This window comes from Kitasatospora griseola (genome assembly GCF_014648555.1).
Taxonomy (GTDB): domain Bacteria; phylum Actinomycetota; class Actinomycetes; order Streptomycetales; family Streptomycetaceae; genus Kitasatospora; species Kitasatospora griseola.
Window position 1 is genome coordinate 1 of the sequence record NZ_BMRI01000043.1, and the last position, 44,582, is coordinate 44,582.

The 44,582-nt window shown below is 70.0% G+C and carries 37 protein-coding genes and 3 pseudogenes; 11 read left to right on the plus strand and 29 right to left on the minus strand.

Translation table 11 applies throughout. The features are described 5' to 3' along the window. The 3 genes from IEZ12_RS32980 to IEZ12_RS32990 all read right to left on the minus strand — a co-directional run. On the minus strand, positions 1-1,533 hold a 1,533-nt coding region (locus IEZ12_RS32980), incomplete at its 3' end, for a hypothetical protein (RefSeq protein WP_189277429.1). 485 nt (positions 1,534-2,018) lie between these two features. Continuing rightward, complete coding sequence (locus tag IEZ12_RS32985; RefSeq protein WP_189277431.1) at positions 2,019-2,489, minus strand: hypothetical protein; 471 nt, start codon at positions 2,487-2,489, stop codon at positions 2,019-2,021. After that, entirely contained in the window at positions 2,489-3,745 is a 1,257-nt protein-coding gene (locus tag IEZ12_RS32990) for a cupin domain-containing protein (RefSeq protein WP_189277433.1), read from the minus strand. The genes IEZ12_RS32985 and IEZ12_RS32990 overlap by 1 nt, the downstream gene beginning before the upstream one ends. A 16-nt stretch (positions 3,746-3,761) precedes the next feature. Here IEZ12_RS32990 and IEZ12_RS32995 point away from each other — a divergent pair. Beyond that, positions 3,762-3,890, plus strand: a pseudogene (locus tag IEZ12_RS32995) (DUF1330 domain-containing protein); the annotation flags it as partial. Here the strand turns inward: IEZ12_RS32995 and IEZ12_RS40735 are convergent. The 3 genes from IEZ12_RS40735 to IEZ12_RS33010 all read right to left on the minus strand — a co-directional run bounded on the left by IEZ12_RS40735 (position 3,871) and on the right by IEZ12_RS33010 (position 5,260). Beyond that, positions 3,871-4,194: a hypothetical protein gene (locus IEZ12_RS40735; RefSeq protein ID WP_373295555.1), complete on the minus strand. Its 324-nt coding sequence runs from the start codon at positions 4,192-4,194 to the stop codon at positions 3,871-3,873. The pseudogene IEZ12_RS32995 and the gene IEZ12_RS40735 sit on opposite strands and share 20 nt — an antisense overlap. Positions 4,195-4,423: 229 nt before the next feature. Next, complete coding sequence (locus IEZ12_RS33005) at positions 4,424-4,933, minus strand: hypothetical protein (protein ID WP_189277435.1); 510 nt, start codon at positions 4,931-4,933, stop codon at positions 4,424-4,426. A gap of 147 nt (positions 4,934-5,080) precedes the next feature. Next, a complete protein-coding gene (locus tag IEZ12_RS33010) occupies positions 5,081-5,260 on the minus strand; it encodes an ATP-binding protein (protein ID WP_373295556.1) in 180 nt (59 codons plus the stop codon). 130 nt (positions 5,261-5,390) lie between these two features. Between IEZ12_RS33010 and IEZ12_RS33015 the strand changes: the two genes are divergently transcribed. The 4 genes from IEZ12_RS33015 (at position 5,391) to IEZ12_RS33030 (ending at position 8,807) form a co-directional block, all read left to right on the plus strand. After that, positions 5,391-6,455, plus strand: coding sequence for a tyrosine-type recombinase/integrase (locus IEZ12_RS33015; protein ID WP_189277437.1), 1,065 nt, complete (start codon positions 5,391-5,393; stop codon positions 6,453-6,455). Next, entirely contained in the window at positions 6,452-6,769 is a 318-nt protein-coding gene (locus IEZ12_RS33020; protein ID WP_189277439.1) for a helix-turn-helix domain-containing protein, read from the plus strand. Before IEZ12_RS33015 ends, IEZ12_RS33020 begins: the two co-directional genes overlap by 4 nt. Before the next feature lie 501 nt (positions 6,770-7,270). Next, positions 7,271-8,425, plus strand: a complete 1,155-nt coding sequence (locus tag IEZ12_RS33025; protein ID WP_229848472.1) for a tyrosine-type recombinase/integrase — start codon at positions 7,271-7,273, stop codon at positions 8,423-8,425. Between the two features lies 1 nt (position 8,426). Next, positions 8,427-8,807, plus strand: a complete 381-nt coding sequence (locus tag IEZ12_RS33030; protein WP_189277443.1) for a hypothetical protein — start codon at positions 8,427-8,429, stop codon at positions 8,805-8,807. Here IEZ12_RS33030 and IEZ12_RS33035 read toward each other — a convergent pair. Both IEZ12_RS33035 and IEZ12_RS33040 read right to left on the minus strand, forming a co-directional pair. Next, a complete protein-coding gene (locus IEZ12_RS33035; protein WP_229848474.1) occupies positions 8,743-9,498 on the minus strand; it encodes an ATP-binding protein in 756 nt (251 codons plus the stop codon). The genes IEZ12_RS33030 and IEZ12_RS33035 overlap by 65 nt on opposite strands. After that, the gene (locus IEZ12_RS33040; protein WP_229848476.1) at positions 9,495-10,841 is read right to left on the minus strand and encodes a Mu transposase domain-containing protein; all 1,347 of its coding nucleotides are present in this window, start codon (positions 10,839-10,841) and stop codon (positions 9,495-9,497) included. Before IEZ12_RS33040 ends, IEZ12_RS33035 begins: the two co-directional genes overlap by 4 nt. Positions 10,842-11,117: 276 nt before the next feature. Here IEZ12_RS33040 and IEZ12_RS33045 point away from each other — a divergent pair, with 276 nt between their 5' ends. Continuing rightward, a complete protein-coding gene (locus IEZ12_RS33045; RefSeq protein WP_189277447.1) occupies positions 11,118-11,642 on the plus strand; it encodes a hypothetical protein in 525 nt (174 codons plus the stop codon). Between the two features lie 184 nt (positions 11,643-11,826). On the opposite strand, the gene IEZ12_RS33050 is transcribed toward IEZ12_RS33045, so the two are convergent. The 3 genes from IEZ12_RS33050 to IEZ12_RS33060 all read right to left on the minus strand — a co-directional run bounded on the left by IEZ12_RS33050 (position 11,827) and on the right by IEZ12_RS33060 (position 14,470). Further along, the gene (locus IEZ12_RS33050; protein WP_308431105.1) at positions 11,827-13,425 is read right to left on the minus strand and encodes an ISL3 family transposase; all 1,599 of its coding nucleotides are present in this window, start codon (positions 13,423-13,425) and stop codon (positions 11,827-11,829) included. 116 nt (positions 13,426-13,541) lie between these two features. Further along, entirely contained in the window at positions 13,542-14,072 is a 531-nt protein-coding gene (locus IEZ12_RS33055) for a hypothetical protein (RefSeq protein ID WP_308431106.1), read from the minus strand. Between the two features lie 200 nt (positions 14,073-14,272). Then, positions 14,273-14,470, minus strand: a complete 198-nt coding sequence (locus IEZ12_RS33060) for a hypothetical protein (protein ID WP_189277453.1) — start codon at positions 14,468-14,470, stop codon at positions 14,273-14,275. A gap of 132 nt (positions 14,471-14,602) precedes the next feature. On the opposite strand from IEZ12_RS33060, the pseudogene IEZ12_RS39550 reads away from it, so the two are divergent. Next, a pseudogene (locus IEZ12_RS39550) lies at positions 14,603-14,890 on the plus strand (GmrSD restriction endonuclease domain-containing protein); the annotation flags it as partial. Positions 14,891-15,173: 283 nt separating this feature from the next. On the opposite strand, the gene IEZ12_RS33065 reads toward IEZ12_RS39550, so the two are convergent. Continuing rightward, on the minus strand, positions 15,174-16,361 hold the full coding sequence (locus tag IEZ12_RS33065; RefSeq protein ID WP_189277455.1) for a hypothetical protein: 1,188 nt from the start codon (positions 16,359-16,361) through the stop codon (positions 15,174-15,176). A gap of 167 nt (positions 16,362-16,528) precedes the next feature. Between IEZ12_RS33065 and IEZ12_RS33070 the strand changes: the two genes are divergently transcribed. Together IEZ12_RS33070 and IEZ12_RS33075 are read left to right on the plus strand one after the other, a co-directional pair. Further along, positions 16,529-16,792 (plus strand): hypothetical protein, encoded by a 264-nt coding sequence (locus tag IEZ12_RS33070; RefSeq protein ID WP_189277509.1) that lies wholly within the window; start codon positions 16,529-16,531, stop codon positions 16,790-16,792. Positions 16,793-17,299: 507 nt separating this feature from the next. After that, entirely contained in the window at positions 17,300-17,656 is a 357-nt protein-coding gene (locus tag IEZ12_RS33075) for a hypothetical protein (protein ID WP_189277457.1), read from the plus strand. A gap of 263 nt (positions 17,657-17,919) precedes the next feature. Here the strand turns inward: IEZ12_RS33075 and IEZ12_RS33080 are convergent, their stop codons facing one another. The 3 genes from IEZ12_RS33080 to IEZ12_RS40255 form a co-directional block, all read right to left on the minus strand. After that, the gene (locus IEZ12_RS33080; RefSeq protein ID WP_189277459.1) at positions 17,920-18,354 is read right to left on the minus strand and encodes a GvpU-like protein; all 435 of its coding nucleotides are present in this window, start codon (positions 18,352-18,354) and stop codon (positions 17,920-17,922) included. Between the two features lie 86 nt (positions 18,355-18,440). Next, positions 18,441-19,526 (minus strand): hypothetical protein, encoded by a 1,086-nt coding sequence (locus IEZ12_RS33085; protein WP_189277461.1) that lies wholly within the window; start codon positions 19,524-19,526, stop codon positions 18,441-18,443. Positions 19,527-19,867: 341 nt separating this feature from the next. Further along, on the minus strand, positions 19,868-24,052 hold the full coding sequence (locus IEZ12_RS40255; protein WP_189277463.1) for a polymorphic toxin-type HINT domain-containing protein: 4,185 nt from the start codon (positions 24,050-24,052) through the stop codon (positions 19,868-19,870). Positions 24,053-24,393: 341 nt separating this feature from the next. On the opposite strand from IEZ12_RS40255, the gene IEZ12_RS33095 reads away from it, so the two are divergent. Beyond that, positions 24,394-26,388: a ricin-type beta-trefoil lectin domain protein gene (locus IEZ12_RS33095; RefSeq protein WP_189277465.1), complete on the plus strand. Its 1,995-nt coding sequence runs from the start codon at positions 24,394-24,396 to the stop codon at positions 26,386-26,388. Positions 26,389-26,793: 405 nt separating this feature from the next. Here the strand turns inward: IEZ12_RS33095 and IEZ12_RS33100 are convergent, their stop codons facing one another. From IEZ12_RS33100 to IEZ12_RS33135, 8 genes are all read right to left on the minus strand, one after another. Beyond that, positions 26,794-27,384: a hypothetical protein gene (locus IEZ12_RS33100; RefSeq protein WP_189277467.1), complete on the minus strand. Its 591-nt coding sequence runs from the start codon at positions 27,382-27,384 to the stop codon at positions 26,794-26,796. 205 nt (positions 27,385-27,589) lie between these two features. Beyond that, positions 27,590-28,597, minus strand: coding sequence for a DUF4238 domain-containing protein (locus IEZ12_RS33105; protein WP_189277469.1), 1,008 nt, complete (start codon positions 28,595-28,597; stop codon positions 27,590-27,592). Between the two features lie 246 nt (positions 28,598-28,843). Continuing rightward, positions 28,844-29,527 carry a hypothetical protein gene (locus IEZ12_RS33110; protein WP_189277472.1) on the minus strand — a complete coding sequence of 228 codons (684 nt, stop codon included), beginning with the start codon at positions 29,525-29,527 and terminating at the stop codon, positions 28,844-28,846. Positions 29,528-30,311: 784 nt separating this feature from the next. Beyond that, entirely contained in the window at positions 30,312-30,710 is a 399-nt protein-coding gene (locus tag IEZ12_RS33115) for a bleomycin resistance protein (RefSeq protein WP_189277474.1), read from the minus strand. A 235-nt stretch (positions 30,711-30,945) separates the two neighbouring features. Continuing rightward, positions 30,946-31,122 carry a hypothetical protein gene (locus IEZ12_RS33120; RefSeq protein ID WP_189277476.1) on the minus strand — a complete coding sequence of 59 codons (177 nt, stop codon included), beginning with the start codon at positions 31,120-31,122 and terminating at the stop codon, positions 30,946-30,948. A 260-nt stretch (positions 31,123-31,382) separates the two neighbouring features. Continuing rightward, on the minus strand, positions 31,383-32,120 hold the full coding sequence (locus IEZ12_RS33125) for a hypothetical protein (RefSeq protein WP_189277478.1): 738 nt from the start codon (positions 32,118-32,120) through the stop codon (positions 31,383-31,385). A 50-nt stretch (positions 32,121-32,170) separates the two neighbouring features. Continuing rightward, positions 32,171-36,055 (minus strand): DUF6531 domain-containing protein, encoded by a 3,885-nt coding sequence (locus IEZ12_RS40260; RefSeq protein WP_189277480.1) that lies wholly within the window; start codon positions 36,053-36,055, stop codon positions 32,171-32,173. Then, positions 36,052-36,780 carry a WXG100-like domain-containing protein gene (locus tag IEZ12_RS33135; RefSeq protein WP_189277488.1) on the minus strand — a complete coding sequence of 243 codons (729 nt, stop codon included), beginning with the start codon at positions 36,778-36,780 and terminating at the stop codon, positions 36,052-36,054. Before IEZ12_RS33135 ends, IEZ12_RS40260 begins: the two co-directional genes overlap by 4 nt. A 236-nt stretch (positions 36,781-37,016) precedes the next feature. Here IEZ12_RS33135 and IEZ12_RS33140 point away from each other — a divergent pair, with 236 nt between their 5' ends. Further along, on the plus strand, positions 37,017-37,352 hold the full coding sequence (locus IEZ12_RS33140; protein WP_189277490.1) for a hypothetical protein: 336 nt from the start codon (positions 37,017-37,019) through the stop codon (positions 37,350-37,352). A gap of 109 nt (positions 37,353-37,461) precedes the next feature. On the opposite strand, the gene IEZ12_RS33145 is transcribed toward IEZ12_RS33140, so the two are convergent. From IEZ12_RS33145 to IEZ12_RS33170, 6 genes and pseudogenes are all read right to left on the minus strand, one after another. After that, the gene (locus tag IEZ12_RS33145) at positions 37,462-38,001 is read right to left on the minus strand and encodes a hypothetical protein (protein ID WP_189277492.1); all 540 of its coding nucleotides are present in this window, start codon (positions 37,999-38,001) and stop codon (positions 37,462-37,464) included. A 114-nt stretch (positions 38,002-38,115) separates the two neighbouring features. Next, positions 38,116-39,963, minus strand: a complete 1,848-nt coding sequence (locus IEZ12_RS40265) for a serine/threonine-protein kinase (RefSeq protein WP_189277494.1) — start codon at positions 39,961-39,963, stop codon at positions 38,116-38,118. 679 nt (positions 39,964-40,642) lie between these two features. After that, the gene (locus IEZ12_RS33155; protein WP_229848479.1) at positions 40,643-41,776 is read right to left on the minus strand and encodes a methyltransferase domain-containing protein; all 1,134 of its coding nucleotides are present in this window, start codon (positions 41,774-41,776) and stop codon (positions 40,643-40,645) included. 741 nt (positions 41,777-42,517) lie between these two features. Continuing rightward, positions 42,518-42,814 (minus strand): annotated as a pseudogene (locus IEZ12_RS33160) (Scr1 family TA system antitoxin-like transcriptional regulator); the annotation flags it as partial. 462 nt (positions 42,815-43,276) lie between these two features. Then, on the minus strand, positions 43,277-43,738 hold the full coding sequence (locus IEZ12_RS33165) for a hypothetical protein (protein ID WP_229848497.1): 462 nt from the start codon (positions 43,736-43,738) through the stop codon (positions 43,277-43,279). After that, positions 43,647-44,513: a S1 RNA-binding domain-containing protein gene (locus IEZ12_RS33170; protein ID WP_229848495.1), complete on the minus strand. Its 867-nt coding sequence runs from the start codon at positions 44,511-44,513 to the stop codon at positions 43,647-43,649. The genes IEZ12_RS33165 and IEZ12_RS33170 overlap by 92 nt, the downstream gene beginning before the upstream one ends. Between the last annotated feature and the right edge of the window lie 69 nt (positions 44,514-44,582).

Consider the following 44,582-nt stretch of genomic DNA (forward strand, 5'->3'; position numbering starts at 1 on the left):
GGGGCGCGGAAGCCGCATCCGTAGGGCCGGGTACCGAACAACGGCCCAGGCCAGCAACCGGGCAACGAAGCCGGGCCCGACCATCTGAGCAAGGCGTTCCGCCCAGTAGTGCTCCACGGTCCGGCGGGCGTGGTCCCCGGCGTCCTGGTGCTCGGCGGGCAGCCGGTCGGGCAGGTAGCAGCCGTAGACGGGCGCCACCTTCACACCCGCGGCGCGCAGCGCGCACAGCCGGTGCTGTCCGTCGGCGACGGCCTGGTCGCCGTCGTCCCAGTTGATGCCGGATCCGGCGGTGAAGGAGCGGGCCCACCTGCGGTCGCGCGGGGTGAGGTGCGCCATCTCGTAGGCCTGGTTGGTGCGGTCGTCGTCGCCGTCCTGATCGGCGAGGGCGAATTCGAGGGCGGCCTCGGCGATGGCCGGCCAGTCGTCGGCCTCGTGGCGGGGGCAGGCGGCGAACTCGGCGGGGGTGAGGCGGGAGAAGAGTTCGGCGCGGGCGACCTGGTCCTCTCGCCGGCCGCCGGGGTAGGTGAGGGCGAGGGCCTTGCCCTGCGGGGTGTAGGCGCATTTGTGCTGGCTGTGCGGCCACGGCAGGGCGGCCAGCGGCACCGGGCGCACCCCCGTGACGCCGTTCATGTGCAGGGCCAACTGGTCGGGGTCGGTGAACCGGCTCGGGTACAGCTCCGCCTCCCCCGCAGGTGCCTGGGGGCGCAGTGCCCGGTCGGTGTGCTGCTGGCGGGCGGGGTCGGGGACGGTGGCGCCGGTGAAGTCGTGGAAGGGGGCGCCGCTCCAGGGGCCCGTCTCGTCGGAGCGCCGGCGTTCGGGGTTCGGCGCGGTCAGGACGGTGACGTCGGCGCCGGGCAGGAGCAGGGTGCCGGGGACGCCGTGGACGGTGGCCAGGACCAGGTCGCCGCCGGCCCAGGCGGGATCGGCAAGGAGCGGGCGCAGGAGGGCGGCGGGCAGGTGGCGGACGGCTTCGACGCGGTGGAATCCCTCATCGACTCCCATGTCCGCCTCCGGAAAGCGCGTCTGGTGGATCTGCAGGTAGTCGCCCTCCATCAGGGCATGCACAGGTTTGGCGAACGACGCCGCGCGGCGCGGGGCGCGGACCCGACTGGTGTCGTCCTCGGCGTCCTCTGCGATGGGCGCGACGATGTGGTTGCGGGACCAGTGCGCGCCGGCCGGCTCGACGGCGTCGCGGAACAGCAGCGGCGGCCCTGCGGCCCAGGTGAGGTTCGCCTCGTCCCACGCCAGGCGCCGCCCGTCGACCCGGTCCGCGGTCCTGTAGTCCCCGGGGCGCAGCAGGAGCGGGCCGGGCATGCCCTGGCAGAAGACGAAGACCATCGTCTCCTCGCGGGCCATCGCCATGAACAGCCCTTCGGAGTCCGGGTCGAGGAACGCCTCCGCGGACGGGACGTGCTCCACGCGGTCGATCCGTGCGAAGCCCTCGCCCTTGGGCCAGCCGTCCACGGACCACCGGTAGGAAGCGACTTCCAAGTAGTCCCCGGCCCGGAGTGCCTCATCCAGATGCGCGGCCATGACGCTCCCCTCTCCCCGGCCCGATCGCCGCTCCGCCGCGGCGGACAGTGCGGAAATCCCGCCGCGGCGAAGCCTAGTGGTGACGGACAGTCAGTTGCATCCCGCCCGGACCAGTGTCCTGACACCCCGCCCGGGGGCGGGCGGCCGGGCGCTGCTCCCCCGGCCGCCCGGCCCCGCCGGCAGTGTGGGAGTCCGGCGGGGCGGGTTCGTGGGGTCGGTCAGTTCCAGCCGGAGTCGGCGGCGGGGAGGAGGCCGCCCCCGGTGGTGCCCCAGTAGACGTCCCCCGCTCCGGCCCGCGCCGTCCGGCTCGCGCGTCGGCGCCTACACGGTGTCGTCGGGGTGGAAGTGCCGGCCGTCGCGCAGTTCCTCGCCCTCCTGGCGGTGCCGATGCAGGCCACGAACAGCCGCCAGCCGTCCACCGCGTCGATCGTCACGCCGTAGCCGACGGCAGGGTTCCCCGAGCGCACCACCCACACCCTGCAACTTCAGGAGAAACCATCAACGAAATCAGGATTCGGGAGAATCCATGGCGGGTCAACGGTACCAGGGTCGCTGATATTCCAATCATCTCTAAACCAGTTTAGAGTCGTGTCGTCTGATGTGCGCGATCTCAGAAAATCGCGGATTGGACCTGGGCGGCTCTCTACCTCCCCCGCTACCGGCGGTAGGATTACATGCAATGTCCTGGGAGTGTTACTAAAGAACCTAACTTTGTTCTCCTCCGGCGATCCAGGCTCATCCCCATGAACGCCCGCTTCGGTGTTTCTCAGAAGAGAACTTCGATACTCCTCATCGACCATGGACCGCGCAGCTGCTTTCAGCAGCCGCTTGTCCTGGTAACGCGGGTCGAGGATGACCAGACTCTCGCGCCATGTACGCAGTACATTCTGGTCGACCACGCTCATGTCGGAACCAATCAAGTCTTCCTTATTGCGCTCCGAACTCGCCTCGCTCATTACAACAACACCTCCAGAAGGCCTTCGCTTACCAACCGCTTCACTAAATCAATTCGATCCTCCGTAGATAGGTTGCCCGGCAGTTCGCCGACGGCAAACCTATGACGTTGCGCAATGAACTCCAGTGCTTTCCCTAGAACGGGTGGTCCAGTCACAAAGTTGCCTACGAATTCGATCGTGGCCCGATCTGGCGCGATTCGAACCAGGCAGAGGTGCTCTGGTGAGCGAGAAACGATCGACTCATCGCTCAGATCTGCGAGCGCGTCGAGCGACCGGAATTGGCTCAGACCTGTCGACTCGTCGGCTGCGATAAGCTTGGAAGCGATGCGTTCCTTCGCTTTCTCCATGAAGCTTTCGTCGGTCAGCGCTGCGGTCATCCGGCGCACCATCTCAGTGACGTGTGCCATGTCGAGCGGCTCATCTACATACTGTGGCGGCAGGGCGCTGCGAAAAATCGCATCCTCATCTGCTAGTTGTTCGAGCGCATCTTTGAACAAGTCGTGCCATCGAAACGCATGGATCCCCACTGTTAGATGCAACGACGACGAATCTCCTGTGACGGCCTTATGTCGGAAGCCACGCGGCAGGTAGAGCATGTCCCCCGGCATGAGCGTGAAGATTTGCGCATCCGGCAGCGTCTGCTTGTGGTTCCTGTTATGGGCGAGCGGCAACTCAACCGGTGGACTCGATACGTGCCATTCCTTCGTCCCGTGAAGCTGGAGTATGAAGACATCGTGCGTGTCGACGTGCGGCAAGAAGCCCTGGGCACCGGCCGGAGTGAGATATATGTTGGCGCCGATTGGGTGGTGCAGCGCCGCCTGCAAACCGCGGCACAGGCGGCCTACGGCCGCTGAGCGACGGTGGGTCTGATTGATAACGACCGTGAACCCGTCGTGGTACGCACGATAGGCCGCCTGGACGTCTAACCCGGCGTTTCCAGTCGTGCGAATTTGCTGATCCGACATGGTGCCGTCTGGTTCGGACCGGGTGAGTCGTTCACCCTGAGTCGGCTGTCGGCGATTCGAAACGGTTGCCGTGAGCAGCTCGTCAACCGCCTCTAGGCGCGGCAGCTTCGCGTAGTATTCTAGCTCACCACGACTAACCAGCAGCGGCTTTGATTCGTAGTATTGTTCGTAGAAGTCTATAGGTTTGACCGGATCGAGTAGCCATTCGAGAGTGAAGGCCGATGGGACTGGAGACATGCCATCCATGTTTCCACTGGTGAGCTTCTCCCGCAGCATGAGGGTGCCCAGCACCCCTTCCCTCTGCATCGTTCTGATCGAGTTCGACAGCTTTGAACAGGCCGTCGCGGCATACGAGAGCGAGGCATATCAGAAGGCGCTGGTGGCCCTCCCCGACGGCGTCGAGCGCGACTTCCGCATCATCGAAGGCATCGACTGACCGGCGGGCCCAGCCATCGCTGAGCATCCGTCACCTGATACGCACACGGTGCTGAACGACGACTCATGAGACGAGTTCGAAGCCATGCCTCGCGTCCCAGTTCGTCGTCGACGTCCTCGACGGCCTGGGACAGGCTCGCCAGGGCCTCGATGTAGGCCTCGATGTCGCCGGGGCGCGGCTCGTAGTGGGCGCGGCCTCCGGCGCCGTAGTGGCCCAGCGGTGCGATCAGGGCGGCCCCGCACTCCAGCTCGTCCGGAGCCCAGCCGGTGACGTCGACCAGCTGGCCGTCCAGGGGGCCGCCCACCAGCTCCCGGTACTCGCGTCCCGGCTCGGGGCCGGCGTACTCGCCGGGCTCGGCGCCGTAGACCCGGCGCTTGATGAGGATCCGCGAATTCCTCAGTCTCGATCAGGCTCCCCACTTGCTTGACCAGGTCAAATGAGTGGGGAGGGTGGGGATCGGGGAGCGCGTGCGTGGGCCCCGCCGACCGAAGGTCGGCGGGGCCCGAGGGTGGACGGCGGGTCAGGTGCCTGTGTCAGGGAACCCGTCGCAGCGGGGGCGCGTCGCGTGCCGGGTGGATGACGGGCCGGGCGGCCTCGGGGGTCGCCAGCAGGGCGACGATCGTGATCGGCTGGTCGCAGTGCGGGCAGTTGCGGGTCGCCGCGGGCTCCAGGACGTCGCGGACGGGGGTGCGGGCCGGGGCCCGGACCACCGGCGGGGGCGGCAGCTCCGCCCTGGCCGGGGCGGGGGTCGGGGCCGGGATCGGTCCGCGGCGGGCGGGCTCGCCCAGGCGAAGGGCGCGTTCCTGGTCGCGCTGGCGGTCGCGAGCGCGGCCGGCGCCCTTGCGGCAGCGGTCGCTGCAGTAGTTTCGCCGGACGGTCTTGAGCGCGGTGAACTCGGTCTTGCAGAACACGCAGGCGCGGGTCTCGCGCATCTCCTCGCGGTCGCGGGCGCCGATGCGGCACTCGTGCGAGCAGAAGTAGCGTCGGCGGCGGGCGGGCGCCTGGAACTCGTTCTGGCAGGCCATGCAGTTGCGGGTGTCCATGGTCTTCTCCGCGATGCCGCGGTTGCGGCAGACCGGCGAGCAGTAGACCCGCCTGCTGAACGTCGATTCGAGGGCGAAGGCGGTGTGGCAGATCGGGCACTGCCGGGTGAGCTCGGGCCCGTCCTGGCCTCGGTGGTGTCAACTCGCTCAGGAAGCACGGGAGTTCACCCCCGCACGGATGGTGTCGGCCTTGGTCTGGTGGTTGCGCAGGCGGTAGGACGGGCCGTCGATCCCGGCGACCGCGGCGCGGTGCAGGAGCCGGTCGAGCATCGCGGCGGCGACGGTGGCGTCGCCAAAGCCGCCGGCCCAGTCATCTGGGGCTGGCACTTGTTCCCTCACACGAGTTGCCGCTGCCACCTGGCCGTTTCCTGCTCCTGCGGTCCTCGTTGGTTCTCGCGGTAGCGCCCAGGTTCTCAAGGTGCTGCCTTGACCGTTCAGGTGCGAGGAAGGTGTGCCGATGGCCGAGGCGAGGCTGCAGGTCATCGCGGGCGGTGGCGTCCCACAAGGGCCACTGGTGACGGACCCATGGCAGTTCCAGGCCGCCTGCGTGGAGGCATTCGTCGCCTCGTGGCGGGCCCGCGGGTTCAGCCCGGTGACGATCGACAACGACATCGGCCTGCTGGAGCGGACGCTCGTCGCGCTGGGTCGGCCGGCGTGGGAGGTGACGCCGGAAGACATCGACCGCGTCGTCGGTGACCTCGCGGTCAAGGGCCGAGCGACGTCGACGCGCCGCGAGTACGTGCAGATCTTCAAGGGCTTCCACCGGTTCCTCCAGGCCCGCAAGGCCGCAGAGATCGAGGCCGCGTTCGGGGTCCGACTGGTCTGCCCCGTCGACGAGTTCAACGCTTCCCGGCATGTCGGTGACGATTCTCCGGCCCTGCTGCCGCCGCCGACCCCGGAGCGGGTGACCGAGTTCTTCGACTTCATGAAGCAGCGGATCGCGACCGCGAGGAAGTACGGGCCCGCCGCCCGCGACTACGCGCTGTTCCGGACGCTGTATCACGCCGGGCTTCGCTCCGAGGAGGCGTCGCTGCTGGAGAGGCCGGACCTGCACTTCACCCGCGGCCCGTTCGGCAAGCTCCACGTCCGCTTCGGCAAGGGCGCCCACACCTCCGGCCCGCGTCCGCGCTGGGTGCCGATGCTCGACGGCCTGGACCTGGTGCTGCGGTGGTTCCTGGAAGATGTGCGGGGCAAGTTCCCCGACTCTCCCGTGCTGTTCGCGGACGAGTCCGGTGGGCCCCTGCATCGCGGGACGATCCGCAACCGGCTCCGCTATCTCATGGAACTCGAAGGGCGCCCGCCGGCGGAGCGGTTCAGCCCGCATGCCCTGCGACGGGCCTGCGCGACCCACAACTACGAGCGAGGCGTCGACCTGGTCGCGATCCAACAGATGCTCGGTCACTGGACGGTCAGCTCAACCATGCGTTATGTCCGGCCCTCCGCGACGTTCATCGAGGACGCCTATCAGCGGGCGGTCGCCGCCACCCTGGCCGAGCTGACCGGGAAGGACACCACGGCATGAAGATCCGATGGCGGCTGCGGATGGCCGCCGCCCAACGCGAGGTCTGGACCGGAACCGATCTGCGGCGACTGCTGGCTGAGAAGGCGGGCCTGGAGCTGTCGTCGGCGTCGGTGTCCGCGCTGTTCACCAAGGAGCCCTCGCAGGTCAAGATGACCACGCTGGCCGCGTTGTGCACCGCGCTGGAGTGCACCCCGAACGACCTCATCGAAGTCGACACCACCCCGGTCGAGCGGTCAGCGGCCCCGCCTCGACTGGCGGCAGCCCAGCCCAAGGTCGCGGCGGCCGCCCGGGGCCGGTCGATGCCGCCCCTGTGACCTGCGGACTTCGTGATGGGGAAGAAGCAACGGGATTGCGTCGCCTGCGGTGCCCCGGTCGGCTATCTCGACCGCGAGCACTGCTGTCGGTGCTGGCGGTCGTTGAAGGAACAGGCTGCGAAGGAGAGTTGTCCGTCCTGCGGCAAGGACCGAGTGCTTCGAGCGGACACCGGTCGGTGTGTCGATTGCTCGCGCGTCTGCGAGGAGTGCGGCCATCCGGTCCGCGTCGCTGGCAACCGTCTGTGCCGTGACTGCCGCCGCCGGGCGGAGCGCGAGGCCGCGAAGACACTGTGCCCGCGCTGCGGCCGGCCCGGTGTCGTGCGCGAGGAGACAGGCTGGTGCGGCTCGTGCTCCCGGCCCCGGCAGCAGAAACAGCCGCCACGGGTCTGCGTCGAGTGCGGCCAACTGCGTCGCCATGCCGGCCTGGGACTGTGCTCTCCCTGCTGGCAACGACACCCTGGGCGGCCCTTCATCCGGGGCGAGCACCTGCGCGACCGGCTCGTGGACCCGCCCGGCTGGCTCGACGACTTCGTCGCCCACGTGGCCGCCCGGCACTGCGTCGCCCGGGCCTGCAGCTTCATTACCGAGATGGGCCGGCTCCTGCAGGACGAACTCTCCAACTCGCCCCAGGCCCTGCTGGAAAGGTCCCGCCGCCCGGGCCGGTCCATGGGCACCTTCGCCCGCACGTTGGAGGACTTCTTCACCCTGCAAGGCCTGGCGCTGCCCACCGACCAGGCCGAGCGACTCGCGGCGGGACGCCGCAAGCGCCGCGTCGACGCCGCCCCCGAATCCCTCCGACCGGCGGTCGCAGCCTTCGACGCCTCGCGCATGCGAGCCCAGGACCGGGCCCGCCGGGCCGGCACCCGCCCACGCAGCAATCTCACCCTGGAGGCCGCCCTCGCCACCATGCGCGATCTGGCGGTGTTCCTCACGGATCAGCGCGGCAAGGGCGACTGGGCTCTGGTCGACGTCCACGACATCGAAGCCTTCCTGGCCACGCTGCCCAAGGCCCGCAAGCGCCGTCTCACCGTGTTGCGGCAGTTCTTCGGCTTCGCCCGCTCGCAGCGCGTGATCCTCGTTGATCCGACCCGCGGACTGACCGCGAAGGAAGGAAGCGGATACCGAGGCCGGACCCTCACGCTCGACCAGCAGCGTCACCTATTCCGCCGGTGGACCTGCAAAAATGACGGGGCCCACCCTCACGAAGCCCTGCTCGGCATGCTCGCCCTGCTGCACGGCGCCTCCAGTTCCGAGGTCCGTATGCTGCAGGTCACCGACATCAACCCAGCCGCGCGAACCGTCCGGCTCGGCAAACGACCGCACCCGGTCCCGCTCGACCCCGCTTCCTGGGCCGTGCTGCAACGATGCCTCGCCCACCGGGCGGCTTGGTCGACGCAGAACCCGCACGTCATGGTCACCAAGGGAACGAAGGGCGGCCGAAGTCCGGCATCAACGGCATACCTGTCCCACGTCCTTGACGACTGCGGCTACCCACCACGCATGGTCCGCGGCACCCGCCTGGTCGACCTCGTCAACACCATGGACCCCAAGCTGGTCGCCGCCGCCTTCGGCATGGACCCGCAGGCCACCCTCATCTACCTTGCTGATCACATCGATCCAACTCGTCTGCCCGCCCAGCACCAGAAGAGGAACTGACATGCGACACCTTGCCCCCGCCTTGGCCCTCGGCGCCCTCCGACGCGGGAAGCAGATCGAGCAGTTCCTGGGCGCCATCGAAAGCGACTTCGGTCCCGGGCTTCGCTGGATCGCGCTCAGCCCCGGCTCAACGGGCGTCACCGTCTACCTGAGCGATGTCGAGGACATCGGCACCGACACCTTTCTCGACATCACCGAGTTCCCACCCCTGGATCCCGAGGACGAGACGTGGGGCCGGGAGATCGCCGTCCTGCCCACCCCTGAGGACGCACTCCAGCTGGCAGAGCGCGATCTCGCCGCTGACCCCGAGCACTGGGTCAACCAGGGCATCGTCTGCGACGAGTACCAAGACTTCCGGACCGTACGCAGGTCGAACCCGTGAGGTTTCGGCGCTGCCTCGCACAGGTTCGCCGGAACATGTGCGCTTTGGCGATGCCGACGTTCGTGGTCAAGATGGTGCTCGACTTCAGATACCGCTGGTTGATCACCTGGAACAGCGCGGACGCGCCGTCCTCGGGCAGCGGGAGGTAGCCGAGCTCGTCCACGATCAGCAGCTTCGGGCCGGCGAAGAAGTTCATGCAGGTCTTCCACCGGCCTTCCAGCGCGGCCTTGTGGCAGCGGGCGGCGAGGTCGGCGGCGGTGGTGAAGTAGACTCGGTGGCCGGCCTCGACGGCGGCCCGGCCGAGCGCGACCGACAGCATCGTCTTGCCGACGCAGGGCGGGCCGACGAACAGCACGTTGCTCGCGTCGTCCAGGAACCGCAGGGTCGCAAGGTCCCGGATCAGCTTCTCGTCGACGCCGGGCTGTGCGGCGAAGTCGAAGTCCGCGAGCGACCAGGGCTCGGGCAGACAGGCGAACCGCTCCCGGGCGGCCAGGCGTCGGGCCTCGGTCGCCTCGACCTCGATCTCCAGCAGCCGCTCCAGCGCGGCGGTCATCGACATCCGCTCGGTGCGGGCCTGGTCCAGCACCCGGTTGAGCGCCTCGGCGGCGTCGTTCAGCTTCAGGTAGGACAGGTGTCCCTTCAACTGCTGGAAGCGCCTGGCCTCGCTCATCTGCATCGGTGACGTGCTCACTCCCCGTGGTCCTCCTCGGGTGTCGGGGCGGTCCGCAGCCGGTCGGCCACTGCGGCGTAGTGGGAAAGATCGATGACGACCCGCTCCGCGGTCGCGGAGCCGCTCGTGCCGGTCCCGCGCAGGCGGTCGGCCTCGGCGAGCGCGGCCTGCGACGGCGGCCGGCGGACCTTGCTCTTGCAGGGCGCCCGGTCGGAGAACGACGCCAGCACCGCGCGCTCCAGCGCGATCACGTGCCCGGCGTCGCGGACGACCTGCCCGGACCCGCCCGGCGCCCGGCGGTGCTTGGCGACCACCGCCCGACCGGCCGTCAGGAAGTGCAGGTAGTCCTCGCCCAGGCGGTGCAGGACCACGACCTGGACGCCCGGCAGGCCCGGCGGGACGGAGTACTGGTTGCCGTCGAAGGACACCAGCCCCTGCGGGCTCACGGTGCGCTCGACCTCCAGCTCGGCCGGGAACGGCCGGGTCGGGACCTCCAGCAGCGGCTCCGCCCCGGCGAGTTCGGCGACCGTCGCCGACGCGCCGTCGATCCGGCGCCGCCGCTCGTCCATCCGGGCCGCGAGCTTGTCGACGCCGGACTGGGCCTGCTCGACGCTCAGCGCGTCCGGGACCGTGCGCCACCAGCGTTGCGCCACCGAGTGGTTGGCCTTCTCCATCACGCCCTTGCGGTTGCCGCGCCGCGGCGGGCAGATGCCGACGCCGACGCCGACGCCGTAGTACTTCGCGACCGCGGCGAACGCCGGCAGCACCCGGCCGCTTGGCGGGTGGCAGACGGTGGCCATCCGGTCGAATCGCCAGCGCCGGGCCGTGCCGCCGAGTTTGCGCACCACCTTGTCCAGGGCCTGCACCAGGTGCGGGAAGTCCTCGGCCTCCGCGAGCACCGCCCGCCAGCGGCCCGAGTGCGCGAGCGCCCCGACCAGCAGGTGGGCGTGCGAGCCGACGCCCCAGGCCGCGGGCGGGTCGGGCAGCTCCAGCCAGTCGAACTGGATCTCCTCGCCCGGCGGGTGCGCGATCACCGCGACGTCCCGGCCGGTCGCGGCCTTGCAGGGCTCGCAGTGCGGGCGGACTTGGTGGCGGCGAAGGGCCCGGGTGAACGTCGAGTAGGCGCCCCGGTAGCCGAGTTCGCAGACCTCGTCGAACAGCGCCGACGCCCACAAATGCGGGTCGTCCGCCAGGCGTTGGCGACAGTAGTCCATGAACGGCACGAAGGCGTCCGGGAGTTGGGCCCGGTGCTCGGGCACGCGCTCCCCGTTCAGGTAGGCCCTGATCGTCTTGCGGTCGCGGCCCGGGTGCCGGGCGATAGCCGAGATGGACCAGCCCTGCCGACGCAGCGCATGAGCGTCCACGTCTTCCTCCCGCGTCAGCACCAGGGCCCCCGAACAGGCCGAACTCGTTGCGAACGCAGACTTTCCAACCGGACACGAACCAACCGGACACGCCGGACAACACCACCCGAAGGGTGGGGAGGTCCACTGAGCAGGTTTGACCGTCCGGCCGAGCATGGAGCGCGCAGGGCGCAGCTCCGGCTGCCCTCCTTGCGCAACCTTCCGATATGTTCTCCCGGACTTGCAGTCGGAGGACGGTGCGCTCGGCACCCAGATTCCTAATTAGGGAGACAAGCAGTGACCTCGGCCCTGGTAAGGGAGATAGCCGACCTGGTCGGATGGGATCGCGCTAGAACGGCAGACATCGACTGGGCGCCAGCCGAGCAGACCCTGGGGCTGAGAATTCCCGGATCATTCAAAGAAATTGCGGAAGTGTTCGGTCCCGGCGAGTTCAGTCAGTACCTGTTCGTCTCCAGCCCGGGAGACGAACACGCCAGCGAGTCCCTGGTGCGCGAGGTGACCCTCTGGTCAGAGCCCACCATCAGCGCAGACCTCATGCACCCATACCTGCCGCGTCCCGCAGCCGGAGGACTGGTGGCATGGGGGCGCACCTGCCAAGCCGACACATTTTTCTGGCTCCCCGACTCTGACGACCCGGACTCCTGGCCGATCCTCGCACTGGAGGAAGACTTCGCCGGTTGGCACAGATTCGATATGACCGTTCCAGAATTCATCCTCAAAGTTATCGGCCCAAGCGGAGGAGTTCACCCGTTTTCGGTCGGGGACATCGTCCCTCCGTCCTTTCAGCCATTGGATCGTTGACAGGGGCTTTGCAGTCGATCAACTTGGCCAGTCTTACGAACATGATTGCGAGCCTGCCACCCTTCCGGGCCTGCGGCGAACCCGCGCCGCTCCACCGAAGGTGGGGAACCAAGGTGAGCAGGTCCGGCCACCCCCAGAGCACAGGGTGGGGAAATTCAAGGCTGTGGCACACATTTCGTGACAATCACGGAGGTGTGGCCAGCACGAGCGTCCGTAGTAGCGGGAAGGAAGCCCGACCGTATGACCGGCGCTTGATGAGCTTGATCCGCGTAACCTGGCCCTCGACAGCACCTGAATTCCACTTGAGGGTAAGGCCGTTGATGACGGCGTCCCAGTCGTTCTGCAGGAAGGCAGCGAAGGACTGGATCGGTTGCGGGCCGTTGGTCAGGGCCCGGTCCATCCAGGTCGGCAGCTCAGTGCCGCGTCGTTCACGGGTGATGGCGGCGAAGTCGCGTGCCAGCTCGGCGGCCACGGCAAGGTCTGGGCAGGCGTCCAGGACCTGGTCGAGTTGCGTGCGCTCGCCTGCGGTCAGGGAGTCGGGGCGACGCATGATCCAGGCCGCGATCCGGCGTGGTCGCGGGATCGGACGAGGTTCTTCGACGGCGGTTCCGGCCCGCAGGGTCGCGACGTATCTGCGCACCACGACCTTGCTGCCGCGGTAGCCGCGCTCGTGGATCTCCCGATAGAGCTGGGCGGCGTTGGTGCCGCCGGTGCGGTATCGCTGCTGAATGTAGGACTTGAACCGGGCGAGGAGTTCGGGCCTCCGATCCCGCGCGGAGGCCACGAGGTCGTCGAGGTCGCTGGTCGCGTAGCGTCGTACGGTCTTGCGGTCGAGCTGGAGCTCCCGGCTGATGGCACTGAGGCTGTCGCCGCGGTTGAGCCTGTCGTGGACGTCTTTGTGTCGTTGCCGGACCCGGGCGATGATCTGGCTGTCCGGCGGGTCGTCTGCGGGTGGGACCGGTTCGATCAGGGCCAGGATCATGTCGGGGGCTGTTCGGTCAGCGTCCTTGAGCAGGCAGGCGCGGTGGGCGTGGGCGGTGCGTTCGACTGCGCGCGTCAGGCTGTGGAGCAGGTGCCAGCGGTCCGCGACCTGGATCGCCTCGGGAGCCGCCCGCCGTGTGGCCTCGCTGAAGGCGCTGGAGCGGTCCCGGCAGACGATCTCGACGCCTGGATGTTCGGCCAGCCAGGCCGCCAGGGTGTCTGCGGCGCGGTCGGGCAGCAGGTCGATGGGCCGGTGGGTCTCGACGTCGATGAGCACCGTGCCGTAGGTGTGGCCCTTGCGGAACGCGAACTCGTCGACACCGAGCACCCTCACGGCGGAGGCAGGTGGGTCGGGCAACCGTCGGACCTGGCGCAGGATCGTCCCCCGGCTGGCCCGGAGACCAAGGTAGGGCGCGAGGCGGCTGCCGGCCCGCCCGCCGACGGCGAGTCCCACTGCCTTCAGCATCCGGACAGCCGCCTCAGTGGCCCGGCCGTGGCGCTCCGTCAGGCGCTGGACCTGCTCGGCGAACGTCCGTCGGCTACACCCACCGTGATCGCAGAAGAACCGACGGACCCGCAGGGTCAGGACGACGAGTCGGCCGCCGAGCGGTCGATCAGCCAGGCGTCGCCGGTACGTACTGTGCACCCTCCCGCCCATCGCCCCGCAGCTCGGGCACTCCGCTGCCGGGCGCCGGCTGTGAGCATCGACTCGGACCACGTTCTCATCTGTCCGGATCTGCTCCACCACCAGGTCTTCGACCTCGGGCCAGACCAAACTCCGGATCTCGCATGCATCCCCCACTCAGCCAACGCTTGCAGTTCTGCGGAGACCCCCTGAAGTAATGATCGAAAGTGACTGCCCCTCATCATCCGGTCACAGAATGCGGCAACAGTCCCAGATGGCGCGATCGCAACGGCTCACCCGTGCAGGCCCCACTTATCGAGGCCGGAGTAGATGACGGCAGTCCGGTATCCAGGCTTGGCGAAGCACTCGGCCTCGCCCGTGTAGACCGCAATCAGTGAGTCTGTGCCTCGCCACCACCCGTCGGCCAGTGCTTTCACCTCCGGAACCGGTTCGTAGAGCCCGAGTTGAAGAGCGTCGACGTCCTCCCCGGTGACCTTGGTGATCTGCTTCGCCCACACCGCCGCGTGATGAGCGAGTGCGACTGACTCGACCCATCCTTCGACGCTCGCGTGCAGCGGCACCCATCGCTCGGCGTGGATTCCGAACTCGCCTCGGGGACCGATCATGAAGGAGAAGGGCACCGCGGTCCGCTGGTCTCCGGCCTCGAACCACCACCCACCCGTCGGCGTCCCCTCCGGCGTGTCCGGGCGGAAGATCCTCGGCCCGCCGTCATACATCGGCGCCGGCGGAAGCACCAAACCGCCCCAACGCTCATCGAAGGCCACGACCCGGTCGACTTCTGCTGCCGGGATCCCGTGCTCCACCCAGCGGCTCCGATACTCCTCGACCCCCAGACGTTCGACCCGGAGGCCGTGTACAGCAACGAAGGATCGAGCCCGTCGGGAGAGCCCGTCAGGCGCATCAGCAAGATGACGATTCACCCGATGGACGGTACACAGGTACCCAGCGCGGAGGACTGAGCAGCCCGGGGGCTCCGAACCGACGGCCCGGACGACCCTTTGATTCACTTCTGCTGCCCCACCTCCGTGACTGTCACGAAATATGTGCCACAGCCGGCGTAGGTCTTGATCGTGTTGGGTGAGCAGTCGGCCGCGCGCAGGTACTCCAGGTACTGCTCGACCGGCCCTGCAACGCTGAAGTCGTCCGCGAGGACAGTCCACGTCGACCCTTCGCCGAGCCTCACCCGCTGACTGGTCGCCAAGGCCTCTCCTCTGTCCCGTCGCTGTCAGCGGCACACGCCGCTGTACCGGATAACGCGGCGCTGACAGGAGGGACACGGGCCGGGACACGCCTGTTGCTGATGTCGATGACGCTCAGAAACAGGTACGGATAACACGTCGTCCCCCTCGCCAACGCCTGGCGGTCCGGAGCAGACCTGTGGGACACCAAGACCCGCAAGGCCTTCGCCAACGACCTCTCCGAGCCCCAGCTGGTCGCCGTCTCCGCGGTCAGCAACCGGTCCAAGGCCGACAAGGGCCCCGACGCCTGGAAGCCCCCGCTGCACTCGTACTGGTGCACCTACTCCCGGGCATGGATCGAAGTGAAGAGCCACTACCGGCTCAACGTCACCGCCACCGAGAAGCAGGCCCTCACCGAAATGCTCAACACCTGCGACCAGTAACAGCCGACCGAGCAGCAGACGCTGACCTCACGAGAGCCGCCGTCCCGCTCCAAGGCGGCACCGGCAGTGCCGCCGGCGCCCGGCACAACGCTGGACTCGGGCCCTGGGGCACCCGGCAGGAACGATGGACGACGGCAAGGAGGACCTGACCGGGCGGCCGTACGAGCGGCGCCGGGCAGCACTCGACCTCAACCCCCCACGACCGCCCACCACCTCAACAGTGGGCGGCCCGCGGAACAGCGCGGCGGAGGTTTGCGCCGCGGCCGAGCCGTCCCCGCAGCTTCTACGCTGGTTCAGGATCGGCTTTCACGCCGCCCAGGACGAGACCGATCATGAGGGCTCCCTCGACGGCTGCCAGGATGCGCAGCAGCTGCTCGCGCTCCTCCTGTGTGCCGGCGTCGGCGTGTTTCATCTTCTGCAGGTGGTTCCGGGCGGTGACGATGACGCGCGCGATCATCTCGTGGACCACGCTGCCGGCCTGCTCGACGCCGTTGACCGCGATCGGCTCCGGGCGCGGACCGCCTCCGTAGACGAAGCAGAGCGCTTCGGCAAGCTTGGTCGGCTTCTCAACGCCTTTTTCAATGTGAGTAAGGCCGTCGAAGTCGTCGAAGTTCGCGTGCACCCACGCAAGGGAGGTCTCCTGTGGGAACGCCTCCCGCAGGATCCGGTCGATCAGCTCGATGAGCGAGTTCGCCGCCTGGGAAATACCGTCTTCGGAGTACTGGAGGGCGTGCCGTGCTCCCCTGATCTTCTTGACCAGCCCAGAGTTGGCGCGCTCAACCCGCTTGACGGTCGCGTCCGAGATCAAGGCGCGGAACGTCTGCGTGAACTGCGGCGCCGCCCGGGGGTCCCAGATCTCCAAGTCGTCCGTCGTCGCGGACGTCTCCTGCATCGGCAGTCCGGTCAGAACCTTCTCGCCAAAGAACGCGTCGACGTCGACCACGAGTTGCACGGCGTTGAGCAATATCCTGGTGTCGAGCTGGGTAGCGGCCTTCACCTGGGCCTTGGACATCAGCCCCACAGCGTCACCCCACGCCACCGCGAACGGCATGACCGACCGGATGAGTCGCCGGAGTACGAGGCTCACGACCGCGCCGTCCTGCTTCGCCGCGGTCAGCATCGCGCGGTACCGGGCCGCCCCCAGCAGCCGCAAGACGAACATGCTGTACATGCCGCTCGTAGCCCTGCGGTGAATCTCCGCGAGAAGTTCTTCGAGGTTCCCCTCGACGACGTATCGCGCGAGGGTTTCGAGTTTCTCCTCAGGTATCTGCGAGAAGAAGCTCTCGAGCCGCTCGGACCAGTGCCGGGAATCCCCGATTTCGGTCATCGTGCTGCAGCCCGACACAATCAGGTCAATGGCGATGATCTCTGCTTCGCCGATCTGCAGGGCCGACAGCACCGCCGGGTCCAGCGACCGCAGGAAGGCAGCGATCTTCGACTGGTGGACATCAACAGATGCGATCTCGTTCAACCGCGGCCCTACCTCACGTCGTTGTGAGCTGATAGCACCGCCACGCTACCCGGAGCCTCGGACAGCATCATCAGCTTTTCGCGGCATGCGACCGACAGGAAGCACCGCAGTTGACCGGACGGAGCTCCCGGTGGCCGCCCGCGGCCGGCGGGGCGACGCTCGACACCATGGCGATCATCGTGCTGTTCGAAGTCCGGGCCGCCCAGCAGGCCGGACCGGGCGGCGACGAGCCGGTCGTGGTCGCCGTACACGCCGCTGGATCCGACCCGGACGTCCCCGAGGACCCACTGCCCATCACACTGTGCGGGCAGGACACCGCGCCGATGGAGCACGCCCACTACGAGCGCACCGCCCCCGGACAGCCCTGGCACCCGCCCGAGTTCACCGATGTGCGGTGCCCGAAGTGCGAGCGGGCGCTGCGTGGGCTGTGAGGGCTGCGACGTGTCGCCCGCCAGTCCCACCGGAGCGGGTCGCCGGTCATGGTGTGCGCGGCCTCCGGCACCGTAGTGGCCTCGGCCGGTCATCAGCGCGGCCCCGCACTCCAGCATCTCGGCGTCCCAGCCGGTGACGTCGACCAGCTGACCGTCCAGCGGCCCGCCCACGCGGGCGGTGACGGAGGTGCCCACCGGCATCCGGGCAGAGGTGTCACCGGCCGACCGCTACCGGCAGAGACAGTCCGCTTCGGGCCACCGCCCGGTGACGTCCCGTCGGCCTGCGTCCCGCCCTCCGGCAGGACGCGGCGTTAGGTACGCGGGCCCTGCATCGTCCCTCCCGCCGCGCACAGGGCGCGGGCACAGCGCCTTGTGCTGGAGGAACCGCATGGCCCGACCGAAGACGAACTCCTGGATTTTCACCGCTTCCTGTCTCCGCCGCTCCGAGCCCCCGGAAGGGGTGAGGAGCGGCACATGCCCGCTCCCGGAGCAAAACGGAGTTCAGGCATGAACATTCGGGCGGCAGTACAGATGGTCGCATGGGTGGCCGCGACGGCGGTCGGCGCCCACGAAGCGCAGGGCGCGGGTGTCGGCGGGGTAGTCGTCCTGATCGGAGCCGCGGTGGTGGTCGGCGGCTGGACGACCTTCGTGCGGCGCGCCCTCGGAAGCCCGTGGACGGCGGCGTGGCGGGCCGGGGGCGAGCGGGCCGTGGAGGAGGTGATGGTGAAGGCGGCCGCCCTGGCCGTCGGGCACGCCGCCACCGGCACGGTCCCGCCCGTCTGGATGCTGATGCTCGAAGCAGCAACCGAGGTGGGCGCCGCCGTGGTGATCTGGGAACTTCGCCGACGGGGCAGCCACCGATAGCAGGCCTGCCATCGTCTGCGTCACGGACGGGGCCTGCCCGTCCGTGACGCAGACGGCCTGGGGAGCGGCGGCCTGCTACCAACAATCCCGGGAGAACCCTCCCCGGCCCTGACGACCTGCTGTTCGCCACCATCGACCAGGCCGCCGGATCGCGAGTGCTGTGCGCCGCCCGGCCGGCGACGGCGGATCAGACGCACCTCGCCGTCGGCGCGGGTCAGCGCCGCGCACACCCGCACCGGGACGGTGGGCTCGGCCCTTGCTGGTCAGTCCTTGGCGGGGCGGCCGAGGGTCCATCCGGAGACGGCGGCGAGGGGGCCGCGCCAGGACGGCAGGGTGTGGACGGCGCGGCCGTCCCGGACGGTGACGTCCCGCAGGTGCAGGTGCCGGCGGCCCGGCGGCCGCTTCTTGCCCTCGTCGGCGTCGTCGGCGATCCGACCGTGGGCGGTGCGGACCGCGCGGGCGAGGTCGTAGTCGTCCAGCTCGTCCAGGAACAGCTTCCGCCGCGCCTCGGGCGAGATCACGGTGCCGGTGACCAGGGCGCCGGGCACCACCAGCGTGACCTCCAGGCCCTCGGCCTCGATGTCCTCGTGCTCCACACCCAGGCGCAGCAGTTCGAGATAGGGGTCGGGGTGGGTGTCGCGGTCTCCGGTCAGCACCCGGGACACGGCCTGGCCCAGCGCCCGAGTCGGGCTCAGCAACTACGGGAGACACCGGGACCGGTCGCCGCTACACCGCCTCGTCGGGTCGCCGCCCGATCGGCGGCTGCCTCCCCAAGAGCTCAGCGTCAGTTGTCGCTGTACTCCCACTGCTCGATGCAGAACAGGGCCCCGGTGATCGTGCTGTCCCCGTCCCGCTCGGCTCGCACCCACACGTTGAGCTCGGCCGAGCCCACGTTCCCGTACGGGGTGTAGAGGACTTCCAGCGGATGGTCCTCGGCGTACCGGAAGAGTTCCGCCTCGACGACGGAGGGCCGGCGGCCGACCAGTTCGACGCCGTCGAGGAGGACCTGCGGGCCGGTGCGGCCGTGGATGCTCACTGCGCCCAGTTCGGGGCCGTGCGCGCCCTCCCAGTAGTGCGCGCTCACGCCGGCATGGTCGTAGTGTTCATCGTCCAGCTCCCACTTCTCGGGGTCGCGGCCCCCGCCCGGCAGGAATGGGTGATGGCCCTCGCGTTCGACGGGCTCCTCGCCGCCCAGCGCGGCGGCCACCTGCCGCGGGTTCATCCCGAACCGCAGCGGACCGACGCCCCGCAGCGGCGTGCACGCCCAGCGCGGCCGGTCCTGATCGGCCGTCACCGGCCCAGGGCCTGGGGGCGTCCGTCGGCCGTGCGACGGGCGGGTCGCCTCGGCGACCGGCTCGGTGTTCCAGGGGGCCTCGGCCAGTTCGGAGCCGGTGGCCAGGACACCGGTGATCATGTTGTCGCGGCGCTGCCTATGTCCCGTGGACGAGTGCCCCCACTCCTGTTCCGCCCGTACGGACAGCCCCCAGGCCGGCACCTCCGGCTCCCCGTGGCGGTTCGTCCGTACCTCGGCCCCGTCGAGGATGGCGAGGCGGTGGATGTCGGCACGGGCCTCGGAGGGCACCCGGGCGACCAGTTCGACGTCCCTCAGCCGCAGCAACGGCCCGCCCGTCGCGTCGATCAGTACCGCGACCAGCCGCGGTCCCGGCGCGTAGAAAGCGGTCAGCCCCGGCTCCTGGTAGTACTCCCGGACGTCTCCCGTCTGCCACGTCAGCTCGGGCCGGACGCCCGCCTTCTCCAGGGCCTCCCGCACCTGCGCCGGGTCCATCCCGAAGCGCAGCGGCCCCACTCCCGCCAGCGGGTCGAGCACCCACTGCTCCCGTTCCCCCGGCGCTCTGTCCCACCAGCCCATACCAACCCCTGTGAACGATTTCCGCTACGTTCGGTGTGCCCCCGACAGCTATCCCGTCGGTCACCTCGGACGCAGTCTCCTGCGGTACTACAGCCACCGGAGCCCTCGTAGACTATCAGTCACCCGAATTGATCGACTCTCCGCCTCAGTGCTTTATCTGTCGAGGCGCGGGCCATGTGCGGTGCCCGGCTGCGATCAATCCGGGCACCGCACGCAAGAATCCAGTGGGCCCGTTTCGAACCCAGTTCATTGATTCAAATTCCCACGCCGCGTCTCAATTGCGCGGCCTTCAACAAGAATTGGTATTTCCGGGTCGACCTGCGACCCGCCTGTCGGCGCGCCTATTTCTTCGGCTTTCCGCGCCCCTTGATTACCGTGGGCCTATCCACCAAGCTTCCGTCCCCCTTTTCGTCCAGGTACCAGACGACAAGCTGGTAGCCTGCGGGCAGGATGTCCGGTATCACGTTCAGGCACCCTACTTGGGGACTCCCATCCGGATTGTATCCTCCGCAGACCGACCTGTTGATGACGATCTCCATTTCATGGATGCCCTTGTTCCTCATGTCCCATGCGAGTTTCGTCTCGACGTCGGCGGTTATGCTGAGATTCCCGGCGTAGCCCAGTTCTTCCTTGAAGTATTTGTTGATTGCAGCCTTTGTTTCTTCGTTTCCGCTTACGAGTGCGCGAGTTGCTTTCCTTTCACCCTTGGCCCCGGCCTCCAGAACGTATCCTCGGGTAGGCTGAGTCTTCTGCCACACCACGAGGGTTTTATTTCCGAGGGCTTCGAGAGCCTTTTTGACTGCCGGAAATACTTCCGCGCAGTTGATGTTGTGGGTGAGGAGGGGGGTGGTGCCAGCCAGCACGTAGTACGTGTGGAGATCGGCGACGGTGAGGTTGTAGGCGGGCTGGAGAGCGGTCCAGTGCCGGATGGACGCGACCTGGGCGGTGGCGCCGGTGTCGGTGCGCAGGGTGTCGCCGACGCGGATATCAGCGGCGTAGGTCCACTGGGTGGTGTTCTGGACCCAGAAGGGGTGGTGGTCGGTGGCGGTGACCGTGCCCTGCTGGCCCTTGTCCGGGCTCGCGACGGTGAGTTCGGTGAAGTCGAGGTCGTCGGGGGTGTAGATGGTCGCTTCGACCCGGCGTGGTCCGCTTTCGCCGGTCTGTGGGTCGGCTGCTTGGACGGTGTCGCCGGCCTGGATTTGTTCGATGGGTTTGGTGGTGCCGTCGTCCATGAGGACGAGGGTTCCGGCCGGGAAGCTGTTGCGGGCGCAGGTCTTGGCGACCGCCGTCGCCGCCTTCTTGACGCCGGTCATCCAGTTCCAGGCGGCTTCGACGCCGTCGAGGGCCTGCTTGCCGAACTTCTTGACGAACTTGGCGCCTGCGCTGGCCCAGCCGGCGATCGGGATCATGCTGAAGCAGGACAGGCCGAAGTCCACGCCACTGGCGTAGTCGGCCAGGTACTCGCCGCCGGTCCACATACAGTTGATGAAGTCGGCGGCCTCACCGTACCCCGGTATCAGCCCGATGATGTCGAGCTTGGTGTGCATCATGTCGGCGAAGCGGTCGTAGCTGGTGTAGTCCGCCGGGTTGAGGCTGGTGCCGAAGTACTTCTGGAAGGCCAGGAGCCCGTTGAAGACGTCGTTCCAGTCGACGCCGCTCTCCTCTGCCTGCTGGCGCAACTTCAGGTAGGTCCAGAACGCCTCCTCCTCCTGCGCGGCGCGGTCGGCTTCGGCGATGGCCTGCTTCTGCGCGGCGTCGCTGATCGCTGCGGCGCGGTCCGAGGACTCATGCGCGTTCTCCGCGGACTGGCGGGCGCGTGCGACGGCGGCGTAGGCGATGTCGGCGGAGCCCCGGGCTGCGGTGGCACTGCCGGCTGCGCGCAGGGCGGAGGCCTGGGCATCGACGGCGCTCGCGTGGGCCTGGACAGCGGCATTGCGCGCGGTGGCGGCCGAAGTGCGTGCCTGGGCGGCTGAGGCGTCCGCCTGGCCCGCGGAGGTCTTGGCGTCGTTGGCGTACCGGGCGGCGTCAGCTGCGGCGGCTTGGGCTTGGGCGGCGGCTTGCTGGGCCTGGGCGCTGGCGTTGTTGGCGTCGGCTGCGGCCTTGCCCGCGAGGGCGGCGTTCTGCTGGGCGAGGGCGGCGGCCTGGGAAGCGGAGGCGATGGTGTTGGTGATGGTCGCTTCGTGGGACCGGGTCAGATCGTCCTGCTGCTTGGCCTTGTAGCGGCCGCTGGTGAGGAAGTCGGTCTTGGCGGGGCCGGGGCTCTCGATGGCGATGGCCGCGGCAAGTTTGACCTCCTCTCCGCCGCCTTCGCCGCCGGTCTCCAGGAGTTGGGAGACCTTGACCTGGTCGTCGCTGGCCTTGGCCGTGTACTGGCCGCGGGTCAGGAAGGCGGTCAGGGCATCGGCGGTGTTGGCCTCGAGAGCGGCCTGAGCGGCGGCCTTGAGGGCCGGTCCGCCGGTCTCCATGAGCTGGGAAGCCTTGACCCGGTAGTCGCTGAGGGCGACCTGGTGGCGGCCGGTGGTCAGGAAGGTGTGGAGCTGTGCGGGATCGCCCGTGGCGAGGACGTTGGTGGCGGCGGTGCGTACCGTGACGAACTGGCTGTCCTGGGCGAGCTGCTGGGCCTGGAGGAGTTCGTCCTGTTGGGAGGAGGCCGTCCAGGCGGAGCGCACATAGTCGATGACGGCCTGGTCGGAACCGGTGAGGGCATACTCGGCGGCGGACTTGCTCCACGATCCGCGGGTCTTGAGGGCCGTGACGGCCATCTTGCGGCCGTTGGCGATGACGGTGGCGATGTCGCTGCCGGGCTGGGCGGCCTGGGTAGCAAGCTGGGCGGCGGTCTGATCGAGTTCGAGTGCCTGGGTCTTGGCCTTGTCGGCTTCGGCGAGGCTGATGTCGAAGACGGCCTTGAGATCCCGGGCCTGGTTGATGCCGGTGGCCTTGCGGGCCTCGCGTTCCTCCTTCTCGCTGTCGAGGGCGAGCTGGTGAACGGCGATGGCCTTGTTCACCGCATCCGTGGCAGCGTTGGCAGCGACAGCAGCGCTGTTGGCGTGCGCGGTGGCGCGGCCGGCTGCGGTGGTGGCGTTGCCCGCGTGCAGGGCGGAGTTGCGGGCGGCTTCGGCCGCGTTCGCCGCATGAGTGGCGGCAGAGCGGGCCGCGGCCCCGGCCTCGCGGGCCGCGGTCGCCGACTGGTCGGCGAATGCAGCGGCCTTGTTCGCCGAACGGACCGCCTCAGCGGCGTGCCGTTCCGCGGACGCGGCCGCCTGCTTGGCCTCTTCCGAGTGCACTCCTGCGGTGTTGGCGTAGTCGTCGGCCTGCCTCGCCAGCAGGCCGGTGAACTTGAAGTCGGCCTCAGCAACGGCAGCGGCGCGGGCGGCCTTCGCTGACGCGGTCGCCGCGCCTGCGGCGCGGTCTGCGGCGTCGGCGGCGTACTGGGAGCGTCCGGCGGCATTTTCGGCGGCCTTCGCCGCCTCCTCGTTGACCTTCCCGTCCGCGGCCGAGGCCAGCGCCCGGGCAGCCGCTTTCTCGGCGCCGGCCGCGGCAGAGGCCGCCTGCTGCGCGGCGGCCGCAGCCAGCCGCGAGGCGGTGTTCGCGGCCTGCGCGGCGGTGATGGCGGCCTTCGCCGCCACCGCGGCCTGGCGCCCTGCCTCGGCGGCGCGCTTCGCGGCGGCAGCGGCCTTGACGGAGTCGCCCTGTGCGGCCGCGGCCTCGTCCCTGGCCTTCTGCGCAGCCTCGCGGGCCAGCCGCGCTCCGGTCACGGCCTGGTCGGCCGCTTCGAGCGCGGAGTCCTTCTCCCGCTCCGCCTGGTCGCTGGTCTCCTTGGCCTGCTGGGCAAGCTGGGCGACGTCCGCGTACTCACGGTCCCGGGCGGCGGCGATGTGCTGACCGACCGCCAGAAAGTCGGTGATGTCGTCGAGCGTGCCCTCCATGGCCAGCATGCCGGCCTGCTTGGTGGCCGGGCCACCTGTCTCCACCACCTGGGAGACCCGGACCCGCGCGTCGCTCTCACGCGTCACGTCCTGCTTGTGGTTCAGGAACGCGCGGACGTCCTCGATCGAACCGTCGAGCGCCTTGAGGCCGGCGGCCTTGGTCGCCGGACCGCCCGTCTCGACCAGCTGCGACACCAGCACCCGCTGGTCCTGCTCCAGCGGGGCCTTCCAGCCCTGCGCCAGGAACGCGGCGACGACCGTCCTGTCGTGGCTGTCGAGCGCGGCAGCAGCGGCCTTGCGAAGCGCCGGTCCGCCGGTCACGGCCATCTGCAGGAGCGCCTGCTCGTTGTCCTTGGCCTCGGCCTTGGTCAACTCGCCGTCCTGCGCGAGGAACGCGGCGATCTTGTCGTCGCCTCCCGCGAGGGCCTCTTCGGCGGCGGCCTGCACCGACAGGCCGCCGTCCTTCCAGGCCTGCAGGACCCGTCCCCGGTCGGTCAGCGTCGGGCCCGTGGGGGCCGTGTCTGCCGACACCGGCGCCGCGGAGACCAGCGGCACCATCAGGGCCAGCGGCAGCACCCCGCGGCACAGCCAACGCACCACGGCCCCCCTCCCCCTGAATATTTTTCTACGCACAAGCGAATTCACGAAAACCCCTCCACGGGACTTGATTCGGGCAGCACAAAAAGGCCCTTCAGCGAAGGGCCTGGATACCTCCGGGTCGAGCTCATAGAAGGTCACGCGACCTTCGGAAATCAATCAGCCCTCTGGCCTGCAACTATCCAGCTCGACGTGGTTGGTGACCATACATTAGGGTCTGCGACTGACGAGGCGCCAGGTCATTTCCAACCGAGATGCCCTATTTGCCCTCGAATATGCGAAGAGCAAAATCCACCCCCAGGCGAAGCAAAGGGATTTACGTGAGATATCGTGTTTCTGGTGCGATGGTGGCGTCAGCCGCCCTCGCCGCCACCGTGCTGACCGGGCTGGCGTCCACCGCGCCCGCACTCGCCGACACCCCTGCCGGTACGAGCGCCCCCTCCGCGGTCGAGGACGGCGCCTACCCCGGCGCCGCCCAGATCCTGGCGGACAAGGGCATCACCCTCACCCGCGGCGATGGCGGGATCACCCTCGCCAACTGCACCCAGCCCAGCGGCTACCAGATCAAGGTCTTCGCCCGCACCGCGATCGAGGACGACGAGGACACCATCTGCTTCGCCGCCCCCGGCGCCAGCGGCTACCTCGCCTTCACCATCCCCGACGCCTACCGCATCACCACCTACAACCGCTCGGTGCGCGCGAGCCTGTCCACCGACCAGAAGCCCACCGAGACCACCGACGTCCCCGCCAACGGCACCAAGGGCATCGGCGAGACACTCGACCCCAGCACCCACGCCGTCCTGCTCGAACTGCGCGTCACCGGCTCCACCGCCACGGCGCCCGCAGGACAGCCCGCCGACCCCGCCACCGCGTTCACCGCCCGCCTCGCCATCGGCGACCAGGGCCGCGCCTGCACCGGCGCCCTCGTCGACCCGATGTGGGTCCTCACCGCGAAGTCCTGCTTCGCCGACGACCCCAGCACCGTCACCGCCGGCGCGCCCAAGACCGCCACCACCGCCACCGTCGGCCGCACCGACCTCAACACCACCGGCGGACACCTGACCAAGGTCGTCGAGCTGGCCCCCCACGCCAACCGCGACCTGGTGATGGCCCGTCTGCAGACGCCCATCACGGACATCGCGCCGCTCGCCCTCTCCGCGACCGCGGCAGCGAGTGGCGGCACCCTGACCACCGCCGGCTACGGGCGCACCGCCACCGACTGGACCCCGGGCAAGCTCCACACCCCCGTCGCCACCACCGGCACCGTCGCCGCCAACGGCTTCGACCTCGCCCCCACCGCCTCGGGCCTGATCTGCAAGGGCGACGCCGGCGCACCCCTGTGGCGCACCGAGAACGGCAAGCCCGCCCTCGCGGGTATCGTGTCCCGCTCCTGGCAGGGCGGCTGCCTCGGCACCGACGCCACCGAGACCCGCACCGGCGCCTACGCCGAGCGCACCGACGGCCTCGCTTCCTGGATCGCCCAACAGACCAGCCGGTCGTACGAGATCCTCAACCCCGCCAGCGGACGCTGCCTCAACCTGTCCGGCGCCGGCCCCTGGGCGAACAGCACGCCGATCATCGCCTGGGACTGCACCCTCGGCGCGAACAACGAGAAGTTCCAGATCACCGCCGACGGCCAGCTGCGCAACCCGACCAGCGGACGCTGCCTGAACGTCTCCGGCGCCGGCCCGGTCTGGAACAACGGCACCCCGATCATCCTGTTCGACTGCGTCGCCGGGGCGGGCAACGAGAAGTTCGAGTGGACCACTGACGGCCAGCTCCGCAACCCCGCCAGCGGACGCTGCCTCAACATCTCCGGCGCCGGCCCGTGGAACAACGGCACCCCGATCATCCTGTTCGACTGCAACAACCAGCCCAACGAAAAGTTCCAGCTCGTCGCCGACAACGAGATCCCCAACCCGGTCGGCCGGCTGAAGAACCCGGCCAGCGGACGCTGCCTCAACATCTCCGGCGCCGGCCCGGTCTGGCCGAACAGCACGCCGATCATCCTGTTCGACTGCAACGGCGAGAACAACGAGCTGTTCCAGCTCACCGCTGACGGGCAGCTCTACAACTACTCCAGCAACCGCTGCCTCAACGTCTCGGGCGCAGGACCGACCTGGGACAACGGCACCCCGATCATCCTCTTCGACTGCGTCGCCGGGGCGGGCAACGAGAAGTTCGAGTGGACCACTGACGGCCAGCTGCGCAACCCCGCCAGCGGACGCTGCCTCAACATCTCCGGCGCCGGCCCGGTCTGGAACAACCACACCCCGATCATCCTCTTCGACTGCAACAACCAGCCCAACGAGAAGTTCCAGCTCGTCAACCAGGCCTAATCACTGAGGACCCAGGGGTTGCCGCACGTACGACGGGGGTTTCCGAACCCGTGCACACGGCAACCCCTGTCTGCCTCCCCCAGCTCGCCCGGGTACCCGCATCAACCGCGGGCGCCCGGGCGAGCTTCGCTACGATCCGCCCGCTCCCGGCCGGACGGAAGGTGTGATCCGCCCGTCGATCCTGCAGGCCGCTCGCCAGGTCAGTTCCTCACGGGGCGGCCGTCGCTCAAGAGTGGCGGGCCTGATCGTCGGCCTCCGGGCCAGCCTCCGTGTACTGCGTCCCTGACGGCCGCTGCTTGCTCACACCAATAGGCGAAGCGCTGCGGCACCGCCGACCCGGCGCCAACCGGGTCGGCAGTGTTGGCCGCTACCGCAGTCCGGCGATCCGGGCGAGGTCGTGCACGTTCATGGTCGGCTGCAGCACCGAGGGCTTCCAGCCGAGGACCTCCTGGACGAAGCCGCCCTTGTCACCGCGGAACTGGTTCCAGCAGCGGTCGAGCACTGGCAGGCGCAGCCAGTTGACCGGCTCGCCGGTCTCGGTGTGCAGGGGGTGCTGAAGAAGGTCAGGAAGTTCTCGGGGATGGTGTGGCCAGCGAGCGTCGGAAGCTCGAACGGCGGGCCTTCGAAAACGCTGTGCTGCCGGCCCTGGCCGGTGACGTACCAGGAGATGATGACGTCGCCGGGGCGTGCCTGGTCGTTCTTGGCGGACAGCCGGGCGCCGACCTGCTTCACCCACTGGTCCCAGAGCTGCCGGGCGGAGATGTCCTCGGTGGTGTACTCGTCGGTGATCCAGCTGCCGTCCGGCTCCCACAGGTAGTGGAGCGGCATCCGGAAGGCCGTGCTGGGGTGGCGGAGATTGTGAAAAGTCCACTGGGTACCGGGCGGGTAGGGCCCGTTCTCGGGCGGTCCGGCCTTGCGGCGGGCGGCAGTGTAGGGCTCGCCGGTGGTTGCCATCCGCTCGCGGGCGACGTTCTTGCGGGCACGGTTCCTGGTCATGGTTCTTCTTCCTCGGCCGTACCCCACGCCCCGGCCCAGGTCATGACGACGTGCTCGTCGAAGCCAAGGTGGAACTGCTCTCGCGCGAGTCGGTGACCCTTAGCCGTCCGCTCACGACGCCGCGTGGGGGCGTCGGATCAGGCTCGGGCAGGCGCTTCTGCCGAGGCAGACAATAGCGCTCGGCCGCCGGGCACCGCCAGCGGTTTCAACCGCGGGCCGGGCTTCTCTCCCTGGTGCGCCGGCCGCCCCGGTTGAGGTAGTCGCGGACGACGGCGTCCTGGCCGCGGTGGGGCCGGAGGTAGACGTGCTGCTGGGCGGCCTCGATCTGCAGCTGGTTGAGGAAGTCGACAGTCCGCGGCGTGGCGGTGTTCATGCCGGTGCGGGGTGTCCTCCCGACCAGGAGGTGGCGAGGGCCGAAGGGCAGCACGATGGCGGTGGAGTCGCCGATCGCGACGTTGAAGACGGTCCGGCCCTCTCCCTGCTGAATCGCCAGCGCGGGGGTGTCGCCCAAGAGGAACTCACCGGCCTCGGGAACCAGGATCTCCAGCCCGCCGCCGCTGATCATCTCCTTCGCCTTGGCGAAGGTTTCCTCGATCCGCACCCGGAAGTCCGCACCGTTCTCGAAGTTCTGCAGGTGCCCGCTCAGGATCTGGTCCGCCGCCGCGGCCAAGCCCTGCGGCCCGGCGAGATGGAGTCCGCTGCGCTGCAGCACCGCAAGGCGCAGCAGGTCGGACTGGTCGGTGAGCAGTGCGGTGCGGTGCTCGGTGTAGACCTTGGCGAAGATCCGGCTGTGAACGTCACGGTAGTTCAGCGAGCGAACCAGGTGCAGGGCGATGAGGTCCTTCAGGGTCTGCACGTGCTGCTCGTGCTGGAAAACGTCGCCTCGGTCCACCGCGCGGGCGGCGTCGGGTACTCGCGTCTCGAGCCGGCCCCACACCTGTTCCAGGGACGCAGAGGCGAAGCACGCGAAGTTTTTGACCTTGCCGCACTCGCGCGGGCTCGCCATCTTGTGCCGACGGTCCGGGTGGTCGACGTTGAAGGGCACGAGCTTGTACCCGTTGCTGCCGAAAGGGACGGCGAAGCGCTTGAGCAGCACCTGGGAGATCACGTGCTGGCCGATCACGTGACGGTTGGCCTCGGGCCGGAGTTCGTCGATCCGCGCATCGATCCGTTCGGCCGCGGCCCGCCACTGATCGGGTGATCCCTCGTTCATCCGCCCAGCGTGGCAACCGGGCCCGACACTCGGGGAGGACTTTTGCCGTCGCGAGGTGCTCGAGGTACAGGCGGCCCGCCAGGATTGCGTCACAGGGGGGTGGTGACAGCCCAGCAGCAGCGCGAGACGACGGCTGCCCGGGGCGCGGGCCCAGGCGAGCGGCCGCTTCCCCCCAGGCCCGGGAACCGCTCGAGCACGCCGACGTGCGGCGCCCCGAGTGCGAACGGGCGCTGCACGGGCTGTAGGTCACTCCAGCAGCGCGCCCTGCGGGGCGATCATCGGGACCTGCAGGATGCCGGCCACGCGCAGCCGGGTGTAGGGCAGGCCGGTGCCGGGGGTGGGCTCGGCGTCGGTGTCCGTCCGGATGGCCGTGTGCATCACGGTCCGGACGTCCGAGGCGGCGAGCGTGCGCACCGCGCTGGTGTGTCTGGCCGGGCAGGTGTAGGTGACGGCGGGTCCGTCGACAGTCAGGGCGCCGCCGGACGGGGCCTGGCAGGCCGGGCAGCGGATCGCGTCGGCCAACCAGCCGCCGACCCAGGTCCTGGTCTGCTGGATGTGGCCGCTGTCGGCGTCGAGTTCGATCCGCAGCGGCGGTAGCAGCCCGGGCGGGGCGGGCAGCGCCCGCTCCCGGTCTTCGGTCATGCCGTCCAGGCGGTCGGCGAGCAGCACGGCCAGGCCGTCGATCTCAGCCTCGGGGGCGATGTCGAGCAGGGCGTCGACCAGGTCCGGGTCTGCTTCCTGAACACGGGTCGGGCCGTGCCCGATGCTCCACAGCGGATCCGCCCGGTCGATGCCGTCGGCGGCGAGCGCGGCCCGGATCCGCGAGCGGAGCCGGGCCGGGTCGGCGAGCAGGTCCCGGAGCGTTTCCAGCGGCACCTCGGCCGGCGGGCGCTGCTGTTCGACCGACGCCGTGTGCACGGTCAGGGCCAAGGCGGCCAGGACCACCGGCCGCTGCCCGCTCCCCCACGACGGCCCCAGAAGCCGCGCGGCCCGCAGCAGCGCTTGCTCCCACCGCTGCGGCGCGCCGTTCCAGCCCAACGCCCCACTGCGGTCGGCAGCGTGGTCGGTGCTCCCCGCATCAGCCCCTCCTCGACTCCGACGCCCCACGCCACCGGCCCGGGCCCGCCCCACAGGGCCCGACACAGATGCCCGGCCGCCCCACAAAACGTCGCCCGCCCGGTCCCGGCAGGCCGTCGAGCGGGCCGTCGAAACCGTCTCCCAGCTCCGGCTCCGGCCTCGCCGCCGGGCCCGGAGCGAACACGCACCGGGCCCCGCACGCGCGCGGGGCGCAGGTTCAGCGGCGGCAGCAGTGCCGGGCCCGGCGCCGAGCCGGACGCACCACGGCCGTACGGCGGACCGGGCCGACGGACACGATCGGGGCACCCGCCAGCAGCGCGGGCATCGGCGCGGACAGGGCGCTGGCGGTCAGCCCTCGTACCCGTCCGTCCGGCTGCACAGTCGAACGGGCGGCCGGGTGCCTGCTCCCTGGGACGGGCTCGGGTCCCAAGGCGGCGCGGCAGGGAAGCGCGCGCCACCCCCAGGCCGCCCGCACCAGCGCATCATGAGCGCCGGCCGCGCAACGGCTCCACGCTGTCAGCAGCTGTCGGGTTGATCCCGCGTCAGCTCGCAGAGCGGGCCGACGCCTGAGACAAGGCCGGTCGTCGGCCTTGTCCCGACCGAGGAACCGCACACGGGACTCCTCCTCTCCCGGCAGTCAGGCAGCAGCCGGGGTTCCGGACAGGCTCGGGGAGCCGACGCGGTGCAAGGTGCCGTCCGGGTCAACGTAGCCGAACTCGCGCAGCCCGTACGGGGTGTCGGCCGGATCGGTCAGACGCCCCGGCAGGTCGGCCGCCGTCCACTCGGTGTGCACCGCGTCCGCGTCCGACACGTACAGGTAGACCACCGCGCCGGTGCGCAGCGGGTCGTGCTCCGCCCACTCGGTCAGGTGGAGCTCCACCGCCCCGCGCGAGACGAAGCCGTACCCGCGGCCGTCCTCGTACGCATCGGCGGTGAACCCCAGGCGGCGGTAGCGGGCCAGGGCGGAGGCCAGGTCGCGGACCGGGACCACCGGGGCGACCCGTTCGAACGCGACGGGACGGGGCTGTACGGGCACGTGCTCCTCCTGGGGCGGGCGGTGGCGAAGGCCAGGACGGCGACGATGGCCGTGGAACCGGAGGTGGACAGTCGAGGCGCGGATGCGACAGCCGAGTGGCAGGCCGCGCACGGCAGCCGCAACGCGGGACGTTGAGGGCCGCGGAGTCCCCGCCTCGCCGGCGGGGTTCAGGGGCTGTTTGGTCGTCGAGCTCGATACGCGCCGATTGCCGCGTTGCGGGCGGCTGGTCCAGGGGTCAGGCCTGTGGGGCGAGCAAGCGCCGGGCGGCCGACGGGCCGGGCACGATCGGGTCCGGCTCCAGGAACGGCGAGCTCCCGGCGGGCAGCGGGCGCGCCTGCTCGGCGGCCGGGAGGACCTGGTCGACGGCGGGCTCGGAGAAAGCCAGTTCCAGCGGGCGGCGGTCGGGACTCATGGGCACAGTCTGACCTACCGTCGCCGGACGAACCGTCACCGGCCCGGTGCTTGCGGCACCGGGCCGGCTTCCCTGCATGGCGACCCCCGGAGTGGAACTGGCCCCGGGGCTTCGAAGTCCTGCCCGCCGGCCGCGTACAGCCCCGTACGGCTCTCCGACCGATCATGTCCCGGTCGGCCTGGCAGGGACAGCTCGACTGCACCAGCCCCTCGGCCTGGCCGCAGCTCGTCACAGGCTCTGTGCGATCGCCGCCCGGTGTGTCAGGTGGTCAGTGCGGTCTGCGCGAAGGCCAGGATCGCCGGACGGTCGAGTTCGCTGCGGGTGTCCTGGGTGTGCAGGATGTAGGTCTTCTCCCATTCGACGCGGTAGACCTGGTTCCGGAAGTTCTCGAATTCCACGAAGCTGTCCTCGGCTCCGTCCAGCAGTTCGAGCTCGCGGAGGAGCACGTCGGGCTTGGTGAGGGCGCGGCTCTTGCCGGTGCTGTGGGAGCGGGTGGTGGTGTTCTTGTAGGACATCTTCAGGAACGGCACCGGGTCGCGGTCGAGGTTGGTGACGCGCAGGCCTTGCGGGTGCGAGACCTGGGATTGGGCTTCCTCGGCGGTCTCGGTGCCGGAGAACTCGTAGTGCCAGCCGGGGAAGACCGCGTAGGTGGCCTGGTGGAGGTTCTGGTTCTCGCGGGCGTGGTAGGTGTGCGCGGCGGGGGAGGCCACGGCGACGGTGTCGAAGTCCCGGTAGCCGGTGGTGAATCCGGTCAGCGGGATCAGCGGGCGCGGGTCGTCCGTGATTCGCGCGGTGTGCTCGCGGGCGAAGGCGAGGGCGGCGCCGACGAGTTCCTCGTCGTAGGTGCCCATGGTGTTGATCTGGAGTACGTGCTGCTGATCGTCGGTCAGCGCCGCCGCGAAGTGGAAGCGGGGGTTGGGCGACCAGTGCCAGGCCTGCGGCAGGCCGGGGAGGGCCTTGGCTCCGGGCATGCCGGAGAGGGTCGCGGCCAAGTCCATGTCAGATCTCCACGTGTGCGGTCGGTGTGTCAGGTCTGCCGGGTGTGTCACTACGAGCAACGATAGTTCGGGCCGACGTCCTGACGGTACGTCTGGCCCAGCCTGGCCCCGCCGCTGGAGTTCTGGCTCCTGGTCATCGGTTCCAGGTTCGAGGTGTCGTTGTAGTAGTTCCTGCGGGTCGCGCGGTCGCTGTTGTAGCCGGTGGTGTTCCAGTGGTTGACGACCGGGTTGACGTGCTCGTAGGTGAGTTCGCCGGGCGGAATGACCTGGCCGCTGCTGTCGCGCCAGGTGAGTTGGTGGCGCGGGATCGGGTTGCCGGAGGCGTCGACGGGACTGTGGGTTCCTTGTGCGATGCCTTCGTCGGTCCAGTTCTTGATCATGTGGTCGTGGGTGCTCTGCCGGTAGTAGTCCGGGTATTCGCTGTCGCGGTTGTGGGTCACCGGGGCGGCGTTCGGGTCGCGTGCGTATTGGCCCCGGGCGTTGCGGGCAAGGCCGAGCGGGTCGCAGGCCAGCAGCGGGTTGGGGACGTAGCCGTACGCGTCGGGGGCGGGCGCGAGGCCGAGCGGGTCGGAGCTGAGGTAGCGGGCCGCGACCGGGTCGTAGTAGCGGAAGACGTTGTAGTGCAGGCGCGATTCCGGGTCGTAGTACTGGCCCGGGAAACGGAGCGGGGTGTCGGTGGCCTGCCGGCCGACGGACACCGGCACGCCCCACAGGGTGCTGCGCTGCTGCCAGGCGGTGGTGCCGTCGGGTGCGATCAGGTGGGTGGGGGTGCCGACGAGGTCGGTGACGATCGCGAAGAACCGGCGGTCGACGTCGTCCTGCTCCGTGCCGTCGCCCATGCGCTCGCTCTGGGCGATCGGGTGCAGGCCGCGGTAGTCCCAGCTGAGTGTGTAGGGGCCGGGCAGGTCCGGGCCGTAGGCGGTCTGCTCGATCAGGGTCAGGCCGGACCAGGTGAACTCGGTGTGCTCGCGCAGTGTCCACTGCCCGTCGGCCTCGACCAGGTGCTGCTTGCCGATCCGGCGTCCGAGCGGGTCGTAGCGGTAGGCCCACCGGTCGCCGTCGGGGGTGGCGACCTCGGTGAGGCGGTCCTCGGCGTCCCAGGTGTAGTGCCAGGTGCGGGTGCGGCCGGACAGCGTGGTGTGGCGGCGGGCGGTGATCCGGCCCTGTTCGTCGTAGTGGTAGCCGATCCGTCCGGCGCGGTGCAGCAGGGAGCCCTGGTAGTCGCGGGTGTCCTGGGCGGGGGTGCTGTTGCGGGCGGGCCAAGAGGCTTCGGTGAGGTGGCCGGCCGGGTCGTAGGCGTAGGTCTCGGTCCAGTCGGCGGCGTGGACGGTGGTGACGCGGCCGGCGGCGTCGAGTTCGTAGTGGGTGGTGTCGGCGGGGCGGCCGGGTTCGGTGTCGGTGAGGGCGGTGAGGGCGCCGTCCGGGCGGTACTGGTAGGCGCGGGCGAGCAGTTGGCCGCCGGCTGTGGCGGTGAGGGTCTGGGCGGTGAGGCGGTTGGTGGTGTCCCAGGCGAAGGCGAGGGAGAGTTCGGGGCCGAGGTGGCGGGTGGTCTCCCGGCCGGTGGCGTCGTGTTCGAAGGAGAGGCTGTGGCCGTCGGCGACGAGTCGGGTGGGGTTGCCGACCGCGTCGTAGGTCCAGGTGTTGAGGCTGCCGGACGGGGTGCGCCGGGTGGTGAGGTTGCCGAGTTCGTCGTAGTCGAATTCGACGGTGCGGCCGTCGACGGTCTCGGTGAGGATGCGGCCGACCGGGTCGTGGCGGCGGGTCAGCTCGCTGGTGTCGTTGCGGGCCGAGGACAGGCGCCCTGCCGGGTCGTAGGCGTACTCGGTGACGGCGCCGCCGGCGTCCTTGGTGCGGATGCGGCCGAGGGCGTCGAGGGTGTAGCGGATGTGCTGGCCGAGCGCGTTGCAGCGCTCGGTGAGTCGGCCGGCCGGGTCGTAGCGGTAGGCGACGGCGCGGCCGTCGAAGTCGGTCTCGGAGATCAGGCGGCCGGCCGGGTCGTGCTGGTAGGTCCAGGACAGGCCCTGCGGCTGGGTGACCTCGACGAGGCGCAGTTCGGTGTCGTGGGTGAAGGTGTAGCGGGTGCCGTCGGGTTCGGTGCGGGCGGCGATCTGGTGGAAGTGGGTGTACTCGATGCGGGTGGTGGCGCCCTGGGGGTCGGTGCGGGTGAGGAGGTTGCCCTCGGGGTCGTATTCCCAGGTGTCGGTGGCGCCGTCGACCTGGGTGCGGCTGAGGAGTTGCCCTTCGGTGTTCCACTGGTAGTGGGTGGTGTTGCCGAGGGGGTCGGTGATGACGGTGGGGCGGCCGAAGGCGTCGCGGGTGTAGGCGGTGCGGCCGCCGAGCGGGTCGACGGCTTCGGCGATCAGGCCGTAGGGGTCGCAGCGGACGTGGGTGGTGTCGCCGGCGGTGTTGGTGACGGTGGTCAGGTGGCCGGCGTCGTCGTAGCCGAAGCGGGTGGTGGCACCGGCGCGGTCGGTGACCTGGGTGCGGTTTCCCCGCTCGTCGTAGCTCTGGTGCCAGGTCAGGCCGTCCGGGGTGGTGATGTCGGTGGGCAGGTGCAGGTGGTTGTAGCGGACGTCGAGGGTGGTGCCGTCGGGCCGTTCGACGCGGACCACGTCGCCCTGCTCGTCGAGGGTGTTGCGGCTGGTGTTGCCCAGGGCGTCGGTGTAGGCGAGCAGTTGTCCGTGGGGGTTGTGGTCGACGTGGACGGCGTGGCCGAGCGGGTCGACGACGGCGGTGAGGTGGTGGTGCTCGTCGTAGTGGTACTCGGTGGTGTGGCCGAGGCTGTCGGTGACGGTGGTGCGCCGGCCGGCGGTGTCGTAGCCGAAGTCGGCGTCCAGGGCGCCGTCCGGGCCGCGGCCGTGGGCGACGCGGCCGTCGGGCCCGTACTCATAGGTGTAGCCGTGGCCGTTGCGGTCGGTCCAGGTGGTGATCCGGTCCTGGTCGTCCCAGTCGTAGATCAGCGGTTGGCCGGAGGAGTTGAGGATGTCGGTGAGCCGGCCGCGCATGTCGTACCGGAAGCCGACGACGGTTGTGCCGAGGCCGTGGTTGGTGCCGTCGAGCAGGCGCAGTTCCTCGATCCGGGGCCCGTCGGCGGTGTGCACGGTGTCGACGGCGACGTGGTAGCCGCCGGAGTGCCGGACCTCGACGGGGTGGAGCGTGTCGTCGTCGTGGAGGAAGTCGATGCGGTGGCCGTTGCGGTCGCTCAGCGCGACGATCGGGCGGATCTCCCCGACCCGGAAGGCCGTGCCGGATCCGGGTCCGGCGGCGGAGGGGAAGTGCCTGGTCCAGCCGTGTTCCTGGTCCTCGATCAGGAAGTCGCCGCTGTCCCTGTCCCAGGTCAGCGGCCAGCGCGCGCCGGCCTGCGGGTGGACGGTCTGGCCGGGGTGGGTGGGCAGCGGGTAGTGGAGGATCTGCGCGTCGTCGCCGGCGTAGTGGACGCCGTCCGCGTCGATCTCGACGCGCTGGTCGAGCGTCGAGGACCAGCCCGGGCCTAACAGCCGGCCGCCCACGTAGCCGGAGGCGTAGGCGCGGCGCAGTACGACCGGGAGCAGGCCGGGCAGTTCCAGGTCTGTGGCCGAGGTGATCATCTGGCCGGAGATGACGTCGACCGGGTCGCCGCCGGTCTGGCAGCGGCCGTTGCCGTTGACGCCCTGTCCCTTGCGGTTGCCGTTGTTCAGCGGCTTGCTGCCGGCTCCGCGCTTGCCGCCACCGCCGGAGCGGGGGTGCGGGACGCCGCCCTTGCCGTCGCCCTTGAAGATCTTCTCCAGGTCCTTGGCGTGCTTGGCCTCGATCTCCCGGGTGTTCTTCGCGACGGTCTTCAGGTTGTCGCCGGCCTTGCGGTAGAAGTTCTTCAACGCCTTGCCGGCGTCCTCGGCGAGGGTCTTGCCGAGTTTCTGCGCCCCGTGCTCCAGTGCTTTGACGATCTGGTTGCTCATTCGAAGCTCACCCCCGCGATCTTGGACTGGAACATCTGCGCGTGGCCTGCGACGGCGTCCGCCTGGTCGTGCATCATCCGGGCGTGCTCCTCGAGTGCGTCCGGGTCGATCTGGAAGCCGGAGCCTCCCCCGCCGCCGTCGGCGGACACGCCGAGTACGGACTCCGCGGCCTGGAACACCAGCCCCTGCACGGCGTTCGCCACCGTGTCGACCAGCGGTCCGATCGCGGCCTCCACCACCTGCGCGATGATGTACTGCTCCAACTGCTGCTCGAGGTAGTTGATCAGGCGCTTCGCGGCCTCCTCGATCAGGATCACCGCGGCCTCGGCGGCGCCGAGGGTGGCGACCGCTGCGGCCTGGTCGGCGATGAACGCCGCGGCCAGTACGACGAGTTCGCCGATCGTCTCGACCTTCATCGCGACGATCACGTCCGCAGCGATGTCCAGCGCGTCCGCGACCACGTGGCAGGCCTGCACCAGTTCGTTGAGGTGGCTGTCAGACAGCGAAGCCCACTTGGCGAGGAGCGCCTCGTAGGACGCGCCCTGGTATGCCTGCCCGAGTTGCTGCACCGTGGACGTCGACTGCTGGTGAACCGAATCCACGTTCTGCGCGAACTCCCGGACGTGCGCGCCGAACTCACGCACCTTGTCCTCGTTCACCGTCGGCCAGTTGATGCCGATGAACGACAGGAACTCGACTACCTCGCTTGGGAGTTCGATTGCCACAGCACGCCTTCCCCGTCGGCGACCAGACCTGAGCAGACAGTAGCCGAAGACCTCGGCTCACCTACTTGGCTCTTCCACATTCGTGACAAAGGAGCGGTCCGTTGAAAAGCCGGAGCCGCAGCGCTTCCCTGCCGCGACGGCCCTACTGGATGCGTTGTCGTTCATGCCTCGATGCCGCCGAACAGCCGGACGCGTCCCGCCGTCCGACGCGGGTGCCGCCGGCTTGGAGCGGGTGCTTGAATCCCGCGTACAAGCCGTCGTTCGTGTGGAAGGGCGGAAGTCGCATCCTGCGGCCGAAGGAGGAATTCGTGTTGACGAAGGAGACCGTCGAGTGGGTGGAGCAGTGGCCGCCGCCGCAGGGCATGCCGATTCGTCAGGTGTACGCGGTGGTGTTCGAGGCCGAGACCGGTGCCGTCGTTGTTCAGGACGATGCCGGACGCTTCAACCTTCCTGGCGGGACTCCGGAAGAGGAGGACGAGGACCTGGTCGCCACTTTTGCAGCGCGAGTGCTACGAGGAGAGCCAGCTCGTCCTGAAGGACTGGGCTCCGGTGGGCTACCAGGTGGTGCGTGAGGCCGGGCGTGATCCTTACGCCCGGGTGCGATATGCGGCGCTACTGAAGCGGGCCGACGCAGTAGCGGCGGACCCGTGTACGGGCCGGGCGTACGGGCGGGTTCTGGTGTCACCGCCCGATGCCGCCGAACTGCTCGGGTGGGGTGATCGGGGTGCCGCTCAGTTGTGTGCCGCCTGCCGTGTCGCTGTGCAGCTGTGGCGCCTGACGACCCCTGCCGCGGGCATGGAACGCCACGATCTGACGTAGACGGGTGATCGTGTACGCGGCCGCGACAACGGTGGCGCGTGCCAGCGCCACCATTCGCAGGTTCCAGGGGAGTCCACGTGTTCGGCGTGTGGGAAGCACGGTCTCCCGCAGGGTGCGGATGAGCGCGAGGTAGGGATGCCAGCGCGACAGGTACCAGAGGCGGGTGCCGTGGGAGGTTCGGCAGCGGGCCAGGCCCTGGCCGGACAGGGCGCTCTTGCGCAGGAGTGCACGGGCGTCGAGATGGTCGTGGTGGTCGGTGGCCATGCACGGATCGAAGCGGATCTGGTTCGCGAGACCGGCTGCGGCAAGCCGGAGCTGGTAGTCCACGTCCTCGAAGGCACCGCGGGTGAAGGCGAGTGCCGTGATCCGGTGCGTGCGGGCGGCGTGGAGGTCGACGAGCATGTTCCCGCCTGCGGCCATCATCGGCGGTGCGTACCGCATACGGGTGGGTGCGGTACGTGCTGCGATCGGCGGCCTGAAAGCAAAGGCCCGTTGGCGGCACGATGACGGGAGCGGTCAGCCTACCGGGGGGATGCGCCATTGCTGGGCGATGTTGCCCGGGGTGCAGTTCTCCATGGTGGCCGCGTTGCCGGAGCCGTTGTCGGTCAGGCAGAGGCTGGCCATGTAGTCCTTGAGGTAGTACGCGCCCTGCGTAGGTGCCGGGACCACCGACCAGTTGGTCAGGACGTTGAATCCCGAGCGCAGGGTGACCGCCGTCCCGGTGTCGTTCTGGACCAGGATCGGCTTGCTCAGGTTGCAGGGGTACAGCGCGTACCAGCCGCCCGGGTCCGGGCCGGAGCGGTACCAGCCGAACGAGGTGTTGCGGTCCATCACCGCCGCCGTGCCGCCCGCCAGTGTGTTCGTCGCCAGGCCGAGCCGCTGCCCGCTGCCCACCGAGGTCAGGTACCCCCAGCCGGTGCCCCCGCACCCTGCCGGTGGTCCGGAGTTCGTTCCGCCGGTGCCGCCGGTGCCGGCGGTTGGCGTGTTCGGCGGGGTGGTGGTGCCGCCGGGCTGCTGGTTGCCGCCACCGTTACCGCCACCGCTGTTACGGCCGCCACTGCTGCCGGTGCCTCCTCCGCCACCGGTGCCGCCGCCCTGGGGCGGGTGCGTGCCGGTGGTGCCCGGCTGGTCGGGCGAGGTCTGCTGCTCCGGGCCGGGGGAGGGCGGGTCTGAGGCTGGCGGAGAGGCGGAGAGGGAAGCGGAAGGCGGGGCGGACCCGAGCGGGCTGCTCGACGTCGACATCGCCGGGAGGGGTGATCCACCGCCGGTTCCGGAGGTCGGGCCGGAACCCGCCTGCGCGGTGTCGGACTTCCACGGCGCGGTCTGGACCAGGAACACGCCGCCTGCGCCCAGTGAGATCACCACCGGTACGACGATCGGCACCAGCAGTCGGCGCCGCCGGCTTTCCGGACGCGGAGTCTCCTCGGTCCGCATACCGGTGTCCGCCTGAGGGGTGGCCGGGACGGTGCTCGGCGTCGGACTGTCCGGCACAGTGGCCAGCAGGGTGTCCGCCGCCACCGCCCTTGCCGAGGCGGGGAGTTCGGCGGCCGCGCGTGCCGCCGCGGCCATCGCCGCCGCGTCCGGGAAGCGGTCCGCCGGGTCCTTGGCGAGCGCCCGCGCGACGAACTCCCGCACGGGCGCCGGGAATGCCTCGGCCAGTCCCGGCGGCGGCTGCTGGAGATGCTTGACCACCACCTCCAGCACTGTCTCACCCGTGAAGGGCGGCTGTCCCGTGAGCAGTTCGAAACAGACCACACCGATCGAGTACAGGTCGGAGCGGGGCGTGACGGCCTGGCCGCCGGCCTGCTCCGGCGCCGCGTACAGGGCCGTGCCCAGCACCGAGTGGGTGGTCGTCAGCCTGGTGCCCGCCAACGCCCGGGCGATCCCGAAGTCCGTGACGACCACGCCGCCGTCGTCCCGCACCATCAGGTTCGACGGCTTCAGGTCCCGGTGCACGATGTCCCGCGCGTGCGCGGCGTGCAACGCGTCCAGCACCTGCGCGACCAGCCCCAGTGCCCGGGCCGGAACCATCGGTCCGTCCTGCGCCAGCACCCGGTGCAGCGGGCGGCCCTCGATCAGCTCCATCACGATGTACGTCGCCCGGACGTCGGTGGTCTCGGCCGGCTCGCAGTAGTCGATCACCTGGACTATGCCCGGATGCCGCACCGTCGCCAGGATTCGGGCCTCGCGCCGGAACCGCTCGATGAAGTCCTGCTCGTCGCCCAGCCCCGGATGCATCATCTTGATCGCGACGGCTCGGCCCAGCACCCCGTCCTCGGCCCGCCAGACCTCGCCCATGCCGCCACTGCCCAGCCGTTCGCCCAGCGTGTAGCGCCCGCCCAGTACCGTGCCAGGTCCCCACATCCCGCTTCCCCCATGACTCGGCCTGACATGACAGGTCGTCAAGTCAAGAGTCCCAGGCTTGCCAGATCCACGACACCCTGCCCGTCGTCAATCCCGCCGCTCGTTGCCGAACTGCGACCTGCGAACTGTGGCCTGTGGCGTCCGGCCCGAGCGGCTGCACCGGTGTTTCGCTGCCGGGTTGCCCTGCCGCCGCCCGCTCGGCGGAGTCCGGCGGCGCCCGCGATCCCCGCCGAATCGTCCGGTGGCAGCCGTAGCAGGCCGCTGAGGTGCGCGCTGTCTCGGTGAGGCCGTCGCGGAGGGCGGTGAGGGGCCAGCACCTCGATTTCGGCGCCCGGGGCAGGAGCGTTTCGTGGGCGTGGTCGATCGACTCGATGGGGATCCGGGCCTCGATCCAGCTCTCGCCCACACGCGGTGCCCCGAGGCGGCGGGCGCCCTCCGGAGTGAGCCGAACCGGGGCGCGGCCGAGGTGCACTCGGGCCCGGGAATCGGCCGGGTGACGGCCCCAGCAGGCGGTCAGGGAGAAGCCGTCGGGGAGGGCTAGCCGCTCGTCCAGGTGATGGTTCGAGAGTCTGGTCGACCTGGTAGGTGCGCACCCCGGACAGCCCGCCCGCAACCAGACACCCAATGGCCGGCCTTCAACACCAGCCCTGGCACCGGACCGGGCGGGCAGGCGGGCCGGTCAGATCGGCTGGTCGGGGTCGTCGAGCCAGGCGTGCCAGCCGGTCGGGGTGACGGTGAGTCCGAGGCGCTCGACACCGGGCTCGCCCGCCCGCTGCCACCAGGTGAGGGTCCGTTCGAAGTCGTCCCACAGGCGGCGGCCGCCGTACTGGCGGACGTGGTGGACGTCATGGCCGTCGCGAAAGGTTCCGGCGGCCCAGGCCGGGACGGTGAGGGAGTACAGCCACAGGGTGCGGGCGCCGTCGTCGTGGACCTGGACGGCGCGGGTCACGTCCCTCAGCCTGAGGCCGGCGGCGAAGGGGAACGGGTCGAACTTGCCGTGCGGGGGCAGCGCGTGGGCGGTGGTGGTCTCGATGACGGTGCCGCCGGCGGGTGGGGGTGCGGGCCAGGTGAGGCGTTGGGAGCGCATCTTCATGAACTCCACCTGTTGCAGGAAGGGGCCGGTGGCGGTGCCGTCGGTGTTCACGGTGAGGCGGACGAGGGCGTCGGCGTTGGAGTAGTGGGTGCCGAACGGGGCGAGGATCATGCCGCCGGGGCGGGTCTGCTCGATCCACGCGCGGGGGATGTCGCGCAGGCCGTAGGTGGCGATGGTGCGGTCGTAGGGGGCGCCGTCCGGGTGGCCGAGCACGCCGTCGCCGCAGACAGTGCGGGGGCGGTAGCCGGCGGCGTGCAGGCGGGTGCGGGCGTAGGCGGCGACCTGCGGGTCGATCTCGATGGTGGTGACGTTGGCGTCGCCGAGGCGGTGGGCGAGCAGGGCGGCGTTCCAGCCGGTGCCGGTGCCTTGCTCGATCACCCGCATCCCCGGCTCGGCCTGGAGCCGGTCGAGCATCGAGGCGACCAGGGACGGTTGCGAGGCGGAGCTGGTGGGGACCGTGCCGGGTGCGGTGCCGTGGTGCGCGCCGTCGTCCCACTGGGTGACGATCGGGATGTCCGCGGCCGCGGCCTCCAGCCAGCCGGCCTCGTCGCTGGTCCGGTCGACGGGGCGGCTGGTGCCGGTGGCCATGTCGTGGGCCCAGACCAGGTCGGGCAGGAACAGGGACCGCGGGACGGCGTCGAAGGCCGGCGCCCACTGGTCGGCGACGGGGAAGGACCGCCCCGGTGCGGGGCGGCCCTCCTGCTCGGGTGCGAGCGTCACTTGCGGTGTCCCCCGTCCCCGGGCGGAGTCGAGCCGTCGGGGGACGGCGGCTCGGGAGGTGTCCACGGAGTGCCCGGGTGCCCGTCCCCTTCCCCGCCGCTCGATCCCCCGCCGTCCTGGCCTCCGTGCGTGTCCATACCGAGCTCCTTGTCGTCGCTGCGATGGTGCCCTCCCAGGACCCGGGAGGAGTAGAGGGGCACTGCGGGCGCATCGGGGCGGGGGGGGTGCGCCGGTGCGTGGCGAGCCGTGGCCGTCGTGGTGGCCGTTGCGACGCGACGGGCCGCTACCGGGCCTCGCTCGGACTCGGCTGCGGGATGCGCCCCGATCAGGGACGGCAGGATGCCGGTGCCGCCGGTCCCGTTCCCGGCACCGATCCGCACGCCCCGCACTGCGGTTCCGTGCTCGGCGATGGCCGGTGCCTGTGGCTGACGGCCGGTCTTCACGGCAGTGCCGACCGCGTCGCTGACGGCGAGTTCGCCGGCGGCCTCGACCACGTCTTCCAGTTCCCCGGGCACCGCGGTGCGCGTCGGACGGTGGTCCGTGGTGGCGTCGCGCGGCGTCGGGCTGCGGCGCCCGGGCGGAGGCTGCGGAGGGCGGCCGGGTCGGGGGCTCGACAGCCACAGGTGTCTCCGCTCTCTCGTTGATGATGGCCGCCGCGACACCGGTGTCGGAGCGGGCAGCAGTTCGACGGTAGGGAGCGGGGTCCGCACCCTCAAGGCGTTTGCACGCGTTTGCAGGGATTCACTCCAGGGAGGCGGCGGCCCGGGTGATCAGGGCCCTGGCCGGCGCGCCGTGGACGGCGAAGCTTCCCAGCCGGTCGAAGGCCTGGGCGTAGAGGCCGATCTCGGTGGGCGTGGTGACGGTGACCTGGGCGGACAGCAGCTCCACCCCGGCCTCGACGTCGTCGAAGATGTTGAACGTCCCCGCCGGCCACATGGTGCGGGTCGCGGTGAACGGGATGACGCCGAGCGAGACGGCGGGCAGCGCCATCACCGCGAGCAGGTGTTCCAGTTGCTCGGCCATCGTCTCGGCGCGGCCGGGCGGGTGGTGGCGGTGAGTAGAGCAGGGTGCGGGCGGCGGCCAGGGCGTGCTGGTCGGTGTTCTGCTCCACCCAGTTCATGCGGGCCTGGGCGTCCCGAGGCCAGGTGCTGTGCGCGGCCTCGGCGTTGGAGCGGTGCCGGTGGGCGGCGTCGGCCAGCCAGGCGGCGAAGGCGCGACCGGCGGCCGGACCCATCAGCGAGATGTACGAGTTCACGGACTCCAGTCGGTCGGCCCAGGTCTCGATCAGCACGGTGGGTCGGTCGGGGTCGTCCAGGACGACGGGGCTGCTGGTGCTGCGGGTGCGTCCCGGCAGCCAGGTGTCGCGGCCCTCGTGGACGGCGTCGTCGGCGGCGGACAGCAGCAACTCGGCGGCTTGATCCAGGACCTGGTCGGGCATCAGGGCCCGGGCGCCGCTCACTGCCGGGCCTCGTCGGCAGCAGCAGGGCGGGTGTCTCGTCGTCACCGAGGTCGAGCAGGGCCAGGACGACGGCGTACTTGGCGGGCGGGAAGCCCTGGGTGTCGCTGCCGGTGCGCTCGTACCGCGCGCATCGTGTCGGCAAAGTGCCGCAGCAAGGCCGCCCGGACCTGCTCGGTCGTCGCCTCGAAGCCGGCCGCGATCTCGGTCCAGGTCGCGCCGAGGCGCAGCTGGATGAGGACGGTCGGGCCGGAGTCCATGCCGGGACCCAGGTAGGGCGCGCGGGAAGTCTCGACCGCCTGCCAGCCCTCGTCGTCGTGGCCGGGCTGGTCCTCCCAGCGGCCGGCCAGCACGACCAGTTCGTTCCAGCGCTCGGCGATCACATGCTCCAGGTCGGTGGTGTCGTCGTGGGCGTCAGCGAGCAGCTCCAGGTCGGCAGATCTCCTGCTGATCGCGGCCAGCCGACGCCCCGTGGGGCGTTCCCCTGAGCGGCACGACACCGGCATGCCGGGCGTCCTCCGGCCTGGAAAGGAACACCCTTCGCTGTGGCCGCTCAACGTCCGTAACAACGACTGACATCTCGTCGCCCACCTGAAAGACCTCCGGCAGGCCGGCTGCGGGCCTGCCGCGGACCTCTGTGAAGGGCACCAGGCCCACGACTCCGTTTCCGACGTCAACGAAAGCGCCGAAGGGGAGCACCTTGACGACCGTCCCGCGAAGCCTCTGCCCCACCACCGCGCCGTCGGCGAACGCCTGGAAGGGGTCGCGCAACAGTGCACGCAACGACAGCCTGGCCTCCGCATTGTGAGTGTCGAATTGGAGGAACTCGCATGACACGCGCTGTCCGAGCTCCACGACGTCGGTCGGAGCTTCGATGTGGCGCCAGGACAGTTCGGGGATCGTGATAAACCCGACGCCGGGGAACATGGGATGGTCCGGTCCGTTGTCCAAGGCCACGAAGACCCCGAACCGCTCGATCGCCGCGACGGTGCCAGAAAGGATCTCGCCGCGGTGCAGTGACTCCAGGAACGCCCAGAGACCCGGGCTCTCAGACTGCCAATCCATGCCCGCCACCTTGGCAGATGCCGTAGGTCGACGACACCCCCACGAGACGACCACAGACCGTAACGGCCTCGCGATCGACTTCACGAACCGCTCGTAGAAGGTGACCATGTGCGCCAGCAGCGGCAGCTCCCGGCGCAGGCGCTCGGCCAGCGAGGGGGTCAGCCGCTCGCCGTTGGCCAGTACCTGCCCGCTCTTGCCGACCGCGACGGACAGCACCTCGCCGTCCGGGGCGAAGTGGTACTTCGTCTCGGCGTCGCTATCAGCCCGGTGGCGACGGCCCGGTTC

Bases quoted from the DNA above. Each gene is read 5' to 3' on its own strand.
- IEZ12_RS32985 (WP_189277431.1), bottom strand. From the start codon at position 2,489: ATGAGCGAGGCGAGTTCGGAGCGCAATAAGGAAGACTTGATTGGTTCC.
- IEZ12_RS33005 (WP_189277435.1), bottom strand. From the start codon at position 4,933: ATGGACACCCGCAACTGCATGGCCTGCCAGAACGAGTTCCAGGCGCCC.
- IEZ12_RS33015 (WP_189277437.1), top strand. From the start codon at position 5,391: ATGGCCGAGGCGAGGCTGCAGGTCATCGCGGGCGGTGGCGTCCCACAA.
- IEZ12_RS33020 (WP_189277439.1), top strand. From the start codon at position 6,452: ATGAAGATCCGATGGCGGCTGCGGATGGCCGCCGCCCAACGCGAGGTC.
- IEZ12_RS33030 (WP_189277443.1), top strand. From the start codon at position 8,427: ATGCGACACCTTGCCCCCGCCTTGGCCCTCGGCGCCCTCCGACGCGGG.
- IEZ12_RS33070 (WP_189277509.1), top strand. From the start codon at position 16,529: ATGGCGATCATCGTGCTGTTCGAAGTCCGGGCCGCCCAGCAGGCCGGA.
- IEZ12_RS33075 (WP_189277457.1), top strand. From the start codon at position 17,300: ATGAACATTCGGGCGGCAGTACAGATGGTCGCATGGGTGGCCGCGACG.
- IEZ12_RS33085 (WP_189277461.1), bottom strand. From the start codon at position 19,526: ATGGGCTGGTGGGACAGAGCGCCGGGGGAACGGGAGCAGTGGGTGCTC.
- IEZ12_RS33095 (WP_189277465.1), top strand. From the start codon at position 24,394: ATGGTGGCGTCAGCCGCCCTCGCCGCCACCGTGCTGACCGGGCTGGCG.
- IEZ12_RS33100 (WP_189277467.1), bottom strand. From the start codon at position 27,384: ATGACCAGGAACCGTGCCCGCAAGAACGTCGCCCGCGAGCGGATGGCA.
- IEZ12_RS33105 (WP_189277469.1), bottom strand. From the start codon at position 28,597: ATGAACGAGGGATCACCCGATCAGTGGCGGGCCGCGGCCGAACGGATC.
- IEZ12_RS33120 (WP_189277476.1), bottom strand. From the start codon at position 31,122: ATGAGTCCCGACCGCCGCCCGCTGGAACTGGCTTTCTCCGAGCCCGCC.
- IEZ12_RS33125 (WP_189277478.1), bottom strand. From the start codon at position 32,120: ATGGACTTGGCCGCGACCCTCTCCGGCATGCCCGGAGCCAAGGCCCTC.
- IEZ12_RS40260 (WP_189277480.1), bottom strand. From the start codon at position 36,055: ATGAGCAACCAGATCGTCAAAGCACTGGAGCACGGGGCGCAGAAACTC.
- IEZ12_RS33145 (WP_189277492.1), bottom strand. From the start codon at position 38,001: ATGCTCGTCGACCTCCACGCCGCCCGCACGCACCGGATCACGGCACTC.
- IEZ12_RS40265 (WP_189277494.1), bottom strand. From the start codon at position 39,963: ATGTGGGGACCTGGCACGGTACTGGGCGGGCGCTACACGCTGGGCGAA.
- IEZ12_RS33165 (WP_229848497.1), bottom strand. From the start codon at position 43,738: ATGCCGGTGTCGTGCCGCTCAGGGGAACGCCCCACGGGGCGTCGGCTG.